The organism is bacterium, from assembly GCA_020440705.1.
Classification (GTDB): Bacteria; Krumholzibacteriota; Krumholzibacteriia; order LZORAL124-64-63; family LZORAL124-64-63; genus JAGRNP01.
Genome location: JAGRNP010000022.1, coordinates 1 through 45,958, shown reverse-complemented (window position 1 = coordinate 45,958; position 45,958 = coordinate 1). Strand labels below are relative to the sequence as shown.

Here is a 45,958-nt window from a genome sequence, read left to right as displayed (position 1 = left end):
CTCGTCCTGGGCCCGGGCCGCGACGGGCCCGCCCATCAGGGCGGCCAGGGCCAGGCCGAGAGCGAGCAGCAGGGGGCCGCAGGGCAAGGCGTCAGAACCGCGCCGTCGTCTCCAGTCGCACGTCATGCCGCCACCTCCTTTCCCCTTCCTTGCGGCTGAACCAGGTGGCGGCCACCTGCAGGAAGCGCGAGGGGTCCCACGCCACGCGCAGGGTCGTCTCGATGTTGCGTCCGGGATCGGGGAAGAAGTAGGGCCGCACCGCGCCGGGCGGCTCGTCCGAGCTCACCTCGGCCACGCGCAGGTCGGTCTGCACGGTCCAGTCCTGGCGCCAGCGCGCCCGGCCGTTGGGCCGCAGGGCGTACTCTTGCTGCTCGACGCCCGACACCCCGTCCCCGCGCTCGATGACCTCGGCCTGGACCCCGAGGCGCAGGTCGGTGCTGGGCGTCGTGCTCCAGCCCAGTTCGTAGCGCCGCGAGAGGATGAGGTAGCTGCGCCGCGAACTGAGGCTGCTCTCGACGGAGTAGCGGCGGTCGTCCTCGCGCTGCCAGCGGAACTTCACGGCGCTGCGCCGGGTCACGTTCACGTTGCCGGTGACCTGCCAGACGCGGCCGGTCCGGTCTTCGGGATGGTCGGCGAACTGCCGGTCGACCGTCTCCCGGTAGCTGAACTTGCCCCGCAGATCGACGGTGCGCAGGTGCTGCAGCAGCACCAGCTCCTCGCTGAAGTTCAGGTCGCCCAGCACCGCCTGGTCCTTGGCGAAGATGACGTCCGGATCCAGGCGCAGCAGGGCCCCGACGTCGTCGGTGGTGCTCCGGCCCTCGAGGGCGGCGAGGGTCATGGCCGTCCAGGCGCCGTACCAGCGGTTCTCGCCGAGGAAGCGGAAGCCCTGGCGCCAGTTCAGGTCCGCGACGACACCGGTCGTGGCCACGAGGCTGTCGGTCCCGACCAGGACCATGTCGTACTCGCCCTGCCCGTCGCCCACGTACAGGCCGTCCTCGTTGAAGTCGCCCTGGCCGTCGCCCACGAAGACGATCTGCCGGTCGAGCACCTCGGAGCGGCTGTTGTCGACCCGGTAGCCGACGGACCAGTCGCTGCCGGCGCGGTCCCAGCGCCCGGACAGGTTGACGCGGCCGAGGCGGGTGGTCTGGTCGGAGCCGCCCGGGCTGCGGGTCTCGCGCAGGGTGGCCTCGCCCACGAGGCGCATGCCCGCGAAACGGCCGGTGGTGACGCCGGCGCGGCTGGTGCGGCTGTCGCGTTCGCGCGCCCATCCGTCGGCGCGCAGGGAGTCGGCCAGGCCCCGCACGAAGCCGACGTTCCAGGCCAGGCGCGCGCCGTCGCGGGACGCCAGGCGCCAGCCGTACTCCTCCAGGCGGAAGCCGCCCGCCGCGGCGCCGGTGCGCGCGCCGTCCTCCCAGCGCGTGAGCGTGTGATGGACCCGCGGCACCACCGGCCCGACGTTCCAGCTCACCTCGTGGCGCCGCTCGGCCCGCCGGATCGCGAGCGGGTCGGCCGCGTCGTCGGCCCGCGCCTTCTGCAGCAGGTGGCGACCCCGTCCTCCGGCCCAGTTCCAGGTCAGCTGCCCCTGGGCCTGCTCGGCGGCCAGGTCGTCGCCGTGCCGCAGCGAGGCGAGGCGGCCGGAGATCTCCAGCCGGTCGTCCCGTCCACCGGTCCGCCAGGCGCCCTCCAGCCGGCTCTCGCGTTCGGACTCCAGGAGGAAACCCTCGCGCCGGGCGCGGTCGTCGAGGCCCCAGGCGGCGTAGTCGAAGATCGACCTGTGCAGCTGGAAGCCGCGGAAGCGCGCGTCCTTCTGTTCCCACACCGCCTGCAGGTCGACCCGGCCCGGCCCCAGGGCGCGGTCGCGCAGGGCGGCCTGCACGTGACCGGCGCCCCCGCTGTCGTCGCCGTCATCCAGGTCCGAGAGCTGGTTCGCGTCCTCGCGGCCCAGATTCCACTCGGCCTGCACATGGGTGGCGGCGGTGTCGCCCACGGCGGCCACGAAGGTGGCCACGCTCTGCTGGCCGGGCAGGGGCAGGGGCCGCCCGACCCGGTAGCTGCCCAGGCCGTCGCCCACGTGCCGGAAGACCTTCTTGCCCGTCTCGGTGAGCCGCTCGAGGGTGTAGTCCCCTTCGCCCGGCCCCACGTAGAAGGTCTCCAGGGCCCAGTCGCCGCCGGTCTCGTCGAAGACGTAGATGGTCTTGGCGCCGTCGAGGGCCTGGTCGTAGTCTCCCTCGCCGGGCAAGGTGGGCGTGGCGCCCGGGGCCACGGCGCGGGCCGGGTCGTCGCCGGCCCCGGCCAGGATGGCCTCGTCGTCGTCGCCCAGCTCTCCGGTGCGCAGCCGGCTCGGATCGTCCCTCTCGCGGATCACCCGCGCGTCGAAGCGTCCCGCGGCCCCCAGCAGGGGCACGGTGAAGTCGACGCCCGCGCCGCCGCCCACCACCGTGCGGGCGTACGGCCCCTCGCCCTCCTCGAACTCGACGACGATGGTCGACTCGGCGGTGACCAGGCGCCGGTAGGTGAAGGTGACCGTGCCGGTGACGTAGTCGATGACGTAGTCGCGGTCGGCGCCCCGCGTGAGCGCTTCGCCGTCGAGGCTCACGCGCTCGCTGCCGGCCACGATGAAGAGATTGCCGGCGGCGCCGCCCCCGCCCAGGTAGTAGGGCCCCTGGTTGGCCTCCTGGCCGCGGATCTGCAGGGTGCGGTAGCGCCCGCGCGGCGAGCCGGCCAGGACCTCGGCCCGGGCCGGCCCCGGGTCGGCCTGCACGGAGATGCCCTGCAGCTTGCGCCGATAGTCGCCGAAGACGGTGCCCGTGCGCTCGGCCACGAAGTCGCCCAGGGTGGCGCGCCAGTTCGGCGCCGTCAGCTCGACGAGCACCTTGTCGATGTCGCGCAGCTCTTCGGTGTTGCCCTCGGGCACCACGGGCAGGTTGTCGTCCGAGAGGAAGGCGCGCACGCCGATCTCCGGCGTGAGCTGGCCCATGATGGTCAGGCGGAGATTCTGGTCGACCGTCATCTCGCGCCGGCTCCCGCTGGAGACCTGGACGGTCTTCGAGCCCGAGACCTGCAGCTGGCTGGTCGTCCAGGCGCCCGGGGCGGCCGGCGGCAGGAAGAGGCTCCCGTCCGCGGCCCCGCGGGGATCGGGCGCCGGGGACACCGGCCGCAGGTCGCGTCGCGGCGGCACCGGGACCGCCAGGTGGCGGTAGCGCACCATGACCAGGGCTTTGGCCGGCGCCGCCGCCGAATCCGCCGCCGCCGTCACCCAGTTGCGCTGGGGCACGAGCAGACCACTGCGGGCGCGGAGCCGGAAATCGACCTCGGCCTGCCACGCTTCGCCGTCCACGTCGACCCGCACCGAGCCCGGATCGATGAAGCCGTGCGCCAGCTGCAGGGCCCGGCCGCCGGCCGGGACCAGGTGGAACTCGGTCTCGGCGACCCACGGTCCGTCCTCTTCGGCCCGTGCGGCGCCCGCGGCCAGGCCGGCGAGAGCCAGACAGGCCAGCACCACCGGGAGCGCCCCCCGTCGTGACCCGGCGCCCCTGCCGGCGGCCCGCGCCATGTCAGTTGTAGACGATGCGGTAGATCAGGACGGCGGACCGGCCCCGGTCGGTGACGGCCAGCCGGTCGTCGGGGCCCACGGACACGTCGACGGGGGCGACCGTTTCGCCCGCACCGTCCTGGGGGCCGCCGAAGGAGAAGGCGTAGTTGAGACGCTGGCCCAGGACGTGGACCACGCCGAGGCCGGAGTCGGCCACGAAGACGTTGCCGTGGCGGTCGCAGTCCAGGCCTTCGGGGGCCAGGAACGGATTGCGCGGCACGTTGTCGCCGCCGAAGTTGGCCTCGAAGAAGCCCATGCGCCCGTAGTGGGCCAGACGGCGGTTGCCGCGGTCGGCCACGAGGAAGCTGCCGTCGGGCAGGAAGGTCAGGCCCGAGGGGTCCGTGAACTGGTCGCGCAGGCTGCCCGGATCGCCCACGCGCATGGTCAGGTTCTGGAACGTGTCGAGGAGCAGCACCTGCTGCTGGGCCTGGTCCGCGAGGGCCATGCGCCCGTCGCGGTCGACCCCGAAGGCCGACGGGCTGGTCTGGATCACGGGATCGACCCGGCGGATGTCGACCAGCACGTCGAGGAATGCCCCGCTCAGGTCGTGCCGGTTCACCTGCCCGGAACCCCGGTCCAGGACGAGCACCTTGAACCCGTCCACCGCCGCGTCGACGGGCTGGTAGGGTCGGCTCGTGGGCGAGTCGAACTCGTACCAGGTGCGCGTGTTGCCGTCGCGGCCGTAGACCTTGCCACGCTTCTCGTCGGTGAAGATGAGGGTGCCCTCGGGGCTGAACTCGCAGCCGCCGAGCCCCTCGATGGGGTAGTACAGCTCGCTGGGCCGGTTCTCGTAGGCGTAGAGGAAATCGACCGCCGCCACGGCCGAGCCCGGACGCGGCGTGCCGGACGCCTCGGGCAGCGCTCCGTCGGTGCCCACGGTCGGGTCGGGACCCGGCGCACAGGCCGCCAGCAGCAGGCCGCCGCCCGCCACGACGAGGGTCAGGACACCGGCCCGGACCCGCACCGGGACGCCGCCACCGGCCGTGCGGCGCGCCCGCATCAGAAGCTCCGCGAAACGACGCAGCGGGCCCCGGGATCCTGCCACGACGGCAGCATCTCCATTTCCAGGTTCAGGCCCATGACCTCGGTCTCGATGGCGCCCGCCTTGCCGCCGGCGCCGATCACCGCGTCGACCACCGACACCACCCGGTTGACCACCGCGAAGAGGATCATGAAGTCGCGCCGGTCGTAGGCCGCGTTGCCGTCGGCCCGCAGCTGCTGGTAGCTGGTCTGGCGGTCGTCGTTCACCCACTGCCAGGTGTCGGCTCCGCTCACCAGGCCGGACGGCGTCTCGCCCAGGGCCCGCGCCTCGCGCAGCACCGACTCGTTGTAGGAGTCGCTGTTGGCGAAGTGCCCCACGTCCTGCCAGTAGCTGTCCGGGTGCTCGCCGCTGGTGCCGGCGTACAGGGCCGCCCACTCCTCGGCGTCGTCGCGCTTGTTGTCGCCCTGGGCGTCGAAGACGAACCACGCCGTCCAGATGGCGACCTCGATGCCGCCCATGATGTAGGCCTTCGACTTCTGCCCGTTGTAGTACTGGCCGGCGCCCGGCAGGATCGCCGAGTACAGGCCGGCCTTCACCTTCTCGCCGGTGTTCGAGTGGTGGCCCTCGACCTGGGCCTCCTTCTCCTCCGGCTTCTCCGGCGAGCCGAACTCCCGGTTCCGGTTGCTCTCCTCGCCGCCGATCTGGAAATGGGTGTCGCGGGCCTGCCAGCGGCTCGAGGCTCCGGCGCCGAGCACCTGGTACTCGGTGCGCAGGAACGCCGCTTCGGCGCCGCTGTCCGCCAGGGCCGCTCCGGCCGCGGTCGCGACGGCGACCACGACGATCGCCAGGGTGGTCAGCCTGCCCGTGCTCTGCATGAATCTGTGCGCCAAGATCGGCCCTCCCGGTTGGCCAGGGGTGGTGAATCTAGAACGATACCGACGCCGACAGCGAACCCGCGTCGAAGCCCATGGGGATGGCCCGGATCTCGACCGCGTGGCCCGAGACCTCGAGCTCGCCGCCGCGTCCGCCGAGCAGCCCCTGCAGGTAGGCGACCTGGAGCACGCTCACCAGCCGCAGGCCGATGTTCACGTACAGCCAGCGGTCACGGTCCTTGTAGGCGTCGTTCGACTGCCCGCGCATCTCGCGGTAGATCTCGCGGTTCTTCGAAACCCACGGCTGCTGCAGGTCGGGATCGCGCTCGCCGGTGGGCGTGTAGACGACACCGATGCTGATGGCGTCGTCGGGCCGCACGTAGTCGTCCCAGCCGAAGATGAACTGGTCCCACTTGCCCAGGTTCTCGTAGTACTCGCGGAAGTCGTCTTCCTTGGTCACGTACAGCGGCAGGTTCTCCAGTTCGCTCTCGCTGTTGATGGCGCCGACACCCGGGAAGTAGGTCGCCCCCTGGCCGTAGCGGTAGCCGGCCGAGACCTGGTCGGAGGTGTAGCCCCGCACCAGGTCGGCGTCCGAGTAGTGCTCGTTGGCGAAGGCGATGTACGCTTCCTTGATGTCGTTGCCGTCGCCGTGGTACTTGGCGACGCGCGTCCAGGCGTAGATGTCGGCCGCGGCCATGAAGTAGCCGCGCTTGTAGCCGAGGGCCACCTCGCCCGCACCCGGCAGGACGAGCGACATCAGGACGGGCCACGCGCCCGAGATCCCCTTGCCGTCCTCCAGTCCGGGCACCTCGAGGCTTTCGCCGCCGCCCCCGATCTCGCCCTGTTCGAAACGCTGGCCGGTCAGGGCCAGGTCCTCCAATTGTCCCCGGCCGAGCAGCCACGCCGCCCGTCCGGTCTCCTCTTCGGCCCGGGCCGGAGCCGCCGGCACCACCAGCGGCAGGACGGCCAGAACGAGGGCGAGCGCCACCAGGCGTCGGCTGTGCTTCGTGATCGCGTGCATGATTCCTCCCACGGGCCTCGCGGGGCCCTACTTCTCCACCGCGAGGGTGAGGGTCCTGATCTCCCGGCCCCGGGGGCCGACGAATTCGAGGCGGGCCACATAGAGCCCGCTGGCGAGGTCCGGCAACGTGAGGACGGCCTCGTTCACCGCGTCGGCGGTGACGTCCGTCTCGCGCGAGGCCACCAGCTCGCCCTCCAGGTTGAAGAGGGCGAAGCGCGCGGGCTCGGTGCCGGTGCTGTAGAACCGGATCTTCACATCATCGCCCCGCAGCGGGTTCGGGTACAGGTAAACCTGCTCCCGTTCGGCGGCGATGGGAGCCGCCGCGCCCAGGCCGCGGGCCACGGCGGCCGGCCACTGCAGGCGGCGGGCCAGGTCGGGCCGCGCCCAGGGCCAGTGGTGCCAGAACCAGACCGGGTACTCGAACACGGTCCACGCGCGTTCGGGCCGCTCCCCCAGCGCCGCCAGGACGGCCGCCCGCGCGGCGATGTGATCGGGAGTCGTGTCCCCGGCGTAGGGCACGAAGACCTGCCCGTGGTCCGGATGGACGTCGAGCACCCCGCCGGCGGCGTCCGCCGCCGCGGCGAGCCGGCCGGTCAGCTCGCCGTCCGGCAGGTCGAGGAAGTGCACGTCCGCCGCGGCGACGCCCAGGACGGCGCAGGCGGCGACGGCTTCGCCGCGGCGGCGCGCCACGAGCTCGTCGGCGGGCATCCGGGTCGCGTGGGAGGTGGCGCCGTCGGTCAGGAAGACCACGGACACGGGCACGCCGGCGCGCCGTTTCAGGGCGATCAGACCGCCGCAGCCGAGGGTCTCGTCGTCCTGATGGGGGGCGAAGACGAGGGCCGGGCGCGCGAGATCAGACGCATCGAAGGGCCGGCTCCTGCCCGCGGCGATCGCCTCGACCAGCGAGATCGCGATGCCGCGCAGGCCAGCCACGTCAGGCGCCGGCCCGCGGGGCGCCGTCCGCCCGCCAGCGGGCCTGCTGGAAGATGATGCCGAAGCGCGGGTCGACGCCGCGGCCGGTGCCGTAGTAGTCCGAGGTCTCGACGTCCATCAGGACGCAGTTCTCGAGCAGGTCGAAGTCCTTGCTGTCCGGGCCCTTGAGCCAGGCCGTGAGGTAGTAGCGACCGGGCATCAGGTTGAGGAAGTCGATGTCCAGGTCGTACACGTGCGCGCCCGGCGCCACCCGCGGCAGGCTCGGCCCCGTCATCCAGTTGTTCGTGATCGACAGCAGCATGCCCAGCTCGTTGCGGATCTCCAGGCCCACATGCAGGTCGCGCACCTCGGTGCGGGCCTCGGTGCTCAGCCGCACGGTGAGCGCGTCGCCCGAGCGGATGAAGTTCTTGGTCTGGCCCGCGCCGTCGAGGAAGTCGACACCGGCCAGCCGGATCTCCCCCGTGCCGTGGCGCGAGTCGATCTGCGCCAGGTCGGCGCCGCCGCCCTGCGAGGTGGAGAAGGTGCCCATGTAGGCGCGCACGACCTCCTCCGCGGGGCCGTCCATGCGCACCTGGCCCTTGTCGATCCAGATCACCCGCTGGCACAGGTTCTCCACGGCGGCCATGTTGTGGGAGACGAAGATGACGGTGCGCCCGCCCCCGCGCAGGTCGTCCATGGTCTGCAGGCACTTCTTCTGGAACTCGGCGTCGCCCACGGCGAGCACCTCGTCGACGAGCAGGATGTCCGGCTCGAGGTGGGCCGCCACGGCGAAGCCGAGCCGCAGGCGCATGCCCGAGCTGTAGCGCTTGATGGGCGTGTCGATGAAGGCCTCGACGCCGGCGAAGGCCACGATCTGGTCGATCTTCGCGGTGATCTCGTCGCGCTTCATGCCCATGATCGAGCCGTTCATGTAGATGTTCTCGCGGCCGGTGAGCTCCTCGTGGAAGCCGGTGCCCACCTCGAGCATGGCGGCCAGGCGCCCATGGACATCGAAGCCCCCGGAGGTCGGGTACGTGATGCGCGAGAGCACCTTGAGCAGGGTGCTCTTGCCGGCGCCGTTGCGGCCGACCAGGCCCACGACCTCGCCCTGGTCGATGCGGAAGCTGATGTCCCGCAGGGCCCAGATCGACTCGATCTCCCGGCGCGACCGCCCGCGGGCGTTGCGCACGAAGTTCACGAGGGCCTCGCGCAGCATGGTGTCCCCCTGGAGGAACTCCCCCAGCCGGTACTGCTTGCAGATGTTCTTGACGTCGATGGCGACCATGTCCGCGGCTCCCGCTCCCGGCTCAGATGACGTCGGCGAACTCGCGTTCCGCGCGGCGGAAATGCACGAGGCCGGCGATCAGGATGACGAGACCGATCCCGACGGAGATGCCCAGGGTCTCCCAGTTGACCGGGCGGTCCGGCAGGGCCAGCGAGCGGAAGGCGTCGATGACCCCGGTCATGGGATTCATGAGGCTCAGGAAGCGGAACTTCTCGGGGATGATGCTCGTCGGGTAGATCAGCGGCGTCAGGAACATCCACATCTGCAGGATGAACGGGATGGCGTACTTGATGTCGCGGTAGCGCACGTTCAGGGTCGCGAGGATGAGGCTCACGCCGAGCGTGACCATGGTCAGGGGCACCAGCATCAGGGGCCACAGCAGGAAGGTCCACACCAGGGGCACGCCGTAGACGAGCATGATCACGACGCCGACGACGGCGCCGATCAGGAAGTCCGGCAGCAGGCTCAGGACACCCGCGGTGGGGATCACCAGCCGCGGGAAGTAGACCTTCGTCAGCAGCTGGCTGTTGTTGACCAGGCTGTTCGAGGCGTACGAGGTGGCGCCGGAGAAGAACGTCCAGCCCACCATGCCCAGATACGCGAACACCGGATAGGGCACGCCGTCGCTGGGCATCTTGGCCATCTTGCCGAAGAAGAGGAAGAAGATCAGGGTCGAGACCAGCGGCTGGATCACGGCCCAGGCCACCCCCAGCAGGGTCTGCTTGTAGCGCACCTTCAGGTCGCGCCACACCATGAACATGAGCAGTTCCCGGTACTGCCAGAACTCGCCGAATGAATCGCGCTGCATGTCTCCATCTTCCGGTTGTGGCCGGGAGCCGCCGGACTCGGGTGGCGGACGTCGGCCATGGCTTCAAACGCCTATCGTATCGGCACTTCCATGGGCGGATTTAGAAGCGAACGCCAGCGGCGCCGAATCAGGAAAACAGGTCGGCCAGGGTGCGGGCCCGGGCCTCCCAGGTGAACACCTCGCGGGCGCGCCGCAGGCCGGCCGCTCCCAGTTCGTCGCGTCGCGCCGCGCTCTGCAGGCAATCCAGCAGGTCGGCCGCCAGCCCTGCGGCATCGCCGGACTCCCGCAGATGCCCCGTTTCCCCGGGCACCACGATCTCCGGCATGCCGCCGATGCGGGTGGCCACCGCCGGCAGGCCCGTGGCCATGCCCTCGACCAGGCTCATGCCGAATGACTCGCTGAACGACGGATTCGCCAGCACGTCGCTGCGGCGGTACCAGTCGCACAACTCGGCCTGGGGGACGCCGCCCACGAACGTCACGTGCCCCGCCAGGGGCGACCGGCCCGCCCGTTCGCGCAGGTAGGCCTCGTAGTCGGTGCACACCTGGCCGTCGTAGTAGGCCGCCAGCGCCTGCACCTTCGGATCCTCGCTGATGCCGACGATGTAGGCCAGGGGCAGGGCCCCGAGCGGTCCGACCAGGTCCAGATGGGCGTCCGGCCGCTCGGCCACCACCCGCTCCATGGCGTCCAGGAGGGTGTGGATGCCCTTCTCGGGCGAGACCCGTCCGACAAAGACGATGCGGGTCGGCCGCGCGTCGCCGCGGGGCTCCCCGGGCGAGAAGCGCTCGTCGTCGTAGCCGTTGTAGAGCGTGTGGCAGCGGTCGGCGATTTCGGGGTACCGGTCCCTGATGAGCCGGGCGATGTAGCCGCTCGAACCGGTGATCAGATCGACGTCCTGCACGCGGCGACGCACCGCGGCGGGCGGAAACTGGGTCAGCCACTCGCACTGCATCTCGAGGGCGAAGCGCGAGCGGGGCGCGCGGCGCTTGAAGAGCGGCATGAACTGGGAGAAGTTCAGCACGTGGACCCAGTCGTAGTTCCCCCGCGCCAGGCCCCCGGCCACCCGACCGGCGTAGCCGCGGTAGTAGTGGTCCGACGCCACGATGGCGGACTGGGGGAAACGGTTGGGAAACCGGCCGAGGAAGTCCAGCACCGGCGTGTCCGGCCAGTCGGACACGAACCGGTAGGTGATCCCGTCGTCCGGGACGTTGGCCGGATCGTTGTGGCGCGCGTTGACGAAGATCGTCACGTCGTGCTCGGCGGCGAGCCGGCAGGCCGTGTGGTGGATGATCAGGCCGATCGAGTTCTGATGCGGGGGCAGCACCGGATCGATGGGTTGGGCCACGAAGGCGATGCGCATGGAATCGGTCCGTTTCCTGTTGGCGGTGTCCGGGGTCCGTGGGGGCCGGGGACACGGCCCCTCCCCCGAGGGAACCGTCCCGCGCCATGACAGGCGCATGATAAGACATGACCGGGACACGCGCCATGCCAATCGGCCGCGGCCCGGATCAGGGGCGGACGCCGGTCTCCGTCCCGCCGAAAACCGGCCCCCCACCGTCGCGTTCGCCCATTATGAACAAAGAAAGTCGGTTCCAAGAGTTCACGATTCCGCGAGAGACCGGCCCAAGATGATGGGCCGCAATCGCCTGTCGAACCCGCCACCGTCCCATTTTTGACCCACCACAGCCGCATATTTTTTTGATCTATAGGAATATTTTTCTGCCTTTTTTCGGCGGTTCGTGTATAATCGATCCCTGCGACCTGAAGAAGTGCCGGGCCGAAGAGGAAAAGCCGGGCACGGGGGATCGGGTCGCCGAGAGTTGCAAGACCCGCGTGAACCGCATACGAACCGAACCGACCGGGGCCCCGCACAAGCCACCGGTCCGGCGTATCGGACACGGCGCCGCCGGATGCCGGCGAACGGGTCCCGGATCTCCTCATCGGCAGGAACGGATACGATGATCAAGCACGCGATTTCAAGGATGATCGGTCGGTGGTCCCTGACGGCCCTCGCCCTGGTGGCGGTGGCCGCCGTGGCCGGACCTGCCGCCGCCCAGTTCGCCCCCGACGATTTCAACGGGTGCGCCATCGACCCCGTCTGGACCTTCTTCGACCCCCTGTCCGACGGGGGCGCGGTGGGCCTGCAGGGCGGCTACTCCGACGATGCGGTGCTGACCATCTCCGTGCCGGGCGGCGCGCCCCACGAGATCTGGCAGACGAACGTCGACGCCCCGCGGCTCATGCAGCCGGTGACCGACACCGACTTCACCGCCGAAGTCAAATTCAATTCCTTCCTCGACGTGGCCGAGTCCCAGGAGGGCATCGTCGTGTACCAGGACAGCAGCAACTGGCTGCGCCTGGAGATCTACCGCGACGGCGCCGGCGAGGCGCGGCTGGCCGCCCTCGGCGGCCCCACCACGGTCTTCGCCGACGCGGCCGTGCCCGGCGGCAACAGCGGCCCCCTGTACCTGCGCGTCGTGCGCACCGGCGACTCCTGGACCCTGTCCTGGTCCCTCGACGGCACCGCCTGGACCGTCGGCGCCGGACCCTTCACCTACGCCTTCGCGCCCAGCGAGGTCGGCGTCTATGCCGGCAACCGCGGCGCGACGCCCCTGGCCCACACCATCGAGGTCGACTACTTCACCAACACCGCCGGCGCCCCCGTCGACGAGGACGTCGAGCGGGCCCCGCTGGACGTGACCATCGTCGGCACCGGCCTCGTCCAGAAGGCCCTCGACCTGGCCAGCTACGCCTGCGCCCAGGTGGAGACCCTGACCGCCGTCGACCAGCCCGGCTGGGCCTTCTCCGGCTGGACCGGCGACGTCGTCAGCACCCAGAACCCCCTGCCGGTGACCATGAGCGGACCGGCCGCGATCACGGCCAATTTCGCCGTCATCCCGCAGCACGACCTGACCGTGACCCTCGTCGGCGGCGGCGCCTACCAGCTCGACCCGCCGGGCGGCACCTACAACGAGGGCACCGTCGTGACCGTCACGGCCGTGGACACGCCGGGCTGGGCCTTCAACTCGTGGTCCGGCGACCTGACCGGGACGACGAACCCGCAGACCGTGACCATGGCGGCCGACCGGTTCGTGACCGCCACGTTCGACTCGATCATCACCTACACGCTGACGACCGATCCCGGCCCGGCCGGCGGCGCCATCGTGCTCAACCCGGCGGGCGGCGTGTACAACGCCGGCGCCGCGGTGACGGTCACCGCCGTGCCCGACCTGGGCTACGCCTTCGACGGCTTCACCGGCGACCTGACCGGGACCACGAACCCGCAGGTGCTGACCATGGACGCGGACAAGTCCGTGGCCACGACCTTCACGGCCCTGCCCCCGCGCCTGCTGACGGTGAACGTCACCGGCCAGGGCGCGGTGGCCATCGATCCCGACCAGCCGAGCTACCTGTCGGGTACCCCGGTCGCCCTGACGGCCACGGCCGACCCGGGCTGGTACTTCGCGGGCTGGACCGGCGACCACACCGGCATCGCGCCGGCCGACACGGTGATCATGGACCAGGACCGGACCATCGAGGCGGTCTTCACCCTGATCCCGCCCATCGTCTTCGACGACGACTTCAACGGCTGCGACCTCGACCCGGTGTGGACCGTGGTCGACCCCTACGGCGACGGCGGCACGGCCGCGCTCGTCAACGCCTACACCGACAGCGCCGCGGTGGCCATCAGCGTCCCCGGCGGCAGCGAGCACGAGATCTGGAACGGTTTCCTCGGCGCGACGCACATCCTGCAGCCGTCGCCGAACATCGACTTCGTGCTGGAGACCAAGTTCGACTCGAACCTGCCGCACGTCTTCGATCAGGAAGGCATCCTGATCAAGCAGGACGACACGACCTGGATCCGCGCCGAGTTCTTCCGCGACAGCCTCGGCCTGCTCAGCGTGGCCGTCGACCGCGGACCGAACCTCTCCACGCACAGCGAGTACCTGCCCAACGGCGTCGAGGGCCCGCTGTGGATGCGGCTCGAGCGTTCGGGCAACTACTTCACCCAGAGCTGGTCGAGCGACGGCGTGACCTGGAACCTGGCCGGCACGCCCTTCGCCTACGACATGACCGTGACCGCGACCGGCCTCTTCGCCGGCAACCGCGGCGCCAACCCGCAGGCCCACACGGTCCTCGTCGACTACATCTCGAGCGCGTACGGCCCGCCGGCCGGCGAGGACGTCGACACCAATCCCCTGACAGTCTCCGTGGTCGGCGGCGGTCTCGTGCAAAGGGCTCTCGACCTGCCGAGCTACGCGTGCGCCCAGGTCGAGACCTTGACCGCCGTCGACCAACCGGGTTGGGCGTTCTCGGGGTGGTCGGGCGACGTGTCCGGCACCCAGAACCCCATCGCCGTGACCGTGGATCCGGGCACGACCGTCACCGCCACCTTCGTCGCGGTGCCGACCTGGAACCTCGACCTCACGCTGGTCGGCACCGGCGTCGTGACCCTCGACCCGCCGGGCGGCGTGTACAACACCGGCACCGTCGTGACGCTGGCCGCCGTCGACCAGCCGGGCTGGGCCTTCAGCGGCTGGAGCGGCGACCTCACGGGCGCCACCACGCCGACGACCCTGACCATGGACGCCGACAAGGCCGTGACCGCCACCTTCGCCGCGGTGGTCGTCCACACCGTGACCGTCGCCGCCCTGCCGGGCGCCGGCGGCAGCGTGGTCCTCGACCCGCCGGGCGGCTCGTACAACGCCGGCACCCAGGTCACCGTCACCGCCGTGCCCGCGGTGGGCTACGGCTTCGACGCCTGGAGCGGCGACCTGGCCGGTTCCGTGAATCCGCAGGTGGTGACCGTCGACGGCGACAAGACCATCAACGCCGGCTTCGCGCCCCTGGCCGAGTACATCCTGACCGTGAACACCACGGGCCAGGGCAGCGTGGTCGCCGATCCGGTCCAGACCACCTACTACGACGGCACCCCAGTGGCCCTGACGGCCACGCCCGACGCGGGCTGGGTCTTCTCGGGCTGGAGCGGCGACCTCACGGGCACCGCCAACCCGGACACGGTCCTGATGGACGACAATCGCGTCGTCACGGCGACCTTCACCCAGATCCCGTCGGTCGTCTTCGCGGACGACTTCAACGGCTGCGCCCTGGATCCGATCTGGACCGTCGTCGACCCCCTGAGCGACGGCGGCACGGCCATCACCGTGAACCCCTTCAGCGGCGACGCGCACGCGGCGATCAGCGTGCCCGCCGGCGCCGAACACGAGATCTGGAACGGCGCCATCAACGCGCCCCACATCCTGCAGACCGCCGTCGACACCGACTTCCAGATCGAGGTGAAGTTCGACTCCGACCTCGCCGCGGCCTGGTCCCAGGAAGGCATCCTGGTCCGCCAGGACGAATCGACCTGGATCCGTTCGGAATTCTACCGCGACGCGGGCCTGAACCTGCACGCGGCCCTCGTCTTCGGCCCGGACATCCCGGACCTCGACCTCGCCCTGCCCGGCACCGTCGCCGCCCCGCTGTGGATGCGCCTGTCCCGGACCGGCGACACCTTCATCCAGAGCTGGTCCGACGACGGCCTGACCTGGAACCAGACGGGCGCCCCCTTCGACTACGCCATGGTCGTGGGCGGGATCGGCGCCTACGCCGGCAACCGGTCCGGTTCCGCGCCGGCCCACACGGTGCTGGTGGACTACTTCAACAACGAGTTCGGCGCCCCGGTCGGCGAGGACCAGGGCCTGGCCTCCCTCGACGTGACCGTGGTGGGCGGCGGCCTGGTGACGCGCGACATCGATCTGCCGAGCTACGGCTGCGGCCAGGTCGTGACCCTGACCGCCGTCGACCAGCCGGGCTGGGCCTTCGCGGGCTGGTCGGGCGACGTCACGAGCACCCAGAACCCCCTGCCGGTGACCATGGACGGCGCCACCGCCGTGACGGCCACCTTCGTGGTCGTGCCCCAGTTCACGCTCACGACCGACGCCCTGCCGGTGACCGACGGCAGCGTGACCCTCGATCCGCCGGGCGGCACCTACAACCAGGGCACCGTCGTGACCCTGACCGCCGTGCCCGCGACCGGCTTCTCCTTCGACGCCTGGAGCGGCGACCTGACCGGGTCGGTCAACCCCGAGACCCTCGTCATGGACGGGAACAAGTCGGTCACGGCCGGCTTCCTGCCCCTGCCCAGCTACGGGATCGGCATCAACGTGGCCGAGGGCGGCATCGTGCAGCTCTCGCCCGACCAGCCCTCGTACCTGGCCGGGACCGAGGTGGTCCTGCAGGCCATCCCCAGCATGGGCTGGCAGTTCGTCGGCTGGAGCGGCGACCTGACGGGCACCGCCAACCCCGACACCATCATCGTCGACGCCGACAAGCTGATCACGGCGACCTTCGCCCCGATCACGCCCCTGCTGGTCTCGGATGACTTCAACTCCTGCACCCTGGACCCGGCCTGGATCGCGGTTGATCCCGCCGCCGACGGGGCGACCTTCACCATGGTCGACACCTGGACCGACGCCGCGGCCCTCGAGATCAGCGTGCCCGCCGGCAACGTCCACGAGATCTGGACCGGCTCATTCGACGCCCCGCGCATCATGCAGCCGGTGACGGACATGGACTTCCATGTCGAGGCCCGCTTCGACTCGAACCTGCCCGCCCAGGAGAGCCAGCAGGGCTTCCTGTTCTGGCAGGACACGGGCACCTGGCTGCGCGCCGGCTTCTACCGCAACCCGGCCAACGACCTGCGGGCCGAGATCGTCACCGGTCCGGGCAACGACGTGTTCGACGTCGGGCTGCCCGGCGGCTCCGTCGCGCCGCTCTACCTGCGCGTCAGCCGCTACGGCGACACCTTCGAGCTCTCGTGGTCGACCGACGGCACCATGTGGAACCTGTATCCCGGCGGCGCGGTCACCTATCCCATGAACATGGCCAGCGCCGGCGTCTTCGCGGGCAACCGCGGCCTGACGCCCCCGGCGCACACCGTCCGCATCGACTACGTGTCGGGCATGCCCCAGGCCCCGGCCGGCGAGGACGCGGCCCTGAACGCCCTCACCGTGAACGTGGTCGGCGCCGGCGCCGTCACCCGCGCCCCGGACCTGCCGAGCTACGGCTGCGGCGAGCTGGTCCAGCTGACGGCCGTGCCCGACCCGGGCTTCGCCTTCGCGGGCTGGAGCGGCGCCGTGTCCGGCACGACCAACCCCATCGACGTGGTCATGGACGGTCCGGACGCCGTGACCGCCACCTTCGTGGCCGCCACGGGCGCGATCATCGCGGCCGACACCGGCGGCGTGACCGGCCTGTCCACCGCCAACACCTGCGCGACGGCCATCCCGGTCACCATCACCCGCGACACGGCCGAGAACCTGCGGGCCTTCTCGGTCACCGTGGAACTGGCCGGTCTGGACCTCTGCAACGGCACGGCCAGCATCGCCGAGGGCACCTACCTGTCGGCCGCGGGCACCACGTTGTTCGACGTGGTCGACAACCTCGACGGCACCTGGCAGGTGGACGGCACCATCCTCGGGACCCCGTGCGGCGCCACCGCCGCCACGGGCGTGCTGTTCACCCTCGACGTGACCAACACCATCGCTGACGGCACCGGCACCATCACCCTCACCGGCCTCGACGTGCGCGACTGCGACGGCCTGGCCCTGACCGCCGTCGCCGGCACCCCGGCGACGATCGTCATCGACACGACGGCCCCGGCCGACGTCACCGCCCCGGTCGTGAGCCCGGTCCTGTCCGGCAACGCCGCGGGCGCCGTGACGGGCCTGAACGTGGCCTGGACCGCCGCCGCCGACCCGACCGCGGTCGAGACCCGCGTGTACCGGCGGGGCTTCGGCTCTTACCCCGAGTTCGACGACGCCGGCGGCGCGGTGCCGCCTCTCCCGGCCGACCCCGAGGCCGAGGGCTGGAGCCTGGCCGGCAGCGTCGCGGCGCCCGGGGCCGCCCTGGCCGACCTGCCGCCGGTCCGCGACCTGTGGTACTACTGCCTCGTGAGCGTCGACGCCCTGGGCAACCGCTCGGCGGGCCTGGTCGCGGGCGGCGAGCTGAACTACCTGCTGGGCGACGTCCGCGATCCCGGCAACGCCGGCGCCGACGGCGACAACGTGGTCGACGCCGCGGACATCTCCCGCCTCGGGGCAGGCTACGGCACCATCGCAGGCGACGGCCTGTACGACCCGGTCCTCGACGTGGGCCCGACCACGGACGCGAGCGTCCACGGCCGACCGCTCACCGACAACCAGATCAACTTCGAGGACCTGATCCTCTTCAGCCTGAACTTCGGTCTGGACGCCACGGCGCCGGCGGCGCTGCTGGCCCAGCCGGGCTTCCCCGTGGCCTCGGTCCCGGCGCCGGCCGCCTGGAACGGCGTGGCCTACGCCGTGCCGACGCTGCCCGCCATCGGCGAGACCTTCGTGGTCGAGTTCGTGATGTCGGCCGACGGCCGGGTGCAGGCGCTGCAGCTGCCGCTCAGCTGGAACCGGGACGCCGTGGAGCTGGTCGGCTTCGCCGGCGGCGACCTGCTCGCCGACCAGGGCGGCCAGTCGCTGGTCCTGTCGGCCAGCGCGGGCGTGATCGACGCCGCACTGGTCGGGCGCCGCAGCAGCGGCATCTCCGGCACCGGCACCCTGGTGCGCGCCACCTTCCGCGTCATCGGCGCGGGGTCGGCCGATCTGGCGCTCGGCCCGATCGTCGCCCGCGACGCCGACAATGCGCCGGTCACCGTCTCGAGCGACGGCGCTTCGGCCGTCGGTGAGGACATGGTGCCGCGCGTCTCGTCGTTGGGCACGAACTACCCCAACCCGTTCAACCCCATGACCACCATCGCTTTCGACGTGGCCAAGGGCGGTCGGGTGCGGCTGGCGATCTACAGCGTCGACGGCCGCCTCGTGCGGACCCTCGCCGACGAGCAGCTCGCCGCGGGACGCTACGAGCGGGTGTGGCGCGGCCAGGACGACGCGGGCCGACCGGTGGCCTCGGGCACCTACCTGTACCGCCTGGAGGGCCCGGGCTTCGCCCAGACCCGCCGGATGCTGCTGCTGAAGTAGCTCCGCAGTCGCGCCCGGACACGACGAAGCCCGGACCAGGCGGTCCGGGCTTCGTCGTGTCCGGGCGGGCTGCGCGACGGGGCGTCAGAGGTTGCAGATGGTGAAGCGGTACTTGCCGGACTTCTCCTGCCGGATCCGCTCGACCACGTGCAGGCGGATCTCCATGCGCTCGCCCAGCATCCCGCGCAGGGCCGCCGTGAGCTCCCGCGCCGTCGCCTCGTCGTAGCCGGCCCCCGGCACGACGTTCACGTCCAGGGCCAGGGGTTCGTCCTGGATGACCTGCATCTGGTGCAGGCCCGGGATGCGCGTCAGCGAGTTCTCGATGATGGAGATGCCCGCCACGCGGAAGCCGTCCGCGGCCTGCAGGTAGTCGGCGGTGCGCCCCGTGACCATCTCCATCAGCGGCAGGCCGCGGCCGCAGGCGCAGGTCCGGTCGCCCGGCACGCCCCGGTCGCCCACCTCGTAGCGGATCATGGGCATGCCGAAGTTGATCAGCTCGGTCACGACGATGCGACCGTCCTCGCCCGGGGCGCACGCCGTGCCGTCGTCGCGCAGGAACTCGACGATGTTGTGCTCGGCGTTCAGGTGCATGCCGTGGTGCTCCTCGCACTCGCAGCCGATGAGGCTCACCTCCTCGCAGCCGTAGCGGTTGGTGACCGGCCGGCCGAAGACCTCCTCGATCACCTTCCGCTCGTGCGGCATCAGCATCATGCTCGTGGCCACGATCCCCGTCGGCCTCAGTCCGTGGTCGCTGCCCCGCAGGGCCTCGGCCAGGATGAAGAGGGAATGGGCGTGCCCGAAGAGCAGGCCGGGGCGCATGCGGTGCCAGTCGCGCACGAAGGCGGCGATGGCCGCGTCGTCGATCTTCATGGTGTCGAGGTAGACCACGCGGTCCTTGCACGTGGTGCGCACATGGTTCTTGAAGGTCGCGGCCACGGGCGGGTTGCCCCAAACCGCGCCGTGGGCCTCGCCGAGGCGCCAGCCCGACCACTCGTCGCTGCGCAGGGCCGCCGCGTTGCGCTGCTCGATGCCCTGCCGGTCGCAGAACACGTGCAGCGACACGCCCGTCGAACCGCCGGTCTTGGCCGGCACGAGGTCGCCCTTGGCGTAGGCGGTCGACAGGATCGCGTCCAGGTGGTTGCGCACGTCGTCCTTGGTCAGCGGGGGCAGCGCGGCCAGGTCGGCGATGTCATGCACGGAGGCCGGATCGATGCCCACCGTCGCGAACCGCTCGCGATAGAACGGCGACGTGGCCGCGGCGTGGCGCACCATGCGATTCAGTCGCTCCGCCTGCAGGGCCAGGATGCGCTCACGCGGCCAGAACTGGCTGGCGCGCATCTCGCGCAGCGTCTTCAGCCGGATGCTCCCCTCGTACAGGTCCCAGAGCGGCTCGAAGACATGGCGCACCAGGGTGTCCGGTACCCTCACGGCGTGACCTCCCGTCGCGACGCGGCCCCGGCCGCGGCCAGGGCGTGATCGTAGTAGTCCTGGTGGGCCGCGACGCAGCGCGCCCAGTCGTAGCGGGCCGTCGCCTCGGCGCGCGCCGCGGCGGCCAGGCTCCGGCGCAGGGGCACGTCGGTGACCAGGCGGGCGAGGGCCGCCGCCAGGGCCGACACGTCGTCGGGCGGCACGAGCAGCCCGGTGCGGCCGTCGTCGATGGCCTCGCTGTTGCCCCCCACGTCCGTGGCGACCACCGCGCAGCCCCGGAACATGTACTCCAGCACGGCGTTGCTGAACCCCTCGGAGTCCGAGCAGATGACCCCCACCTGCAGGGAACCCAGACGGGCGGCCACATCGGCGACGCGACCGGCGAAGACCACGCGGTCGCCCAGGCCCTCGGCCCGGGCGAGTTCCTCCAGTTCGGGACGCAGGTGGCCGTCGCCGATCAGGTGCCAGGTCACGTCCGGATGCTCCCGCGCCACCAGGGCCGCCGCGCGCACGAAGAGGTCGGCCCGCTTCACGTGGCGGGTCAGGTTGCCGACGAGTCCCACGTGCCGGGTCGGGCCGTCGTGGTCGACGAACGGCAGCGCGGCCGTGTCGATGCCGTTGGGGATGACGGTGAATCGCGCGGGATCGAGGCCGTCGCTGGCCACGAAGGCGTCGCGCACGGCGCCGGCGTTGCACAGGAACCCGGTCATCAGGGGATAGACGCGCCCGAGCAGCAGCATCTGGGCGCGGGTGCGCCAGAAGCCGAGGTCGCGGAACGAGGCCACGCGCACGGGTACGCCGGCCAGGCGGGCCGCGGTGCCGGCGAAGGCGGTCGAGTCCTGGAAGAAGGTCTGCACCACGTCGAAGCGCTCGCGGCGCAGCAGGCGCGCCAGGTCGCCGAGGGCCTTGAGGCCTCCCGGCGCCACCAGGCGCGGCACGTGCCAGGCCAGATGCGGGCAGTCGGCGGGCGTCAGTTCGGCCGGGCTGGGCCGGATGGTCAGCAGGTGGGGCCGGTAGCGGTCGCGGTCGAGGCGGTCGACCAGCCCGGTGAGCTGCAGCTCGGTGCCGCCGCGCACGAGGGCATCGATGGCGTAGAGGACCTTGCGCGGCCCCCGCCCCCCCCTTGCCTGCCGCTCAGGCGCGCTCATGCTTGATGATCCGCCGGCGCGTCAGGGCCGAGAAGAAGGCGACGCTGCGGGCCACGTAGTAGATGAAGTACACCGCCGTGTTGAACAGCACGTGCACCGGCCCGCGGCCGTGGAACTTCAGGAACGACGACGCGAGGCACAGCCCCACGATTCCCAGGACCGCGGCTCCCGCCGCCCACGCCGGCCACGGCGCCGCGGCCGGCCACGCGAAGACACCGACCAGGCCCGCCACGAGCAGCAGGTGCAGGCCGAGGAAGATCAGGGTCGCCAGGGCCACCTTGGTCGTCAGGACCGTATGCAGGTTCGTCCAGTCGCCCCGGCCGTGCCAGGCCTCGCGGTCGAAGAACTGGCGCAGGGTGCGGGGCAGGCCGTTGTGCACCGCCCCCAGGGCCGGCACCGCGTGCAGGCGGGCGCCGGCGGCCTTGGCGTCGAGGCAGAAGCGGTAGTCCTCGCCGGTCTCCATGCCGGCGGGAAAGCCGCCCACGGCGTCGAAGAGCCGGCGCGTGGTGACGATGTGCCCGCCGCCGATGTGGGTCGGCGCCACCTCGTCGGCCTTGGGTGCGAACCAGTACTTCGCCAGCACGTTCATGCCCTCGGGCACCCGGCGCCGCGCGCCCGTCAGCTGCATCGGCTCCGTGTCGAGTCCGTCGAGCACGGCGGGCGCCGCCTCGGTCCAGGCCGGGGTCAGGGTCGTGTCGGCGTCGAGGAAGACCAGGATGCGCCCCCGCGAGCGGGCGACCCCCGCGTTGCGCAGGGCCGAGATGGTGGGCGCGTCGGGATACTCGAGGACGTCGGCCCCCGCCTCCCGCGCGATCCGCACCGTGTCGTCCTGCGAGCCGTGGTCGACCACGATCACCTCGCGGGCGTACCGCGCCGGAATGTGCTCCAGGGCGCAGCGCACCGTCGCCGCGATGTAGTCCTTCTCGTTGTAGGCGGGAATCACCACCGAGATGTCCGGCCCGTCCGAACGCGCCCCCTCCGGCGCCCCGCCCGTCATGCCGGGCTCCCGCTGCGCGCCCCGTCGCGCCACCAGGTCTGGAAGGCGAGCAGGGCGAAGAGGAGCTTGTCGTTGAGCTGCCGCCGGGCCAGGTGGTCGTCGACCGCCCCGCCCACGAAGGCCGGATCGAAGAGGCCGTCGCCGCGCAGCACCTCGGGCGCGAGCATGCGGTCGACCATGGGCCGCAGGTCACCCCGCAGCCACGCCGCCATGGGCGAGGCGAAGCCCTGCTTGCGGTGGTCGAGCACCGAATCGGGCACGATGCCCCGGGCGGCCCGGCGCAGCAGGTGCTTCTTCTCGGTCCCCTTGATCTTCAGCTCGCTGGGGATCTTCGCGCAGAACTCCACCAGCACGTGGTCGATCAGCGGCACGCGCAGCTCGAGGGAGTGGGCCATGCCGACCCGGTCGGACAGCGCCAGGATGTCCTCGGGCAGGTACATGTTGATGTCCTGGTACAGGGCCCGATCGAGGGCGTCGCCTTCGCCGAGCCGCTCGAAGTGCTCCCAACCCAGGGAGTCGACCCGGTCGAAGTCGATCTGCGCCGCGATCTCGGGGGCGTAGAGCCGGCGCCGCTCGGCCTGGGGCCGCACGCAGATGTAGCTCTGCCAGCGCCGGGCCAGATCCAGTTCGCCCGCGGCCACGAAGCGCTTGAGGTGGTTGATGCGGTAGTGGCCGCCCTTCTCCTCCTTGAGCGCGTTGACCACGGGCCGGATCACCCCCTGCCGCAGGAAGCCGGGAACGCGCCGGTACAGCTCGCTGAAGCGGAAGCCGAGGTAGCGCTCGTAGCCCGCGAAGTTCTCGTCGCCGCCGAGACCGGTCATGATGACCGTGACGGCCTTGGCCGCCTCCTCGCAGATGTGGAAGGTCGGGATCAGGCTGTCGTCGGCGAAGGGCTCGTCGAAGGCCGCGATGCCCGCGCGCAGGGCCCGCTCGATGCGGGGCTCGACCGCCGTCTCGGTGTGCCGCGTGCCGAAGGCCGCGCTCACCTCGCGCGCGTAGGGCGTCTCGTCGAGGAAGTCGCCCTTGGAGCCGGCGAAGCCCATGGTGAAGGTCCGGATGGCCTCCTGCGAGGATCCGGCCATGAGCGCCACGACGAGGCTCGAGTCGACGCCGCCGCTGAGGAAGGCGCCCAGGGGCACCTCGCTCATGAGCCGCAGGCGCACGGCCTCCTCGCTGATGGCCACCAGCTCGTCGACCAGCTGCCCGGGCCGCGCGCCCGACTTGGGCGCGAACTCCAGGTCCCAGTAGCGCCGGATCTCGGTGCGCCCGTCGCGCACGTGCAGGTAGTGGGCGGCCGGCAGCTTGCTGATGCCCGCGAACCCGGTCAGGGGCGCCGGGATGTAGCTGTAGGAGAAGTAGGCGTCGATGCCGGTCCAGTCGGGCTCGCGCGGCACGTCGTCCAGGGCGAAGAGGGCCTTGATCTCCGAGGCGAAGGCCAGGCGCTCGTCGGTCTGGACGTAGAACATGGGCTTGATGCCCAGCCGGTCGCGCACGAGGAAGAACTCGCCCGTGCGGGAGTCCCAGATGGCGAAACCGAACATGCCCCGCAGGTGCTGCACGCAGTCCACGCCGTGCTCTTCCCACAGGTGGACGATGACCTCGGTGTCGGTGTGGGTGCGGAAGGCGTGCCCGCGGGCCTTCAGCCCGGCCCGCAGCTCGTCGTGGTTGTAGATCTCGCCGTTGAAGACGATCCAGACCGTCTGATCCTCGTTGGCGATGGGCTGGTGCCCGCCGGCGAGGTCGATGATCGACAGCCGGCGCATGCCCATGGCCAGGGGGCCGTCGGCGTGGTAGCCGGCGTCGTCGGGCCCGCGGTGCACGATGGCGTCGCACATGCGCACGACCGGACCGGTCTCGGCCGGACGCCGCGGATCACGATTCAGGTAGCCGGCGATGCCGCACATCGGGGAGCCCCTCCGGTCCCGGGTGGGTGGTCACGGACGACGGGCGCCGTCCGGCGCCCATGATAAGTCATGTCCCGGTTTCGTCCACCGTCGGCCGAACCTGAATGAAGATCACGGGATACCGGTCAGGTCTTCGGGAAGAGGCGGTGCCGCATGGACTGCAGCCAGGACCCCTCGTAGACCCGCCAGAAGGCGTTGTTGAGGGCCGTGCGCGTCCGCATGGGCGCCCAGAGGACGATGGGCAGCAGGGTGCGCTGGGCCAGCATCTCGAACTTCTGCCAGGGCGTGGCCGGCGGGAACGCCGCACGCAGGAAGTCGTTCACCTTCAGGTCGAGCACCAGGTGCACGCGGGGCTGGTCGCCGTCGTTGCGCACGTAATGGACCTTGGTGAAGTTCACGTAGTGCAGCCGCCCTTCGCCCAGATGGTACTGCTTGCCCCCGACCGTGAAGATCACCCGGTCGTTGGTGATGATCGGGATGTGCAGGCGCACCTGGCCGAAGGCGATGTCCGACACCTCGTCGAAGGTGTCGCGGTGGGCCCGGATGATCGTGCCCGGCATCAGCTTCATGATGCGGATGCGCCCGTGGGGACACTGGAACGCGTCGAGGATCTCGCGGAAGTAGGGCAGCTCGTCGACGTACTTCGTCCGCTTGTACTCGCCGAAGCGCCCGATGCGCTGGGAGTCGACGCTGTTCGCCGAGCCGTCGTGGGTGACGAGGGGGATCGTCGTCCAGCCGTCGGCCAGGGCGGCGTCGTAGTGGTCGAGCCACTCCTTCCCCTCGAGGATCTCCAGTTCCGCCCGCATCCGTGCGAGGTCGAACGTCATGGGGAAACGATCGGTGAGGTCGGCGTACTGATACATGTCCACTTCCTGGCGCGTCCGGCGGGCGGGATCCGGACAAAACGGTCGCAAGGTGACAACGGGAGCTCGGGAATCCCCTCCAAGGCCCTCCATTTTAGCACGGGGGCGCACGAAGTGTCAAACCAGGCCGAAGTTTCCCTTCGGCAGGACTTGCGGAACGTTGACTTTGGATGTGATTTGATGATACGATTTTAACCGTTCGGGGGAACCTTCCACTCATGGCGATGAATCCGGAGTTCCGCATGTCGCGACCTGCCTGCATTCGGCGGTTTTCCGCCCCGTTGTCCGTGCTCGTCCTGGCCGTATTCCTCGCCGCGGGGGGCGCCGGCGCCGCCTGGTTCGTCGGTCCCGCCGGCGACGACATGGCCCCCGGCACGCGCGACCTCCCCTTCGCCACCCTCCAGTTCGCCATCGACGGCGCCGCCGTGGGCGACACCATCATCATGCTCGACGGCGACTACACCACGCCCGGCAACGTCGACGTGAGCTGGGCCAACAAGGGGCTGGTCATCCGCTCGGACAGCGGCGATCCGGACCAGTGCCGATTACTGTGCAGCGGTGGGACTGCGTTGCGGTTTGTGAACACGGACCCAGGTGCCGTTCACCATCTCTCTATTTCTGGACTTACTGTTGCAAACGCAGACACCGCTATATCAGCATCCCCTGGCGGTACGTGGTCAGGGTATCCAGTTACGAATTATCTCAATGTCCAGTCCTGCAGGTTGCGCAATGGACTGATTGGAATCTGGGTAATGGGTACAGAGATTACTTTGGCCGATACGTACATTTCAAATTTTTCGGATCGCGGAATCGGCGAGTATCGGGGCGGTTTCGGATTTGACATTCGCCGCTCCGTATTCCGTAACAATGGCGTAGGTCTAAAATTTTCCCAATATCTCTACTATGAAGACTCTCACATCGACTCGACCCAGTTCGTTGCCAATGGCGTCGGTATGTCGACGTGGACTGAATGGACTGCCATTCGGATTAGCCACAGCAGCTTCGACTCCAGTTACGCCGGCGAAGGCATCCGCTTAGGATCCGACTACGATCCGGTATATATCAACAACTCGTCTTTCCGGTTCAACGCTGGCGCGGGAATCGGCAACTATGGTGGAGGGGCCTTCCTCGCGGCGTCGGCCTGCACACTTTCAAACAACGGATTGAACGGGTTCGGCAGCCACAGCATGTACTCCAATATCAACTTCACAGACGTCGTGATCGAGAACAATGGCTTGTGGGGAATAGGCCCGTACGTCACGCCAACTGGAGCTGAGTTCGATGCCCAGGAGCGGCACTCCAGTCGCAAGGGCCGAAAGCTCATCAGCGCCGCAAGCCGCCTCGCCAATTGTCGGATTGCCGGCAACGACTCCGGCGGGGTTTTCCTGCGCGGGGACGTCGACATTGTCGATTTCGACAATGTGCTTATCACCGACAACCGCGGCCCGGGACTGGTCGTCACTACCCTCCGCCCTTCCCTCAGCGGTTATATCACCCGCACCACCATCGCCGGCAACGCCGGCGACGGCCTGCGCACCGCCGTGAACCTCGGCCTGGTCACGAACTCCCTGATCGCCGGCAACGGCGGCGCCGCCGTGGTCTTCGACGGCGCCGGCACCCTGACCATGGACTGCTGCGACCTCTACGGCAACCTGGGCGGCGACTGGACCGCGCCGATCATCGGCCTCTTCGACGGCATCGGGAACGTCACCCTCGATCCCCGCTTCTGCGCCGCCGACAACCCGCTCGAGCCGTGGAGCCTCAGCCGCGAGTCGCCCTGCCTCGACGGCAACAACCTCGGCTGCGGCCAGGTCGGCGCCACGCTCCAGGGCTGCGAGATCCCGCCGCTGATCACCGCCGTCACCGACATCGGCAACGACCAGGGTCGGCAGGTGCGCGTGGCCTGGCTGGGCAGCGGCCTGGACGCCCCGGGCAGCGGCACCGTCGTCACGGGCTACGCCCTGTACCGCCGGCAGGACGCCTGGAAGGCCTCGTCGCGCCCCGGGCCGGACGGCCGCAAGCTCGCCTTCTGGGACTACCTGTTCACCGTCCCGGCGCGGCAGGACGCGGCCTACCAGGCCGTCGCCCCCACGCTGTGCGACTCGACGATCAGCGACGGCCAGTGCTTCAGCACCTTCATGGTGTCGGCCATCACCGCCGATCCGGGCACCTTCTTCGATTCGCCGCCCGACTCGGGCTACTCGGTCGACAACCTGGCCCCCGGCGCGCCCGGCGGCTTCGTCGTGGCCTACGCGGCCGGCGGCAACACCCTGTCCTGGACGACCCCGTCGGCCCCCGACCTGAAGGGCGTCCGCGTCTTCCGGCGCGACCTCGATTCCGGCCCGCCGGCCCCCGGCACCGAACCCACCTTCCTCGCCACGGGCACCTCGTGGCTCGACTCGTCCCTGCCCCCGGGCACCTCCGCCTGGGACCACGAGTACTGGCTCGAGGCCGTCGACAAGTCGGGCAATCCCGGCCCCCTGGTGGCGCCGGACGGCACGACCGCCGCCCTCGAACAGGCCGCGGCCCCCCGCACGGTGCTCCACCCGGCGGCGCCGAATCCGTTCAATCCGGCCACCCGGCTGTCGTTCGACCTGGCCGCCGACGGCGACGTCGATCTGCGGATCTACGACGCGGCCGGTCGCCTCGTCCGCACCCTGCTGAGCGGCGAGTCGCGGATCGCCGGACGCCACACGATCGAATGGAACGGCCGCGACGACGCGGGCCGCAACGTGTCGGCGGGCGTCTACTACTACCGCATGCGCGCGGGCGACCGCGTCCTGGGCGGTCGGGCGACGCTGCTCAAGTAGGGGTTCAGGCGCGGGATTTCAGGCGGAGGAACGGCTTCTCCACCAGGTTCCACGAGATCGTGGCCGCGACCACCGTGGCGCCCACCGCCAGGGCGAAACGCACCACCGTGGGAATGGGGTACGGAGTCAGGATCCGGCTGACCGAGAAGAGCACCACCTGCTGCCACAGGTACAGGGGATAGGAGATCCGCCCGAGGTAGCGCGCCACCGGGTGCTCGAACGCCCGCCAGCCCGGCGCCGATGTCCAGCACACCAGTTGCACGAGGAAGGTCGCGATCAGCAGCGGCTCCACGGCGTAGCCGATCACGTACACGTACAGGTACTGGTGGTGGAGCGACTGCAGGGTGAGGATCAGCCCGAGCGTCACGGCCGGATACCAGGCCCGGCGGCACACGAAGCCGATGAATCCGGCCAGGACCCCCCGCTCGAGCAGCACCGCGAGCAGGCAGCCCACGGCCAGATGGTCCAGCCGCGTGTCGAAGGCCCGGTACAGGTACTCGACCCGCACGTGGAATACGAGCAGCAGCACGGCCCGGTACACCCAGACCACGGCGATGGCCGCGACCAGCCAGCGCGTGAGCCGCGCCAGGTCGGACATGCCGCGCCGGAACACGAAGGGCCAGACCAGGTAGAACTGCTCCTCGATGCTGAGCGACCAGGTGTGGCCGAAGTCCGATTCGCCCTTGTGGAACAGGGCCAGGAAGTAGTTGCTCACGTAGAGGAACGACGACAAGGCCGCCCCCCAGTCGATCACGTGGCCGCGCACGAAGGGGACGACGATCATGACGACCCAGAAGGCGTAGAAGGCCGGGAAGATGCGCAGGGCGCGCCGGCGGTAGAAGCGACCCAGGGAGACGCCCCCCGTGCCGGCGTGTTCGCGCAGCAGGATCCGCGAGATCAGGAACCCGCTCAGCACGAAGAACATCATCACGCCGAGGGAGCCGTTGATCCAGGCGAAGCCGAAGTGGTGGCCCATGACGAGCAGCACCGCCAGGGCCCGCACGCCGTCCAGGCCGGGAATGACCCGGCGCTCGAGGCGTTCAAGGAAGCGGGTGTGGGCGTCGGGGCCGGAGCCGACGGCTGGCGCGATGTCGGACATGGGACTCCCGGGTGGGCGCCTGGCCGCGGCCGCGGATAAGGGCGGGACACCCCGAATGCGGTCCAGCGGACCGGTGTTGCCGCGGGGGAATCCGCTGGCCGGTGCCAGGTGATTCCGCTAGATTCGCTACGGCCCGAATACGGTAGATCGAAACGCCTGCGGGCGCCACGGCCCGGTCCTGCCGGGCCGCAGCCGGCGTCCGGAGCCGCCATTGGAGCGAAATGACCCGCGTCCCCGCGACCGTCCTGCACTTCATCGATTCCGGCGGCCTCTACGGGGCCGAGAGCGTGCTGCTGAACCTCTCGCGGGAGATGCAGGCGTCGGGCCGGTACTGGCCGATCATCGGCTCCATCGTCGGCGCACCCGACGAGCCCGACGCGCTTCACGACAAGGCTCTCGAGCTGGGCTTCGCCGCCGAGAAACTGGTCGTCCGCAACGGCCGGCTGCCCCTGGACCTCCCCCGCGCCGCCGCCCGGCTGCGCGCCCTCGGCGTCGACCTGATCCACTCCCACGGCTACAAGCCCTCGGTCTTCGGGGCACTCATGGCCGGCCGGGCGGGCGCCGGCGTCACCGCCACCTGCCACCTGTGGTACAAGGGCGACGACCGCCCCCTGAAGATGCGGGCCATGATCGCCGCCGAACTGCGCTTCTACCGGCGTTTTCGCCGGGTGGTGGCGGTTTCGGCGCCCATCCGGGACGAGCTCGTCCGGGCCGGCGTGCCCGCCGGGCGCATCGCCGTCATCGAGAACGGGGTCGCCGTGGGCGACGAGGCCGCCCCGCCCCCGGCCGCCGTCGAGCGCATCCGGGCGGAACTCGGGCTCGATCCGGCCTGTTGGCTGCTCGTCAACACGGGGCGCCTCACGGCCCAGAAGGCCCAGGCCGACCTCGTGGACGCCGTCGGCCTGCTGCGGGCCGCCGGGCGGGCGGTGCAGGCCCTCATCGTCGGCGAAGGCGAACTCGAGAGCGAACTCAAGGCCCGCATCGCCCGGGCCGATCTGGAGGATCACGTCCGCCTGCTCGGCTTCCGCGACGACGTGGCCGCCCTGTTGCGGGCCGCCGACGCCTTCGTGCTGCCCTCCCTCGACGAGGGCATGCCCATGAGCCTGCTGGAGGCGGCCGCCGCGGGCCTGCCGGCCGTCGTGACCCCGGTGGGAGACATCCCGCGGCTCATCGAGGACAGGGTCAGCGGCCTGGTCGTGCCGAGCGGCGACCCCGCGGCGCTGGCCGCCGCCCTGGCCGGCCTCATGGACGCGCCCGACCGGGGACGCGGCTGGGCCGACGAGGCGCGACGGCGGGTCGAGGAGACGTACTCGAACCAGGCCATGTTCACCCGCTACGAGCGGATCTACGCCGAATACGGCGACACCGGGCCCCGGCAAGGCGGCGACGCGACGTGACGACCGACGGACAGCGCAGCGGCGGATTCCGCGCCTATTTCGAGCCGCCGGTCGTGCTCTCCATGGCGTTCATCCTCTTCATCCTCGTGCGCTACATGGAGTGGAACCACCGGCTCGACATCGCCAAGACCATCCGCCTCGAGTTCCTCATCGGCATCTTCATGATCGGCGTCGCGACGATGATGGTCGGGAGCGGGCAGGTGAAGTTCGGGGAGTCGCGCCTCGTCGTCTTCGGCGCCGTCGCCCTGGTGCTCGTCATCGAGATGGGCGTCCCCTTCGCCCTGAATCCGGTCCTCGCCAAGGACACGGCCTTCAACCGCGGCGTGAAGTTCGCCATGCTCACGTATTTCACGGCGACCATGGTGCGATCACCGAAGACCATGCGCTGGTTCATCGCCGCCTACATCTTCAGCCTGTTCTACCTGACCCAGGAGTCGTTCCGCGGCGGCCTGGACGGTTCGATGGTCTGGGAGAACCAGGGCATCCCGCGCCTGCACGGTTCGGTGCCCAGCGTGAACCACCCCAACAGCCTCGGCTCGGCCATCCTCGGCATCGTGCCCTTCATCATCTTCATCGCCCCGGAGATCCGGCGCTGGTGGCTGAAGATGGCCCTGCTCGGGATCACCCCCATGGCCGCCATGGTCATCCTCTGGAGCGGTTCGCGCACGGCCTATGTCGGCTTCATCGCCCTGCTCGTGCTGTGGTTCGCCCTGAGCAAGCACAAGAAGCGCCTCCTGGTGCTGATGGTCGTGGCGGGCTTCGTCCTGATCCCGCTCATCCCGGACGACTTCATGCAGCGGTTCGAGAGCATCACCCACAGCGGCACCGAGGGCGGCGACGGCTCCAAGCACGAGCGCATGTTCCTCAACCGGCTCGCCTGGGAGACGTTCCTCGCCAACCCGATGGGCATCGGGGTCGAGTCGTTCCGCAACGTCTCGGTGGCCTACCTGCCCTACGCCATGGAAGTCCACTGCCTGTACCTGCAGATCCTCTGTCACGTGGGCGTGCAGGGCATGATCGCGTTCGTCTTCTTCGTGGGGGCGACCATGGTCACCCTCTTCCAGGCACGCCGGGCGTACCTCGGCCAGGTGGCGATGCTCACCCGCTGCGTGCGCCGGACGCGACCGCCGCCGGCGGTGCGCGCGGCCATGGGCCGCCACGTGCGCGACATGAACTTCCTCGTGGCCGTCTGCAACGCCACGCTGGTGTTCCTGATCAACCGGCTCCTGGTGGGTGTCTTCAGCCAGGACTTGTACGAGATCTACTGGTGGTTCGGCGCCGGCGTCGCCATCAGCATGATCGAGATGCGGTCGACGGCGGCCGCCCGCGCCCGGGCCCTCGTCGCCGCCGCCGAGACGGCGCCGCAGGCGTCGGACCCCGCCGACCCGCTGGTGGCACCGGGAGCCGTCCGGGCCGGGGCCTGACCGGCAGGATTTGCCGGTCCGGATCCCGTTTCCGGAATGCACGGCCCCCATGGGGATCGATCGCGCAGCCTGCGCGGCTTCCCGGCGGGGGCACCGGCCGGGGCGCCGCGTCCGGATCCCTAAGCGGCTGTCGGGCCAGCGACTTGCTCCCGGCGGGGCGCCATCGGTATCTTGGCGCGATTATTGCAAACGGAAAAACCGGGCAGGCAGGAGTGCGGGAAAGCCCCCTTGTGGGTACTATCTTCTGGAGTTCCAGGAGCTTTCGCAGAGAGGGAATCGCCGATGTCGACGCAGATGAAGTTGCAGGACAGGCCCCGACGGGGAGCCGTGGCCCTCGTGGCCGGGATGACCGCCCTCCTGCTCGTCGCCGGAGCGGGGGGCGCTGCCGCCCAGACCGTCACCGGCACGGTGGCGCACGGGCAGCAGATCACGATCTCGGGCGGGAACTATGGTTCCGCCAACATCGGGAACTTCATCTGGGACGATCTCGAGGACGGCAACGCCGACCTCAACGCGACGGTGGGCACCTGGCAGTCCAAGGGCGACCTGCAGGCCATGTCGAACCACAACCGCAGCGGGAACAGCTCGTTCCACGCGGGGGTGAACTTCACCAACGAGATGTGGGCCTGTTTCAAGGGCGGCAACGACGCCCCGAAGTGGTACGTCCAGTACTGGTTCTACCTGGACAACGACTTCAACTTCTCGGGCAACATCGACAACAGCCTCGGCAACATCAAGATCTTCCGCATGTGGTCGACCGGCAACGGGTCGAACAACCTGCGCCTGCAGTTCCTCGCCGACTGGGAGTCCGATCTCGTGGTCGAGATCGTCGACCAGGGCCACGACTGGAACCCGGTCATCCCCGGGACGTCGTGGATCGACCAGGTCATGGGCCATTCCGCTCCCGACTGGGTCGATCCGGGCGGGCTCGGCTGGCGCAACTACTCGGACGACGTGACGAAGGGCAGCTGGCACCTCTTCCAGTTCGAGTACCAGGAAAGCTCCCTGAACAACTTCGACGGCCACATGCGCTGGTGGTTCGACGGCAAGCTGATCCTCAACCGCACGGACGTCCGCACCCGCACCTCGGCCGAACCGTCGTCCATGCGCCCGAACACCGTGGGCTGGTACAACTCCCACAGCGCCAATGCCGACGGCAACGACCACTTCTACCTCGACGACGTCTACATCAGCCCGACGTGGGCCCGGGTCGAGCTGGGCAACGCCAGTTCCTACTCCGCCTGCACGCGGCGCGAGATCCAGCTGCCCGTCAGCTGGGGCACCTCGAGCGTGACGGTCAACGTGAACGCCGGCGCGTTCAACGCCGGCGACAACGCCTGGGTGTACGTGGTCCGTGACGACGGCACGGTCGTCAACGGCGGCCAGGTCACCATCGGCGCCAGCGGCGGCGGGGGCGGCGGCGACGATCCGCCGCCGGGGCCTCCGGGTCAGCCGGGCATCGTCGGTGACGGCAGCTAGACCGGAATCCGACCACGAAGACAAGGGAGGGCGCTGCCGCGGCAGCGCCCTCTTCTTTGGCCCCGTCGAAGTCCCCGTCGCCGCGGATCAGCGCGGGAAGTAGAGTTCGTCGTAGCGGTCGGCGATGGCTTCGAGGTCGAACAGGCGCCGCACCCGGGCCGCGCCCGCCTCGCCGAAGCGGGCGGCGCGCTCCGGGTCCTCCAGCAGCGAGGCGATGCCGGCGGCCAGTTCGGGGACATCCCGGACGATCAGGCCGTTCACGCCCGGGTCGACCGTCTCGAGAGCCACGCCGTCCATGGGCGTCACGACCACGGGCACCCGGCAGGCCATGGCCTCGAGGATGACGTTCCCGAACCCCTCCTTGCGCGACGGCAGGACGAAGAGGTCGGCGGCCCGGTACCACGGCACGATGTCGTTGTGCAGGCCGGCGAAGACCACGCGCAGGCCTCCGGCGGCGACCCGCTCCCGCATGGCGCCGGCGAAGGCGTTCAGGGCGTCGCGGTTCTCGTGGCTGCCGTCGAACTCGTGCATGCCCACCAGCGCGAGCTGGGCCCCCGGCAGGCGCGCCTGCACCGCCGCCCAGGCCTCGACGAGCAGATCGACACCCTTGCGCTCGAGGATGGTGCCGACGAAGAGCACCAGCGGGCCGTCCGGGTCGAGGCCGCGCTCGCTCCGCAGCGCCCGCTTCTCCGCCGCCGTGGCCGGCGTGAACCGCGCCAGGTCGACGCCCTGGGGCAGGTAGACCAGCTTGTCCGCGGGAAAACCGATGTCGGTGAACGACGCGATCAGGGGCCGCGAGATGGCGGTGATGGCGTCGACGCAGGCGAGTTGCCGCACCCGCAGGGCGCCGCCGCGGTGGTTGCGGCGGTAGGCCTCGCCGTCGTCGCTGCCCATGAGCGTCGACTGCAGCACCAGTCGCTTGCCCAGCAGCCGGCAGAAGGCGACCCACATCAGGTAGGGGTCGGGGAAGCCGTTCACGTGCAGGCAGTCGAAGCGGTCGCGCACCGACCACAGGGCGCCCAGCACGCGGCGCCCGCGTTCCAGGTCCGAACGGGGCGGCGCGACGCGGACGATCCGGATCCCCTCATGGTCCTCGGTCGCGGGCAGGCCGCCCGGATTCCAGCAGATGACCGTGAGCGCGCGGCCCCGCGCGGCGAGGCGGCGCATGATCTGCCGCATGTAGATGGCATGGCCCGAGAACACGGGATGGAAGTCGTCGAAAAGGAAGCACACGCCACCGGTCGGCTTCATGCCGGCACCTCCCGGTCGCCCAGGACCAGTTCCCGGATCCACCCGTCGAGATCGGCGGTCCGGGCCCGCCAGGAGTAGCGTTCGCCGCGAGCGAGCCGCCTGCCGCGGGCCTCCGGATCGTCGGCTCCCGCGAGCGCCGCCGCGAGGGCCGCCTCGAAGGCCGGTGCGTCGGCCGCGATCCCGACCACGTCGGCGAACTCGGCCAGACCGGCCGTCGGCGTGGCGACCACCGGCCGGCCGCTGGCGAGGTAGTCGAAGAGCTTGATCGGATCGTTGCCCGCCGTGTGCTCGTTGATCCGGTTGGGAATGGTGCACACGTCGAAACCCTTCAGCACACCGGGCAACTCGTCGTAGGGCACCGGCGGGAAGACGTGGACGTTGGGCAGGCGGGGCAGCTCGTCGCCCAGGGGTGCGGCGGTGACCTGCGGCCCCACGAAGGCGAACTGCCACGCGGGCCGCGCCCGGGCCACCGCGAGCAGCAGCTCGGTGTCCAGGCGGGCCTGGTTCATGTAGCCCATGTAGCCGATGACCGGACCGGACAGCCGCGCCAGCCCCGGGTGGACCGGGGTCTCCGGCCGCGTCGCCCGCACCATGCGTTCGTAGTCGGTGCCGTTGCGCAGGCAGCGCACCCTTTCGGTCGACCGGCTCGCCCGCTCCGCCAGCCCGGCGTTGACCGTCACGACGAGATCCGCCGCCGCCAGGAAGCGCCCGGTGATCTCCTCGTCCTCGCGCCGCTCGTCGGCGCCCACGGCGAAGGTGGCGAAATCGTCCGACCAGTCGAAGATCCGGAACGGGGCGCGCTCGAAGAGGTCCCAGAAGACCGTGTGCTCGGGCCGCAGCAGCGCACCCGCCCAGAGGATGAAGTCGCCCCGGACATAGGGCGCCACGAGGCGCTCCTCGAGCCGCCGGCGCAGCCCGGCGAGGGGTTTGCCCGGATAGCCCAGCGGCGGCACGAGCGGGGTCGCGGCCGCCACGCGGGAGGTGATCCGCCGCACGCCCCCGGCGCCCAGCGCCTGCCGCTGCACGGGGTCGCCGAGCAGCGCGGGCCGGCGGCCCAGGTCCATGAGGTGAATCGCCGGATTCACGTACAGGACCCGCCCCAACCACGGCGAGTCCTGGAGGTGGTGGACCAGCATCTGGGTCCGCTTCCACATGGTCGACCACGGATCGAACGCGTAGACCACGAGGTCGACGCGGCGCTCCGGGACGGGCCCGGCGGCGACGGCGTTCACCGGCCCGCCCCCGCCCCCGCCTTCAGCTCGCCGACGAGCTCGCGGGCGAGCCGCAGGTAGCGCAGGTTCTTGAACCGGATCGCCCCGGCGAAGTGGGCGATGACGGCGTTCTCCTTGAGGTCGCGGTAGGAACGCCAGCCGCTGCCGATGTACACGTCGCGCAGCTCGTCGAGGTTGACCGGTCCCGGCCGGCGCGACATGACGATGGCCCACAGCGCCTGCTCGATCTCCCAGGCGCCGTAGAGGTGGGGCGCCTGCTCGTTGATGCGGCGCAGGATGGCGGCCAGTTCGTCGTCCCCCACCTCACCGCCCACGGCGAGGGTGCCGGAACTGAAGTCGGCCACGTCGAGGCTCTCGAAGGTGAAGCCCAGCTTGCGGTAGGTGTCGGCCTCGGCGTTGGCGCCCTCGCCGTAGAGGTCGTGGGTGTAGGGCGCCTCGCACCAGGAGATGATCTCGTCGGGCCGCCGCAGGAAGATCAGGTCCGAATCGATGATGACGACCTTGCGCCCCCGCAGCCAGCGCAGGATGACGTTGAAGAACTTCAGGTAGAGGATCTTGACCGGGACCTTCTCGTCGTAGGCGCTCTCGGGGGGCAGTTCGGCCCGCAGCGCGGGGCCGGCCGCCCGGGCGATGCCCGCGAACATGTCGCTGCGCCGGTCGACGATGGCGCCGGGCAGGTGCGCCTCGATCTCGGCGACCGACGCGTCGGTCAGCGAGCCGTCGTCCTGCACGACGACCGCCACGTCGTCGTGGAAGCGCAGGTACGACTTGACCGCGAGGATGTAGGCCCGGACGTTGGGCTGGTTCAGGGCGCAGTAGAGGATCGCCTCGGCGTCGGGATTGGTGGGCATCGGGGGCGTGTCCAGGACGCCGCGGAAGAGCTGGTTCGAGCACCGCTGCATGGCCTTGTTGTAGGCCCGGAAGATGATGTCGGACATGACCGGATCGGTCTCCTCGGTTCGCGACTCTCATGGTGGGATGCAGCGCCGGCGTGCTGACTTGCGCTCCCATATTCTATCACGTCCCAGCGGGTTGTGCCACGCCGGTCCCGCCGGCGACCCTTGACAGGACGCCTGCCGATCGGCCAACTTCGCCGTCGGCGCACCCCATGCCGGGGCCCGGTGCGCCGGATGTCGCCGCCCCGCGAGGAGGATCCGCATGAACCGGACCGGCACCCCGGTCACCGGACTGGCCGCCCTGCGGCCGTACCTGTCCCTGCTGCGGGGCCAGGGCGGCCGGCTGGCGCTCGTCACGGCCCTGATGATCGTGTCGACCGCCATCAGCCTGGCGATCCCCCTGCAGGCGGGCCGCTTCGTCGACGGCTTCGCCGCCGCCGCCGACGGGGCCTCGCCCATCGACGGGCGCGCCCTCGGCCTGCTGGGCGGGCTGCTCGTGCTGCAGCTCGCCGGTTCGTTCACGTTCTCGGTCGCCTCGGCCCAGCTCGGGCTGCGCACGGTGACCCGGCTGCGGCGGCGCCTCTACGACCATCTGCTGGAGCTGCCCAGCCTGTACTTCGTCGACCAGAAGGCGGGCGACCTCTCCACCCGGGTTACCGGCGACGTCGGCAGCATCCAGTATCTGCTGACCTCGGGCCTGGTCAGCCTCGCCCGCGCCCTGCTGACCCTCGCCGGCGCGCTCGTGCTGATGTTCCGCCTGAACCCGCGTCTGGCCGGCGTGGTGCTGCTGCTGGTGCCGGTGACGATCCTGCTGGTGCGCCTCTTCGGCCGGCGCCTGCAGACCCTGTCGCGGCGCATGTACGACGAGCTCGGGCGCATCAGCAGCCACGTCCAGGAGTCGGTCGCCGGGATCCGGACCCTCAAGGTGTACAACGGCCAGACCGCCGAGACGCGGCGCTTCGGCGGTATGATCGACGACTACCTCGCCGCCGGCATCCGCCGTGCGTGGGTGTCGTCGGCCCTCGAGTCCCTGATCCAGATCACGCTGTGGATCTGCCTCATCGGCGTCATGGTCTACGGTTTCGGCCTCGCCGCGCGGGGCGAGGCCACGGGGGGGCAACTGGTCGCGTTCCTGCTGCTCGCCTTCCGCGTGGCCATGCCGCTGGCCTCGCTCACCAACCTGTTCTCGTCGGCCCAGGGCGCCGCCGCGGCCGCCGGCCGCCTCGACGACATCTTCAGCCTGCCCCCGGAGCGCACACCCGGCGCCGCAGTCCCCGCCCCGGTGCACACCCCGGCCGGGATCCGCTGCGAGGGCGTCGGCTTCCGCTACCCCGGCGCCGCCGACCGGGACGTGCTCGGCGACCTGGACGTGGACATCGCCCCGGGCCAGTGGGTCGGCATCGTCGGCCCGTCGGGCGCCGGCAAGTCGACCCTGGCCGGACTGGTCATGGGCCTGTTCCCCCCCACGCGCGGGCGGCTCGTGCTGGACAGCCGCCCCTACGCCGACTACGACCTCGGCGAACTGCGCAGCCGCATGGCCTTCGTGGCCCAGGAACCCGTGCTCTACGACATGAGCCTGGCCGAGAACATCCGCTTCGGCCTGGCGGACGCCGACGACGCGGCGGTGCGCGAGGCGGCCCGCCGGGCCGGCGTCCTGGAGTTCGCCGACGCCCTCCCCGACGGCCTGGACGCCCGCTGCGGCGAGCGGGGCGGCCGGCTCAGCGGCGGCCAGAAGCAGCGGGTGGCCCTGGCCCGGGCGTTCCTGCGCAATCCGGGCCTGCTGGTGCTGGACGAGCCCACCAGCGCCCTGGACGCCGCCTCGGAACAGGCCATCCAGACCGCCTTGTCCGAATTGATGAATGGACGCACGACCCTGGTCATCGCCCACCGCTTCTCCCTGGTGCGCGATCTCGACCTGATCCTGGTCGTCGACCAGGGCCGGATCGTCGAACGGGGACGGCACAATGAACTTATGGCCCAGGGGGGGCTCTACAGGCGCCTGTACGACTACCAGCAAGGTACTGACAATGAGGATCACAATCTGAATCACCCCCGTTGACGCCCGCGGATAATTGTTTTATAATACCGGAATTGAAGGAAATCATTCGCGAGGCAGACGGCCGGATTCGATCCGGACCGCAGGGCCTGGCGTAGACCGGGGATACCGCCGCGAGGCGGGGGGAGAAGAGGTCTCGACATGAAGCAGCAGAATCGGAAAGAGTACCGGCGACCGGAACTCGTGAGCCGCCGGGTCCAGCTCGGCGTCTTCGGCGACTACTCGGAGCAGGGTGGGCCCCGTCGGGGCAACGAAGGTCCCCTGCCCATGGACGTGATCCGGAAGCTCGACATCCACATGGAGTAGGTTCCCCTGCTCCTGCTGGCGGCAAAGAGGAAGCCACCTCGCGGTGGCTTCTTCTTTTTGGCTTCTTCCTTCTTCGGCGGCTTCGGGTGCGTCGGTTGCGGGCGCCTTCCGGGGCGGGCGCCGATGTCCCCTACGCCCCTTCGGCCAGCTGGGTCAGCGCGTCGGCGCCGGCCGCGCTCCCCTGCCCCCAGCCCCGTTCGAAGCGCAGACGGTGCACCCGCCGGTGCTTCAGCGGCACCCAGAAGTCGTGCTTCTCCCGTTCGCTGAGCTGGTCCCAGGAACCGGCGAGGAAGGCCAGCAGGGCCTCCGTCGCTTCGAGGTAGCGGGCCAGCACCTCGCCGAACGGCAGCGGGCGCAATCGCCTGAGCGCCTCCCGGCTGCGCTCTTCGAAACGCACCGGGGGCGGCAGGGCCATGGAAGTGGCGTCGAGCTTGCACTCGAAGAAGCGGACGGTGAATTCGTCCCAGAATGCAATGTGCCCGAGAATGTCCTTCAGGCTGAGGCCGCCGTCGGGAGCCGGGCGTTCACGGTCGGAGCGGGGAAGGTGCGCGAGGTGCGCTCGCAGGAGTCGATCCTCTTCCTTGAGGGCCTCGATGAGCGTATTCCGTTGCGTCAATCTGCCGGATCACTTTCTGGCGAGAACGATCGGGAGCAGACCACCGATGTGTTCCCCTGATTTAGCACGGACCGGGTCGTCGAGGCAACCGTTCTTGCCAGAATTCCCGACAGCCCCTACGATTCCGCGTTGTCGAACCCTGCCGGAAGGCCCCGGATCGGATGGAGGATCTATGCCGCGCGCGACCAGCACTTTCCCGACACTCCGCACCACGGCGCTGCTGTTGGCCGCGTTCCTGGCCACGTCGTTCGCGACGGCAGGATCGGCCCGGGCCAACGACCGGGATCGCGACGGCGCCTGGGCCTTCGGCGTCGCCGGCGGCGTGCACAAGCTCGTCGAGGGCGAATGGGACTACAGCACCGTCGAGCAGTTCGGCGGCATCGAGCTCAGCCGGGGCCTGTCGTCCGAGTGGACCCTCGCCCTGGCCCTGCGCGCCGGCCACGTGCGCCCGGGCGCCGACGAGCCCGGCCAGGAGGTCGGCTGGAGCGGCACCAGCTCCGCCCCGCTCTACACGAGCCTGACGCAGCCGTCGCTCACCGTCCGGCACCTCTTCGCCCCCCGCTCGCGATTCTGCCCGGTGGCGGGCGTCGGCCTCGGACTGACGTCGTGGAAGGTCACCGATCACACCGGCGAGGACCCGGGCTGGCTCCCGGGCGGCGATCCCATCACGGGCTGGGACACGGACGGCCAGAGCGCCGAACTGAAGGGCACCGACCTGACCCTCCTGTTCGAGCTCGGCCTCGATGTCGCCCTGACGGACGCCCTGGTCCTCAACCTCGGCGGGCGCTACGAGATCCTCAACGGGAACGGGATCGACAACATCGGCCTCAGTGCCTACTGGGGCGCCGAGGACGTCGACGCCAACACCGCGCGGGCCGATCTCTACGTCGGCCTGACGTGGTGGTTCGGCGCCGGCGACTCCGACGGCGACGGCATCCCCAACGACCGCGACGCCTGCCCGGACGAGCCGGAGGACATGGACGGCTACAACGACCTGGACGGCTGCCCTGATCCGGACAACGACGGCGACGGCATCCCCGACGCCGACGACGCCTGCCCCACGCGGGCCGAGGACTTCGACGGCTTCCGCGACGAGGACGGCTGCCCCGACCCCGACAACGACGGCGACGGCATCGTCGACGGGCGCGACCAGTGCCCCGACGAACCCGAGGACATCGACGGCTGGGACGATCGCGACGGCTGCCCCGACCCCGACAACGACCAGGACGGTGTGCCGGACGAGCGCGACCGCTGCCCCAACACGCCGCCCGACTCCAAGGTCGACGCCGACGGGTGCGTCGTCGAGGTGCCCCTGGTGGAAGGCGCCGCCGCCCTGGTGCCCGCCGCCACCCGCGGCCAGGTGCTCGAAGGGGTCAACTTCGTGTCCGGCAGCGCCGAGCTCACGCCCGCCTCGATCGCGGTGCTGGCCGAGTTGGCGGCCACGCTGCGCGCCGACCCCGGCCTGAAGCTCGAGATCGCCGGCCACACCGACGCGACCGGCAACGCCGAGGCGAACCGGGCCCTCTCGTCGCGTCGGGCCGAGTCGGTGCGGCGTTCGCTCATGGCCATGGGCATCGCCGGCGACCGGCTCATCGCGGTGGGCTACGGCCAGGACTTCCCCCTCGCCGACAACGGCACGGCCGAGGGACGGGCGCGCAACCGCCGGGTCGAGGTGATCCGGCAGTAGCAGGCGGCCGGACGCCCGACGGCAGAAAGGGAGCGGGGACCGATCGCTGGTCGGTCCCCGCTCCCTTTGCGTTGGTCAGGCCGGAGCCGGACTACTCGACGCCCGCCCGGGCGAACGCCGCCCGCAGCTGCTGCTCGGACTGGGCCCCCACGAAGTGGGCCTTGATGACCCCCTCGGCGTCGATGACGAAGCCGGCGGGGATGGAGCGGGTCTTGAACAGCCGCAGCGATTCCTCGCCGTTCACCTGCACCACCGGGAAGCTGTAGGGATTCTTGCCGAGGAACTTGGTGATGGTGTCGCGGTCCTCGCTGCTGGCGGCCACGAAGTGCATGCGCCCCGTGGCGCCGAACTCGTGCCACAGGGTCTCGATGTGGGGCATCTCCTGGCGGCACGGCGGGCACCAGGTCGCCCAGAAGTCGATGAACACCGGCTGGCCGCGGAGCGACGCCAGGTTGAACGGATCGCCCTTGAGCGGCGTGAAGGTGATGTCGGGAGCGTCCTGGCCGGTCATGGCGTCGGGATTGGCCAGGCGGTCGAGGTTGTCGACGCTGCGCAGGCCGGCCGGCGGATCGTAGGCGAAACGCGCCTCGTCGACCGGGCCGTTGACGGCAAGGCCGTCCAGGGCGAAGACGACGTGCTGCTCGAGATCGGTGCCGCTGCGGCGGTAGTGCATGACGACCTCGGTGCGGACCACGAGGCCCGACTCCGGGTCGTACCACAGGCGGCGCGGCCCCTCGACGGGCTGGTTGTCCTCGGCGACGCCGTCGGCGCCCGTGGTGGCGAAAACCAGGCAGGGCACGGTGCGGTCGCCCACCTTGACGTCCTCGTGGCCGGTCTCGTCCGTGACGTCGAGGTCGTCGCCGAGCAGGAACGGGCCGAGTCCGGCGTAGAAGTTGAAGATCATCTCCTGGCTGAGGCCGCGCTCGCCGGCGCCCTCCAGGTTCCGCGCCAGCTGCAGCGGTTCGCCCACGTAGACGGCATTCATCTGGCTCAGGAAGAACCAGCTCGATGCGGCGCCGGTGCCCAGGTTGACGTTCATCATGTCGCCCTCCTGGATGCTGAGCAGCCGGTCGGGCCAGCGGGCGGCCGTCGCGATGCGCGCCGTCGCGGTGGGCCCGTCCGGCCCGCCCTTGGCCTTGTTGGCCAGGGAGAGCATGCCGCTCAGGTCGTAGCTCTGCAGGGCCTCCATCTTCTGCCGGGCGTCGGCCGCCGCCTTCGCGTAGTCGGCATTGGCGGCCCGGACGGAGCCCGCCAGCAGGAGGGTGGTCAGGACGAGCAGGGCCGGGGGCCCGGAGCGCTTCCAGCGAGGCATGGGGTTTCCCTTTCGGAACGGTGCGAGGTGGACCCGGGATGTCGTGGCGCATGGAACGTCGCCCGACGGCCCCGGTTCCCGGAGCTTCCGGCCCAATATAGGTGCGTTCGCGGGCAGGGGGGGAAAAAAGCGCGGACCACGAAGCGACGGGAACAGTCCGGAGGAATTGGGGCCGACTGATGCTGACCAGGACATCAGAATCCGTCCGGGGGTTGGGGAAGGCAACACCCGGGGGATCCCCAAAGGACTGAAGGCGAGTCCGCCGTTCGTGGTCCGCCAGGTCTCGGGAAACCAGGAAACCCCGAAACCGTCATGGGCATCCGATCGCGACAACGTTCAGTTCTCCGATCGAACACTGAAGTTATCGGGTCGGGCCCGCGCCGCTGGAGATGGGGAAACCTTCAAATTGGGGCTAGGGAATCACCTGAAGGTGATGGTGCCGCTTCTTGCCCACCTGCAGGGCGATGCGCCCGTCCTGGACATCAGCGGGCACCAGTCGCCGCGCCGGGTCGGCCACGACCGCGCCGTTCACCCGCACGGCATTCTGCTGCACCATGCGGCGCGCCTCGCCGTTGGACTTCATGAGCCCCGCGTCGACCAGCACCGCGAGCAGGCCCAGGCCCTCGCCCGCCAGGTCGGCGGCGGCCACGTCGCTGCTCGGCACGTTGCTCAGGTCGTCGCTGCCGGCGAAGAGGGCCGCCGCGGCCTGGGCGGCGGCGTCGGCCTCGTCCCGTCCGTGCACCTGGCCGGTGACGGCGTGGGCCAGGGCGCGCTTGGCCTCGCGGATGTCGGCGCCTTCGAGCCGCTCGAGCGCCTCGATCTCGGCCTTGGGCAGCAGGGTGTACAGGCGCAGGAAGCGCGAGACGTCGCGGTCGTCGACGTTGATCCAGTACTGGTAGAAGTCGTAGGGCGAGGTGCGGCCGGCGTCGAGCCACACGGCGCCGGCGGCGGTCTTGCCCATCTTCTCGCCGGTGGCGGTCATGATGAGGGGGTAGGTCAGACCGAAGACCTCGGAGCGGTTGACCCGCCGGCAGAGGTCGATGCCCGAGCAGATGTTCCCCCACTGGTCGTTGCCGCCCATCTGCAGCCGGCAGCCATGGTCGCGGTTGAGCACCATGAAGTCGTAGGCCTGGAGCAGCATGTAGTTGAACTCGATGAAACTCAGGCCGGTCTCGAGGCGCGACTTGACCGAGTCGCGCGTCAGCATCTGGTTCACGCTGAAGTGGCGGCCGACGTCGCGCAGGAAGTCGATGTACTTCCAGGGGGCGAGCCAGTCGGCGTTGTTGAGCATGAGGCCGTCGGTCGCGGCGCCCGCGGCGCCCTCGCCGAAGGTGACGAAGCGCGCGAGCTGGGCCTTGATGCCCGCGAGGTTGCGGGCGATGTCCTCGACGGTGATGAGCTGGCGCATCTCGGTCTTGCCGCTCGGATCGCCGACCATGGCCGTGCCGCCGCCGACGATGGCGATGGGCCGGCCGCCCCAGCGCTGGAAGTGCAGCAGGCCCATGATGGGCACGAGGCTGCCGATGTGCAGGCTGTCGGCGGTCGGGTCGAAGCCCACGTACGCCGTGACGGTCTCGCGGGCGAGGAGCTCGCCGAGGCCGGTCTCGTCGGTGCACTGCTCGAAGAAGCCGCGCCACTTCATCTCTGCGAGGAAGGTGGCGAAGTCGTCGTTGGGGCGGGTGGTCTGGCTCATGGGACTTCCATCCGGAATCGCTGGTCGTGGACGCCGACGCGGGGCCCCGAGCGCCGACGGCACTTCAGGCCGCCCGCCCTCTGAAGTGGTCCTGACGGGAAACCTCCGAGGAGGCTCCACCCACTTTAGAACGGACGGTCCGAAGTGCCGTTGCCGAGGATGCGGTCCCACGCGGTGAAGAACTCCGGAAAAGATACCGCGACGCAGTCCCGATCATCAAGTTCCGAATCGCCCTCGGCGACAAGAGCCGCCACGGCCATGGCCATGGCGATGCGGTGGTCGCCGGCGGTCTCGAGCAGGGTCGGCCGTTCGGCGCCGCCCTTGAGCGCGGAGGGGCCGGTGATCTCCAGGCCGTCGGGCAGCTCGGTGACAGCGGCGCCGAGCCGCACGAGGTCGCGGGTCATGAGCGCGAGGCGGTCCGACTCCTTGACCCGCAGTTCGGCCGCGCCGGTGATGCGCGAGACGCCGGGCGCCGCCGTGGCGAGCACCGCGAGCACGGGGATCTCGTCGACGAGGGCCGGAATGTCGGCCGCGCCGATGGTGAACGGGCGCAGGGTGCCGGATCGCACGCGCACGTCGCCGAGGGCCTCGCCGCCGGACGGGCCGCTCGGGCGTTCGACGGCCACCACGGCCCCCGCCCGGCGCAGCACCTGCAGGGCGCCGATGCGCGTCGGGTTGAGGCTCAGGTTCGGCGTGAGCACGTCCGAGCCGGGCACCAGGGCGGCGGCCACGTGGAAGAAGGCGGCGGTCGAGGGGTCGGCCGGCACGCGGATGTCGAAGGCGCCCGGACGCGCGCCGCCGGTGACGGCGAGTTCGGGACCCGGCGCGGCGGGCGCGCACGGAACGCCCATGGTGTGCAGCAGGAGCTCGGTGTGGTCGCGGCTGGTGCCCGCGCCGCTGAGCGAGGTGACCCCCGCGGCACCGAGCCCGGCCAGGAGCAGGGCCGACTTCACCTGGGCCGACGGCACCGGCAGGTCGTGGTGGACGCCGGTCAGGGGTGCGCCGGTCACGCGCAGGGGCAGGCGGCCGTCGGTGCCGAGGAAGGCGATGTCGGCCCCCATGCGGCGCAGGGGTTCGACCACCCGGTTCATGGGGCGACCGCTGAGGGACGCGTCGCCCCGCAGGGTGACCGCGGCGCCGGCCGGCAGCCAGCCGGCCAGAAGCCCGCACAGCAGCCGGGCCGTGGTGCCGCTGTTTCCGCAGTCGATGTCGAAATCGCCCTGCGGGCGGGCGGGCGGCGGCGTGACGGTGATCGTGTCGCCCTCGTGCACGACCGCGGCCCCGAGGGTGCGCACCGCCGCGAGGCTGGCCAGGGTGTCGGCGCTCGCAAGCCAGCCGCGGGCGCGGCACGGACCGTTGGCCAGCAGCCCGAAGAGGGCGGCCCGGTGCGAGACCGACTTGTCGCCCGGCACGTCGACGGTGCCGCGCAGGGGGCCGCGGGCGCGGGGCAGGAGGATGCAGGCGTCGTGGTCCAGGATGGCCTCTTTCCGGCGGGCCCCGTCCGGGGTCGGTCCGCCGCTGCGCATTTGTGTCGCGGAACGAATGGGCTATCATGATAGGCGACCTGGCGGACCCGGTCACGCGCGAACGGCGCGCGGGCGGGTCCGGCGCCACGGCCGGAGCTCCTCCGGCGGGGGAACTCCGCCCATGTCCCACGTCCCGGCGAACACCGGGGTCGGTCCGACCCCGCCCCCCGCGCCCGCGCCCCTGCGCTGGACGCGGCTCTTCGTCGTGCACGACGCCCGCGAGATCCTGGCGCTGGCCACGCCCACCATCCTGACCATGCTCTCGCAGACCCTCATGTGGACGGTGGACACGGCGCTCATCGGGCGGGTGAACAGCGTCTCGCTGGCGGCGGTGGGCCTGGGCGGCATGCT

General features: G+C 70.6%; 30 protein-coding genes. 9 read left to right on the top strand and 21 right to left on the bottom strand.

Annotation, left to right across the window (positions count from 1 at the left end; all coding sequences use genetic code 11):
* Positions 1–91 precede the first annotated feature (91 nt).
* The 8 genes from KDM41_05590 to KDM41_05555 form a co-directional block, all read right to left on the bottom strand.
* Positions 92–3,502 carry a hypothetical protein gene (locus KDM41_05590; GenBank protein ID MCB1182886.1) on the bottom strand — a complete coding sequence of 1,137 codons (3,411 nt, stop codon included), beginning with the start codon at positions 3,500–3,502 and terminating at the stop codon, positions 92–94.
* 52 nt (positions 3,503–3,554) lie between these two features.
* On the bottom strand, positions 3,555–4,592 hold the full coding sequence (locus KDM41_05585; GenBank protein ID MCB1182885.1) for a hypothetical protein: 1,038 nt from the start codon (positions 4,590–4,592) through the stop codon (positions 3,555–3,557).
* A complete protein-coding gene (locus KDM41_05580) occupies positions 4,592–5,464 on the bottom strand; it encodes a hypothetical protein (protein MCB1182884.1) in 873 nt (290 codons plus the stop codon). The genes KDM41_05585 and KDM41_05580 overlap by 1 nt, the downstream gene beginning before the upstream one ends.
* Positions 5,465–5,498: 34 nt before the next feature.
* Complete coding sequence (locus tag KDM41_05575) at positions 5,499–6,467, bottom strand: hypothetical protein (protein MCB1182883.1); 969 nt, start codon at positions 6,465–6,467, stop codon at positions 5,499–5,501.
* Positions 6,468–6,494: 27 nt separating this feature from the next.
* The gene (locus KDM41_05570; protein ID MCB1182882.1) at positions 6,495–7,400 is read right to left on the bottom strand and encodes a PIG-L family deacetylase; all 906 of its coding nucleotides are present in this window, start codon (positions 7,398–7,400) and stop codon (positions 6,495–6,497) included.
* A 1-nt stretch (position 7,401) separates the two neighbouring features.
* Positions 7,402–8,664, bottom strand: coding sequence for an ABC transporter ATP-binding protein (locus KDM41_05565; GenBank protein ID MCB1182881.1), 1,263 nt, complete (start codon positions 8,662–8,664; stop codon positions 7,402–7,404).
* Between the two features lie 22 nt (positions 8,665–8,686).
* A complete protein-coding gene (locus tag KDM41_05560) occupies positions 8,687–9,472 on the bottom strand; it encodes an ABC transporter permease (protein MCB1182880.1) in 786 nt (261 codons plus the stop codon).
* A 127-nt stretch (positions 9,473–9,599) separates the two neighbouring features.
* Positions 9,600–10,832 (bottom strand): glycosyltransferase family 4 protein, encoded by a 1,233-nt coding sequence (locus tag KDM41_05555; GenBank protein MCB1182879.1) that lies wholly within the window; start codon positions 10,830–10,832, stop codon positions 9,600–9,602.
* A 622-nt stretch (positions 10,833–11,454) separates the two neighbouring features.
* Between KDM41_05555 and KDM41_05550 the strand changes: the two genes are divergently transcribed.
* Positions 11,455–18,483: a DUF1349 domain-containing protein gene (locus tag KDM41_05550; protein MCB1182878.1), complete on the top strand. Its 7,029-nt coding sequence runs from the start codon at positions 11,455–11,457 to the stop codon at positions 18,481–18,483.
* Between the two features lie 84 nt (positions 18,484–18,567).
* Here KDM41_05550 and KDM41_05545 read toward each other — a convergent pair whose 3' ends face one another.
* The 5 genes from KDM41_05545 to KDM41_05525 all read right to left on the bottom strand — a co-directional run bounded on the left by KDM41_05545 (position 18,568) and on the right by KDM41_05525 (position 24,823).
* The gene (locus KDM41_05545) at positions 18,568–19,911 is read right to left on the bottom strand and encodes a phenylacetate--CoA ligase family protein (GenBank protein ID MCB1182877.1); all 1,344 of its coding nucleotides are present in this window, start codon (positions 19,909–19,911) and stop codon (positions 18,568–18,570) included.
* Positions 19,908–21,059, bottom strand: a complete 1,152-nt coding sequence (locus tag KDM41_05540; protein ID MCB1182876.1) for a glycosyltransferase — start codon at positions 21,057–21,059, stop codon at positions 19,908–19,910. The genes KDM41_05545 and KDM41_05540 overlap by 4 nt, the downstream gene beginning before the upstream one ends.
* Positions 21,046–22,056, bottom strand: a complete 1,011-nt coding sequence (locus KDM41_05535) for a glycosyltransferase (GenBank protein MCB1182875.1) — start codon at positions 22,054–22,056, stop codon at positions 21,046–21,048. The genes KDM41_05540 and KDM41_05535 overlap by 14 nt, the downstream gene beginning before the upstream one ends.
* Positions 22,053–23,960 carry an asparagine synthase (glutamine-hydrolyzing) gene (asnB, locus tag KDM41_05530; protein MCB1182874.1) on the bottom strand — a complete coding sequence of 636 codons (1,908 nt, stop codon included), beginning with the start codon at positions 23,958–23,960 and terminating at the stop codon, positions 22,053–22,055. The genes KDM41_05535 and asnB overlap by 4 nt, the downstream gene beginning before the upstream one ends.
* Positions 23,961–24,085: 125 nt before the next feature.
* Positions 24,086–24,823, bottom strand: coding sequence for an aspartyl/asparaginyl beta-hydroxylase domain-containing protein (locus KDM41_05525; protein MCB1182873.1), 738 nt, complete (start codon positions 24,821–24,823; stop codon positions 24,086–24,088).
* 218 nt (positions 24,824–25,041) lie between these two features.
* Here KDM41_05525 and KDM41_05520 point away from each other — a divergent pair, with 218 nt between their 5' ends.
* On the top strand, positions 25,042–27,633 hold the full coding sequence (locus KDM41_05520) for a right-handed parallel beta-helix repeat-containing protein (GenBank protein MCB1182872.1): 2,592 nt from the start codon (positions 25,042–25,044) through the stop codon (positions 27,631–27,633).
* 4 nt (positions 27,634–27,637) lie between these two features.
* On the opposite strand, the gene KDM41_05515 is transcribed toward KDM41_05520, so the two are convergent.
* Complete coding sequence (locus tag KDM41_05515; GenBank protein ID MCB1182871.1) at positions 27,638–28,732, bottom strand: acyltransferase; 1,095 nt, start codon at positions 28,730–28,732, stop codon at positions 27,638–27,640.
* A gap of 221 nt (positions 28,733–28,953) precedes the next feature.
* Between KDM41_05515 and KDM41_05510 the strand changes: the two genes are divergently transcribed.
* The 3 genes from KDM41_05510 to KDM41_05500 all read left to right on the top strand — a co-directional run bounded on the left by KDM41_05510 (position 28,954) and on the right by KDM41_05500 (position 33,032).
* Positions 28,954–30,129 carry a glycosyltransferase gene (locus tag KDM41_05510; protein MCB1182870.1) on the top strand — a complete coding sequence of 392 codons (1,176 nt, stop codon included), beginning with the start codon at positions 28,954–28,956 and terminating at the stop codon, positions 30,127–30,129.
* Positions 30,126–31,553 (top strand): O-antigen ligase family protein, encoded by a 1,428-nt coding sequence (locus KDM41_05505; protein ID MCB1182869.1) that lies wholly within the window; start codon positions 30,126–30,128, stop codon positions 31,551–31,553. Before KDM41_05510 ends, KDM41_05505 begins: the two co-directional genes overlap by 4 nt.
* A gap of 282 nt (positions 31,554–31,835) precedes the next feature.
* Complete coding sequence (locus tag KDM41_05500; GenBank protein MCB1182868.1) at positions 31,836–33,032, top strand: hypothetical protein; 1,197 nt, start codon at positions 31,836–31,838, stop codon at positions 33,030–33,032.
* 87 nt (positions 33,033–33,119) lie between these two features.
* On the opposite strand, the gene KDM41_05495 is transcribed toward KDM41_05500, so the two are convergent.
* The 3 genes from KDM41_05495 to KDM41_05485 are packed head-to-tail and all read right to left on the bottom strand — an operon-like array spanning position 33,120 to position 36,453.
* Entirely contained in the window at positions 33,120–34,283 is a 1,164-nt protein-coding gene (locus KDM41_05495; GenBank protein ID MCB1182867.1) for a glycosyltransferase family 4 protein, read from the bottom strand.
* The gene (locus KDM41_05490; protein MCB1182866.1) at positions 34,280–35,515 is read right to left on the bottom strand and encodes a glycosyltransferase; all 1,236 of its coding nucleotides are present in this window, start codon (positions 35,513–35,515) and stop codon (positions 34,280–34,282) included. Before KDM41_05490 ends, KDM41_05495 begins: the two co-directional genes overlap by 4 nt.
* Entirely contained in the window at positions 35,512–36,453 is a 942-nt protein-coding gene (locus tag KDM41_05485; protein MCB1182865.1) for a hypothetical protein, read from the bottom strand. Before KDM41_05485 ends, KDM41_05490 begins: the two co-directional genes overlap by 4 nt.
* Positions 36,454–36,673: 220 nt before the next feature.
* Here KDM41_05485 and KDM41_05480 point away from each other — a divergent pair, with 220 nt between their 5' ends.
* Positions 36,674–38,470: an ABC transporter ATP-binding protein gene (locus KDM41_05480; GenBank protein MCB1182864.1), complete on the top strand. Its 1,797-nt coding sequence runs from the start codon at positions 36,674–36,676 to the stop codon at positions 38,468–38,470.
* Between the two features lie 138 nt (positions 38,471–38,608).
* Positions 38,609–38,773, top strand: a complete 165-nt coding sequence (locus KDM41_05475; GenBank protein MCB1182863.1) for a hypothetical protein — start codon at positions 38,609–38,611, stop codon at positions 38,771–38,773.
* Positions 38,774–38,903: 130 nt separating this feature from the next.
* On the opposite strand, the gene KDM41_05470 is transcribed toward KDM41_05475, so the two are convergent.
* Complete coding sequence (locus tag KDM41_05470; protein ID MCB1182862.1) at positions 38,904–39,389, bottom strand: DinB family protein; 486 nt, start codon at positions 39,387–39,389, stop codon at positions 38,904–38,906.
* A 172-nt stretch (positions 39,390–39,561) separates the two neighbouring features.
* Between KDM41_05470 and KDM41_05465 the strand changes: the two genes are divergently transcribed.
* Positions 39,562–41,076, top strand: coding sequence for an OmpA family protein (locus KDM41_05465; GenBank protein MCB1182861.1), 1,515 nt, complete (start codon positions 39,562–39,564; stop codon positions 41,074–41,076).
* Between the two features lie 91 nt (positions 41,077–41,167).
* Here KDM41_05465 and KDM41_05460 read toward each other — a convergent pair whose 3' ends face one another.
* The 3 genes from KDM41_05460 to aroA all read right to left on the bottom strand — a co-directional run bounded on the left by KDM41_05460 (position 41,168) and on the right by aroA (position 45,607).
* Complete coding sequence (locus KDM41_05460) at positions 41,168–42,388, bottom strand: TlpA family protein disulfide reductase (GenBank protein ID MCB1182860.1); 1,221 nt, start codon at positions 42,386–42,388, stop codon at positions 41,168–41,170.
* Between the two features lie 412 nt (positions 42,389–42,800).
* Positions 42,801–44,081: a tyrosine--tRNA ligase gene (locus KDM41_05455; GenBank protein MCB1182859.1), complete on the bottom strand. Its 1,281-nt coding sequence runs from the start codon at positions 44,079–44,081 to the stop codon at positions 42,801–42,803.
* Positions 44,082–44,206: 125 nt separating this feature from the next.
* A complete protein-coding gene (gene aroA / locus KDM41_05450) occupies positions 44,207–45,607 on the bottom strand; it encodes a 3-phosphoshikimate 1-carboxyvinyltransferase (protein ID MCB1182858.1) in 1,401 nt (466 codons plus the stop codon).
* A gap of 121 nt (positions 45,608–45,728) precedes the next feature.
* Here aroA and KDM41_05445 point away from each other — a divergent pair.
* A partial coding sequence (locus tag KDM41_05445) for a hypothetical protein (protein MCB1182857.1) occupies positions 45,729–45,958 on the top strand: 230 nt, incomplete at its 3' end.

Bases quoted from the DNA above. Each gene is read 5' to 3' on its own strand.
- KDM41_05585 (MCB1182885.1), bottom strand. From the start codon at position 4,592: ATGCGGGCGCGCCGCACGGCCGGTGGCGGCGTCCCGGTGCGGGTCCGG.
- KDM41_05575 (MCB1182883.1), bottom strand. From the start codon at position 6,467: ATGCACGCGATCACGAAGCACAGCCGACGCCTGGTGGCGCTCGCCCTC.
- KDM41_05565 (MCB1182881.1), bottom strand. From the start codon at position 8,664: ATGGTCGCCATCGACGTCAAGAACATCTGCAAGCAGTACCGGCTGGGG.
- KDM41_05560 (MCB1182880.1), bottom strand. From the start codon at position 9,472: ATGCAGCGCGATTCATTCGGCGAGTTCTGGCAGTACCGGGAACTGCTC.
- KDM41_05555 (MCB1182879.1), bottom strand. From the start codon at position 10,832: ATGCGCATCGCCTTCGTGGCCCAACCCATCGATCCGGTGCTGCCCCCG.
- KDM41_05550 (MCB1182878.1), top strand. From the start codon at position 11,455: ATGATCGGTCGGTGGTCCCTGACGGCCCTCGCCCTGGTGGCGGTGGCC.
- KDM41_05540 (MCB1182876.1), bottom strand. From the start codon at position 21,059: ATGAGCGCGCCTGAGCGGCAGGCAAGGGGGGGGCGGGGGCCGCGCAAG.
- KDM41_05535 (MCB1182875.1), bottom strand. From the start codon at position 22,056: ATGACGGGCGGGGCGCCGGAGGGGGCGCGTTCGGACGGGCCGGACATC.
- asnB (MCB1182874.1), bottom strand. From the start codon at position 23,960: ATGTGCGGCATCGCCGGCTACCTGAATCGTGATCCGCGGCGTCCGGCC.
- KDM41_05525 (MCB1182873.1), bottom strand. From the start codon at position 24,823: ATGTATCAGTACGCCGACCTCACCGATCGTTTCCCCATGACGTTCGAC.
- KDM41_05520 (MCB1182872.1), top strand. From the start codon at position 25,042: ATGGCGATGAATCCGGAGTTCCGCATGTCGCGACCTGCCTGCATTCGG.
- KDM41_05515 (MCB1182871.1), bottom strand. From the start codon at position 28,732: ATGTCCGACATCGCGCCAGCCGTCGGCTCCGGCCCCGACGCCCACACC.
- KDM41_05510 (MCB1182870.1), top strand. From the start codon at position 28,954: ATGACCCGCGTCCCCGCGACCGTCCTGCACTTCATCGATTCCGGCGGC.
- KDM41_05500 (MCB1182868.1), top strand. From the start codon at position 31,836: ATGTCGACGCAGATGAAGTTGCAGGACAGGCCCCGACGGGGAGCCGTG.
- KDM41_05495 (MCB1182867.1), bottom strand. From the start codon at position 34,283: ATGAAGCCGACCGGTGGCGTGTGCTTCCTTTTCGACGACTTCCATCCC.
- KDM41_05485 (MCB1182865.1), bottom strand. From the start codon at position 36,453: ATGTCCGACATCATCTTCCGGGCCTACAACAAGGCCATGCAGCGGTGC.
- KDM41_05480 (MCB1182864.1), top strand. From the start codon at position 36,674: ATGAACCGGACCGGCACCCCGGTCACCGGACTGGCCGCCCTGCGGCCG.
- KDM41_05475 (MCB1182863.1), top strand. From the start codon at position 38,609: ATGAAGCAGCAGAATCGGAAAGAGTACCGGCGACCGGAACTCGTGAGC.
- KDM41_05465 (MCB1182861.1), top strand. From the start codon at position 39,562: ATGCCGCGCGCGACCAGCACTTTCCCGACACTCCGCACCACGGCGCTG.
- KDM41_05460 (MCB1182860.1), bottom strand. From the start codon at position 42,388: ATGCCTCGCTGGAAGCGCTCCGGGCCCCCGGCCCTGCTCGTCCTGACC.
- KDM41_05455 (MCB1182859.1), bottom strand. From the start codon at position 44,081: ATGAGCCAGACCACCCGCCCCAACGACGACTTCGCCACCTTCCTCGCA.
- aroA (MCB1182858.1), bottom strand. From the start codon at position 45,607: ATGCGCAGCGGCGGACCGACCCCGGACGGGGCCCGCCGGAAAGAGGCC.